Below are 57523 nucleotides of genomic sequence, written 5' to 3'. Positions count from 1 at the left end.
GCGACCTTCGCGACGATCTGGTGCAGCGGGTAGTTCCAGGGCGTGATGGCACCGACCACGCCGACGGGCTCGGCGTACACCGTGGAGTTGCCGACCTTCTCCTCGAAGGCGTACGTGGCCGCGAGGTCCGCGTAGGAACCGGCGACCAGGACGGGGACGGCGGCGTGCACGGCCTCCGAGAAGCGGAGCGGCGCGCCCAGCTCGGCGGTCACCGTCTCCGCGATCTCGGCCTGGCGCGCGGCCAGGCCGTCGCGGATCGCGCCGATCAGCGCCGCGCGCTCCCGGGGCGGCGTGGCCGACCAGGCGGGGAGTGCGGCCCGGGCCGCGCGGACGGCCGCGTCGACGTCCGCGGCGGTGCCCGCGGGGACGTGGGCGATGACCTCTTCGTCGGCCGGGTTCACGACCGGGATCGTGTCCCCCGTCGCGGCGGGGCGCCAGGCGCCCCCGATGTACATCCCGTCGTGGGCCTTCATCCCATTCCTCCCCAACGCGACCTGCGGCTGACGTGCGCCACCCAAACTAGCGCCGTTAGTTTTCCGCCGCCAGGCCCCTCCTCGGGAGGTCCCCCGCCGCCCCGCCGCCGGAACGCCCGGCGGGCTCCGGGGCCGTCAGGCTGCCCAGCAGCGCGAGGGCGTGCGCGGAGGGGCTGCCGGGTTCGGCCTGGTAGACGACCAGTTGCCGGCCCGGTTCGCTGTTCACGGTGAACGACTCGTACGTCAGCGTGAGGTCGCCGACGACCGGGTGGTGGAAGCGCTTGGTGTCCCGGGTCTTGCGGCGGATGTCGTGCCGCGCCCACAGCTCGCGGAACGCGGCGCTCTTCAGCGACAACTCCCCCACCAGCGCGGTCAGTTCCGGGTCGTTCAGGTCGGCTCCCGCCCCCTCACGCAGCGCGGCCACCGTGTTCAGCGCGACCCGGTCCCAGTCCGGGTAGAAGTCCGGGGCGCCCGGGTCGAGGAACACGAACCGCACCAGGTCCCCGCTGTGGGTGTGCCCCGCGAACAGGGCCCCGCCGAGCGGATTGTGCGCGAGCACCCGCAGACAGTGGTCCAGGACCACGGCCGGGGTCCCGGCCCAGCTGTCCAGCATCCGCGCGAGCCCTGCCCCCACCTTCCTGCCCCGCCCCGCCCGCCGCCCGCCCGCGCCTGCCCCCGCGAGCCGGTGCAGATGGACGACCGCGTCCCCCTCGAGCAGCAGCGCCCCGGCCAGCGCCTCCAGCACCTGCGCGGAGGGATTCCGCTCCCGCCCCTGCTCGAGCCGTACGTAGTAGTCGGTACTCAACCCCGCCAACATCGCCACCTCCTCCCGCCTGAGCCCCGGCACCCGCCGCCGCTCACCCCCCGGCATCCCGACGTCACCGGGCCCCACCCGCGCACGCCGGGCCCGAAGGAACTGCCCGAGGAGGTTTTCGCTGTCCATAGGGCCGACGGTAACGCCGGGGGCGTGGGGGTGGGTGGGTGTGCGACTCCTAGGCGGACGGCCGCCTTGTGCCTCCGGGTGGGGCAGTGCAGCCCGGCCCCGGAACCTCGGCCGGGGTGGCCCCGGGTCCGACCCGAGGCCCGGGCTCCCCGGGCCCACGCCCAGAAGCCCGGCGCAGCCCCAGCACGGCGGCCCCCAGCAACAGCACCCCCAGCATCACGAAGGGCGCCCCCACCCCCGCCACCCCGGCGATCGCCCCGGCCCCGGCGGGCGCGGCCACCTGCCCGAGCCGGTTCCCGGTCAGCCGCAAGGCCAACGCGGTGGACCGCGCCGCCGCGGGCGCGGCCTGGACGACGGTCGTCATCGACAGGGGCTGCCCGACCCCGAGGCAGAACCCGAGCAGCACGAGCATGAGCCCGAGCGCCCACACGGGCACGGGCACGGCGATCCCGGCGCACAGCACCGCGCCGAGCAGACAGGTCACGGCGATGAGCGCCCGCCGCCCGAGGACCCGAAGGAGCGGCGTCATCACGAGCCGGCAGGCGATCGTGGCCCCCGCCCGCAGGCTGAGCAGGATCCCCACGGTCGCGGGCGAGATGCCCCGGTGCTCGCCGACGACCGGCAGATACGCGGTGAGGATGTCCGTCGCGGACAGCACGGCGAGGCTGATGAAGATCCCCGCGGGCACCCCACGGGCCCGCAGGATCCCGAGCACGGGCACCTTGCCCGGCTCCGCCTCCCGCCCGCGCGGGCCCTCCGACCCGGTCGACCCGGTCGGCCCGGTCGACCCGGACACCACGGACGACTCCGATGCCCCGGACACCCCGGACCCGCCGCGCGCAGCCGCCCCGCCCCCGTACTCGATCCGCCACAGCGCCCCGACCCCGACCGCCCCGACCCCCGCCGACACCACGAGCGCGAGCGCACTGCTGCGGCCCATGTCAGGACCGATGAGGGCCCCCGCGGCGATGGGGCCGACGAGTTGGCCGAGCGAGGCGCCGATCGTGAAGTGGCCGAAGTTCCGGTCCTGTTCGGCGGGAGCCGACTGGCGGGCCACGATCGACTGGGCGCCGATGACGAAGCAGAGGTGGCCGAGCCCCATGACCCCGCTCCACGCGGCGAGCGCGGCGAGGGACGAGGCCGTACCGCTGAGCGCGCACCCGCCCGCGATGAGCGCGACGCCGACGGGCAGCAGCGGCGCGCAGCGCCCGTGGTCGGTGCGGCGGCCGAGCGGCACGGCGGCGAAGAGCGGGAGCAGCGCGTACACGCCCGCGATGACGCCGATGGCGCGCTCGTCGGCGCCGAGGGACAGGGCCCGGTAGGAGACGGCGGGCCGCGCCATCGACACCGCCCCCTGCGCGAAGGCGAAGGCGATGACGAGGCGCAGCAGCCAGCCCCTGCCGGGCGGCACCGGGCCCGGGCCCGACGGCTGCGGGCCCTTGCCGCGCGGACGCCCGTACGGTCGCATCAGCGGACCCCGTCCCGGGGCATCAGATGATGCCGAAGAGGATTCCGGCGCCGAGCACCACCAGCGAGGTCAGCACGGCCCACTTGACGGTGAACCGGGTGTGGTCGCCGAACTCGACCTTCGCCATGCCCACGAGGACGTACACGGCGGGCACCAGCGGGCTCGACATGTGCAGGGCCTGGCCCGCGATGGAGGCACGGGCGATCTCCAGGTTGGAGACGCCGTGCGCCTGGCCCGCCTCGGCGAGCACGGGAAGGACGCCGAAGTAGAAGCCGTCGTTGGACATGAAGTAGGTGAGCGGGATCGACAACAGGCCGGTGACCAGGCCCATCTGGCCGCCCATGCCGTCGGGGATGGTGGAGACGAGCCAGTCGGCCATGGAGTCGACCATGCCGGTGCCGGTGAGGACACCGGTGAAGACGGCGGCGGCGAAGACCATGCCGGTCACGTTGAGCACGTTCTCGGCGTGGGCGGCGATGCGGGCCTTCTGGTCGGGCATGTGCGGGAAGTTGACCGTGAGGGCGAGGGCCGCGCCGAGCAGGAACAGGACGGGGATCGGCAGCCACTCCATGATCATGGCGGTGAGGAGCAGGACCGTCAGGGCCGCGTTGAACCAGTAGAGCTTGGGGCGCAGGGTGGGGCGGTTCGGGTCGAGCCCCTGGAAGCCGTCGTCGTCATCGGCATCGGCGTCCGCGTCGGCCCCGGCCGCACCGGAAGCCGCACCCGAGTCCGACGCCGAGCCCGAACCCGCGCCCACGGAGCCGGAGTTGCCGCCCGCGGCCAGGCCACCCTTGCCGGCGCCGCCCTTGGTGAAGCTGACGCGCCCGGCGCCCGCCTCGCCGCCCGCCCCCACGAGCACCGGCTCCCCGGCCCGCGTCTCGCTCTCCAGGACCTCGTCCAGCGAGAGCACCCCGAGCCGCCTGCGCTCCCGCAGGCCGAGGACGTACGACAGGATGAAGACGGCGAGCAGTCCGCAGGCGAGCGCCGGGATCATGGGGACGAAGATGTCGGCGGCGTCGACCTTCAGCGCGGTGGCCGCGCGGGCCGTGGGGCCGCCCCAGGGCAGCGTGTTCATCACGCCGTTGGCGGTGGCGGCGACACCCGTCATCACGACGAGGCTCATCTTCAGGCGCTTGTAGAGCGGATACATCGCCGAGACCGTGATCATGAAGGTGGTGGAGCCGTCCCCGTCGAGGGAGACGATCGCGGCGAGCACGGCGGTGCCGACCACGATCCGCATCGGGTCCGCCTTGCAGAAGCGCAGGATCCCGCGGACGATCGGGTCGAACAGGCCCACGTCGATCATGACGCCGAAGTACACGATGGCGAACATGAGCATCGCGGCCGTGGGGGCCAGGTTGCCCACACCGTCGAGGACGTAGTCCCCGAGATGGGCGCCCTTTCCTACGAAGACGCAGAACAGCGCGGGGATGAGCACCAGTGCCGCGATCGGCGACATCTTCTTCATCATGATCAGCACCAGGAAGGTGGCGATCATGACGAATCCGAGGATTGTCAGCATGAGGGCTACCTATCGTTCACCATCGAACTACCACCAGGTCTGGCGGTTCGGATGACCGTAGGACCGGCCAACAAGCGTTAACAAGACGTTGACATGCGAGCAATAAGCGCAAAACTCCAGGTCAGCGGGTTTCTGCTCGTGGCAGCGGGGCGAGGGTGACCCGGAAGCCGTTGAGCACGGCGGTGCCGGAGAGCGGGTCGAGGAGGGTGCCGTCCAGGAGCTGGTTGACGTTGACCCCCGGGTCGGCCGCGGCCACGCTCAGCCGGGTGCCGGGGCGGTCGTGGCCCCAGCCGTGCGGCAGGCTCACGACGCCGGGGCGCACCGCGTCGGTGACCTCGACGGGCACGGCGATCTCGCCGCCGGCGGCGGTGACGCGGGCCTGCCCGCCGTCTTCGAGGCCGATGCGGACGGCGTCGTCGGGGTGGACGTGCAGGGTGCAGCGGTTGGTGCCGCCGACGAGGGCGGGGACGTTGTGCATCCAGCTGTTGTTGGAGCGCAGATGGCGGCGGCCGACCAGGACGAGTCCGGCCGGGGACCCGTCCGGGGCGCGGGCCTCGTCCAGGGCACGGGCGAGGCGCGGCAGGTCGTCGGCGATCGGCCCCGGCAGCAGTTCGACCCGTCCGCTGCGGGTCTTCAGGACCTCGGGGATGCGGGGCCGGAGGGGGCCGAGGTCGATGCCGTGGGGGTGGTCGAGGAGGCGCTGGAGGCTGAGGCCCTCCGGGTCGGCGCCGAAGCCGTCGCCGTACGGGCCGAGGCGCAGCATCAGGTCCAGGCGCCGCTCGGGTCCGCTCTCGCCGGTGAGCCGGTCGGCCAGTTCCTTGGGGTCCTGGCCGTGCACGGGTCCGTGGGGGTCGGCGACGGCCTTGCCGAGGGTGCGGTCGATGGCGAGGGAGTCGACGGCGGCCGGGTCGGCACCGTCCTCCCCCAAGCTCTCGGCTCCGCTCGAGCAGGGGGGACCCCCATCGCTCACGGCGAGCACGAGCCGCGCCAGGATCTCCGTCTCCGCCATCCGCCCCTCCTCCAGGGGGACGGCGGCGCGGTTGTAGCGGACCTGGTTGCGCACGGCGAGCGCGTTGAGGGCGAAGTCGTGGTGGGGGCTCTGCGAGGGCGGGGGCGGGGGCAGGACGACGTGCGCGTGACGTGAGGTCTCGTTCAGGTACGGGTCGACGCTGACCATGAAGTCCAGGGACTCCAGGGCCTTGTCGAGGCGGTCGCCGTCGGGGGCGGAGAGTACGGGGTTGGCGGCGATGGAGATGAGGGCGCGGATCGGGCTCTCGCCCAGGCCGCCGTCCACGGGACCACCGCCCGAGCCGCCGCCCACGGGACCACCGCCGCCCAAGGGGCCGCCCCCGTCCCGGGCACCGTCCGCCGTGTCGCGCCCGGCGCCGACCCCGCGCACAGGCGTGTCGATCTCCGCCGCGAGCGCGGCGATCGGCAGCTCCCCCTTCGCCTCCGGATGCCCGTCGGCGCGGCTGCGCCAGCGCCCCAGCGCGAAGCCCTTGCCGGGTCCGGCCGGGCGCCGGGCCCGGTCCGTGGCGGAGAGCGGGAACATGACGCCGCCGGGCCGGTCGAGGTTGCCGGTGAGGACGTTCAGGACGTCGACGAGCCAGCAGGTGAGGGTGCCGAGGGCGACGGTGCTCGCGCCGACGCGGCCGTAGACGGCGGCGGTGGGCGCGCCCGCAAGATCGTGGGCGAGGTCCCGGATGGTGGCGGCGGGCACGTCGCAGGCGTCGGCGACGGCTTCGGGCGTGAAGTCCCGTACGGCGTCGGCGGCTTGCTCGACCCCCACGACGTGCCCTGCGAGCGCCCCCGGCGCGACCAGGCCGTCCGCGAACAGGACCTGCGCCATCGCGGCGAGCAGCAGCGCGTCCGTGCCGGGCCGGATCGCCACGTGCCGGTCGGCCAGCTTCGCGGTGCGGGTGCGGCGCGGGTCGACCACGGTGAGCCTGCCGCCCCGGGCGCGCAGCGCCTTGAGCCTGCCGGGGAAGTCGGGCGCGGTGCACAGGCTGCCGTTGGAGTCCAGCGGGTTGGCGCCGAGCATCAGGAGGTGGTCCGTGCGGTCCAGGTCGGGCACGGGGATGGCGAGGGCGTCGCCGAAGAGCAGTCCGCTGGAGACGTGCTTGGGCATCTGGTCGAGGGTGCTGGCCGTGAACAGGCTGCGGGTGCCGAGGCCCGCGAGCAGCAGCGGCGGGTAGAGGGCGCCGGCCACGGTGTGCACGTTCGGGTTGCCTAGCACGACGCCGACCGCGTGCGGCCCGTACCGCTCGACCAGCGGCCGGATGCCCGCGGCGACGGCGTCGAAGGCCTCTTCCCAACTCGCCTCCACGAGCCGCCCGTCCCGGCGTACGAGGGGCCGCCGCAGCCGGTCCGGGTCACTGTCGGCCGCGCCGAAAGAGGCGCCCTTGGGGCAGATGAAGCCGCGGCTGAACACGTCGTCCTTGTCGCCGCGCGCGCCGGTCACGCCGGTGCCCTCGATGGTGAGGGTGAGGCCGCAGGTGGCTTCACAGAGGGGGCAGACGCGCAGGGCGGTGCGGGGCATGGGTCCTCCAGAACGGCCGGGGCGGCGGCCGTGGCGGCTTCGGCGCATGGACGCGTCGAGCATACCGACCGGTATGCATGGTGGCGAGAGCCACGCCCGGGTCCGGCGCCCGCACCCGGGCCGGCACCCCGGCCGGCCCGCCCCGCTCAGTCCAACACCCCCGCCAGATAAGCCCGCAGCAGCGCCCGCGCCTCCCCCACGATCGCCTCGTCCCCGGCCGGGTCCACCCGGAAGGCGAGGCGGAACAGGGCGTCGGCGGTCTCGACCGCGACCAGGAAGGCGCGGCGCAGGGCGGGGTCGGGGGCGCGCCCGATGTGGCCGGAGAGCAGCGCCGCGAGGTGGTCGGCGACGCGGTGGTTGGGGGCGGCGCCGGGGTCGCCGACGGGGATCTGGGTGCCGAAGTCGACGAGGGCGAAGCCGGGGGCGGTGCGCTTCATGGCGAGGTACTCGTCGAGGAGCGCGTCGAGGGCGGCGCGCCAGTCGCCCGGCGCGACCGGCACCAGGCGCCGGGTGACCCGTTCGGCGTAGCGCTCCAGGTTGCGGTGGGCAAGGGCGTCGACGAGGGCCCGTTTGTTGCCGAAGAAGCGGTAGACGGAGCCGATGGGCACGCCCGCGCGCTCGGCGACGGACCGGGTGGTCAGGGTCTCGTAGCCGGTCTCGTCGAGGAGGTCCGCGCAGGCGTCGAGGATGCGGGTGAGGCGCTCGGCGCTGCGGCGCTGCACGGGGGCGCGGCGCAGGGCGGCGGGGGCGGGCGGGGACTCGGCGGCGGGGGCGGGCGAGGGCTCGGAGGCGCTGCGGTCCTGCATCCCGGGAGAGTAGAGCACTGTTCACATTTCATGGATCCTCTTGCGCTGGGAAATCGTGAATCCTACGGTGTTCCATAGGAATCAGGTCGGGATCACCGGCCGGAAAGCCGAGGGAGCTGTGATGAGCGGGGACGACCCGAGGGACCACGCACGCAAGACCGCCGAGGGGCTGGGCTACCTCAGCGGCTTCGGCAACGAACACAGCTCGGAAGCCGTGCCCGGCGCCCTGCCGCACGGCCGCAACTCGCCCCAGCGCGCCCCCCTCGGCCTGTACGCGGAGCAGCTCAGCGGCACCGCGTTCACCGAGCCGCGCGCCCACAACCGCCGCTCCTGGCTGTACCGCATCCGCCCCTCGGCCGCGCACCCGGCGTTCACGCGCGTCGACAACGGCGCGATCCGCACGGCGCCCTTCACCGAGTCGGTCCCCGACCCCAACCGGCTGCGCTGGAACCCGCTGCCGGAGCCCGCGCCCGGCACGGACTGGCTCGCTGGCCTGTGGACCCTCGGCGGCAACGGCGACGCGACGCAGCGCACGGGCATGGCGGTGCACCTCTACCACGCCAACTCCTCCATGACGGACCGGGTGTTCAGCGACGCCGACGGCGAACTGCTCATCGTCCCCGAGCACGGCGGCCTGCTCCTGCGCACCGAGTTCGGCCTGCTGCACGCCGAGCCCGGCCATGTCGCCCTGATCCCGCGCGGCGTCCGCTTCCGCGTGGAACTCCTCGACGAGAGCGCCCGCGGCTATGTGTGCGAGAACTACGGCGCGGTCTTCCAGCTCCCCGACCTCGGCCCGATCGGCGCCAACGGCCTCGCGAACGCACGGGACTTCAAGGCTCCGGTCGCCGCGTACGAGGATGTCGAGGGGCCCGTCGAGGTCGTCAACAAGTTCTGCGGCAACCTCTGGTCGGCGACCTACGACCACTCCCCCCTCGACGTCGTCGCCTGGCACGGCAACCACGTCCCGTACGTGTACGACCTGCACCGCTTCAACGTCATCGGCACCATCTCGTACGACCACCCGGACCCGTCGATCTTCACGGTGCTCACGTCCCCGTCGGACACCCCGGGCCTCGCGGGCGTCGACTTCGTGGTGTTCGCGCCGCGCTGGCTGGTCGGCGAGGACACCTTCCGGCCGCCGTACTTCCACCGGAACGTGATGAGCGAGTACATGGGCCTGATCGAGGGCGCGTACGACGCGAAGGCGGAGGGCTTCGTGCCGGGCGGTGGCTCGCTGCACAACATGATGTCGGCGCACGGACCCGACCGCGAGACGTTCGAGAAGGCGAGCGCGGCCGAGCTGAAGCCGCAGCGGATCGACGACGGCCTGGCCTTCATGTTCGAGACCCGCTGGCCGGTCACCGCCACCGAGCAGGCGGCGACGGCCGGACACCTGCAGCGCGCCTACGACGACGTGTGGCAGGGTCTGGAGCGTCATTTCCGGCCGTAGGGGCATCACTTCCGGCCGCTGCCCGCGTCGCCATCGGAGTACGGAGTTCCACGTGACCGCTTTCGCCCCGGACTCGATCGTCCTGAACCGAAAGCTGCCGCTCTGGTATCAGGTGTCGCAGTCGCTGCGCGCCTCGATACTCGGCCGGGCGCCCGACGCCCCACTGCGCCTGCCCACGGAGGAGCAGCTCGCGGGGCACTACGGCGTCAGCGTGCTCACCATGCGGCAGGCCCTCAAGGAGCTGGAGGACGAGGGCCTGATCAGCAGGCACCGGCGGCGCGGCACGTTCATCGAGCCCGGGGTGCAGCGCGGTTCGCCGGTGCGGCTCCTCGGCTCGGTGGACGCGATCGTGGCCCAGCAGTCCGGCATGGACACCAAGCTCCTGTCCCAGGGGCAGGAGCCGGTGCCCGCCGAACTCGCCGAGTACTTCCCGGACGTGGACCGGGTCGCCACGTACCACCGCCTGCGCAGCGACACCAAGACCGGCGAGCCGACCAACCACGCCCGCAACCACATCCGCCCCGACCTCGCCGACCGCGTCGACCCCGCCGACCTGGAGCGGTGGCCGATGACGAAGGTCCTGCGGGACGTGGTGGGCGTGGCGATCTCCCGCATCACCGACACCGTGGAGGCCACCCTCGCCGACCCCGAGACGGCCCGCCTCCTCCAAGTGCCGCTGCTCAGCCCGATCCTGCACTACACGGGCATCACGTACGACGACCAGGGGCGGGCCCTGGACGTGGCGCGGATCCACTACCGCGGGGACCGGTTCTCGTTCACGGTCACGCTGGACGCGACCTGAGACGGGGCGCGCGGCCGGACGGCGACGGCTAGCCGCCGGGCGGCGGCAGGCCGCACAGCTCCGTCAGACGGTCCGGGTCCCGGACCACCAGCCTGCGGTAGCCCGTGCTGAGGACGTCCGCGGCGCGCAACTCCGCGAGCAGGCGTTCCGCCGTGGACACCGCGACGCCCGCCAGGCTGCCCAACGAGCGCTGGCTGAGCGAGATCTCAAGGAGGATCGTCCCGTCGCGCTGCCGGCGTCCGTACTCGGCCACCAGCTCGAAGAGCACCCGGGCCAGGCGGCGGCGCGCGTCGCAGCCGCTGGTCTCGATCCGGCGCTGCGTCGCCGACCGCAGCTTGCGCACCAGGCTGCGCAGCACCTGGAGCTGCGCCGCGGGGTGCGCGTGCAGATAGGCGATGAAGGTGGCAGGGGAGATGCGCAGGGCCGTCACCGGTCCCGCCGCGACGACGTCGGCGGTGCGGCCCTCCCCGTCGAGGACGGCCATCTCGCCGACCAGTTCCCCCGCGGGGCGGATCGCGAGCAGCGCCGGTTCGCCGTCCCCGGTCGCGCCGGTGACCACCACGACGCCGTCGATCAGGACGAACACCGCGTCGCCGACACCGCCCGCGATCATCAACGCGTCCTGGTCCGCGTAGTGGCGCCGGGTGCCGAGGCGCAGCAGCGCGTCGCGGTCGACGGCGTCGAGGGTGTCGAGCAGGCTCCCCGCCGCCCACCCGGGCCCGGTGCCCGGCGGGCGCCGTGCCGACCGCGGCTCGCCCGTGGCGCCGCTCACCCCGACCCTGGCCGCGGCCCGGCGCCGAGCCCCACGACGCGCTCGCGCAGCGCACGGGAGCGGCGCCGCACCCCGTCGACCTCCGCCAGCCTGCGCCGGACCACGGGCAGGCGTTCGGCGCGCTCCTTGGCGGTGCCGCGCCGGGTCTCCTGGAGGCGTCGTACGGACTCGGCGAGGACGTCGGCCTGGGCGTTCATCTGGTCCTCCAGGGCGCGGGCGAGCTCCCGCGAGCAGTCCCTGAGCTGCCCGCCGAAGTCCTGGTCCACCTGGCGGCGGCCGGATTCCAGCATGGGCAGGACCCGCTCCCTGAGCCGGGCGACGAGCTGCCGCCCGCGCCGGTCCTCCTCCTCGGCCTGCGCCTGCTGCCTGCCGCCGAACCAGCCGGCGATATGGCCGAGGACGCCACCGATGACGGCGCCGACGTAGTTGCCGATGACCGGCACGATGCTGCCGATGACGAACCCGGCGACCACGCCCATGCTGCCGCCCGCCTCACCGCCGGTCCAGGTCAGCCGCGCCCGCCGCCAGCCCCGGGTGCCGTCCTGCTTCTCCACGTCGAAGTCGGCCGCGGAGGTGCTCGGCACGGTGAGGGAGCCGGCGGCGACCTGTGCGGTCAGGGGCACTTCCGCCATCCGGCTGTAGCGCTCCGCGACCTCGGTGACGGCCGACTCCAGGTCCTTGTGGGCGCGTTCGGCGGCCTCGACCAGGGAGAGGGTGGCCTGGCGGACCAGGCTCTCGGGGTCCTTGAGGGCCTGCTCACTCTCGCAGCCGCGCCGGAAGGCGTCGCGGGCCGCGTCGATGGCGGCGCCGAGGCGCTTGCGCACGGGGCGGGCGCTCTGTTCCAGGTCGTCCTGCAGGTCGCGACGCCAGCGGCTGCCGCTGGAGCGCAGTGCTGTCAGCGCCTCCTGGGTCTCCTGGATCTCCGTCTCGACGGCGAGCAGCGCCTCGCCGCTCTGCAGCGCCGCCGCCTCGTTGACCAGCGGCGCCGCGTACTCGTCGAGGGCTTCGTCGAGCCGGTCGAGCGCGATGTGCAGCGCGGCGCGGCCGCAGGTGTCGGCGAGCCCGCCCCACAGCGCCTTCTCCAGCTCCGGGAAGCCCGACTCGGCCGCCAGGTCGGGGTCCTCGTCCTCGACCGCGTCCCAGTGCCGCAGCGCCGACACACCCACCACGACCAGGTCGTCCTGCGGCACCTCGCCGAGGCCCGCGACGCGTTCGCGCGCCCGCGCGACCACCGGGGCCGCGTCGACGACCTTGTCCACCATCGTGATGGCGGTGACGATCACCGGGCAGTTCGCGAGGGCGTGGCGCAGGAAGTCGAGTTCCACGGTGCCGAGCGGCTCGACGGCCGACCCCACGAAGAGGACCGCGTCGGCGCGGGGCAGGAACGCGCGGGTGGCCGCGGTGTGCGCCGGGTTGATGCTGCCGACGCCGGGGGTGTCGACCAGGACGAGCCCGGACTCCAGCGGCCCGAACGGGGCCTCCATCTCGATGCGTTCGACGCCCTTGGCGTTGCGCGGGTTGCCCTGTTCGGTGACGTACCCGCTCACCTCGCCGAGCGGGACCTCGAAGGGTTCGGGGCGCTCGCCGGGCCGCTCCGGGTCGGCCAGCGGCCACACCACCGCGCGCTCGGCCGGGCCCCAGCGCAGCGTGCTCACCACCGCCGTGGTGACGTCGACGTCCACGGGGAAAAGACGGCGGCGGCGCACCAGCGCGTTGAGGAGGCTCGACTTGCCGCGGCGGAACTCGCCGCAGACCACGACGAAGAACTGCTCCGACGCGAGCCGGTCCCGGCTCTCGGCGAGGACGCGGCGCCTGGTGGGGGCGCCCTCGTCGTCGAAGAGGCCGAGGACGGCGGGGAAGAACGCGAGGATGTCCTCGCGCACGTGGTCGAGTTCGGTTCGTACGGTGCCGCCCTGGGCCCCGGGCGTGGCGCCAGAGGTGTTCGACATGGCTGCTTCTCTCCCTTCCGGTCCGTTCCGGCTCAGGACTTCTTGCCCATGGCGATGGCACCGACGACGGCACCGATGAGGCCGAAGAGGAGGTACAGACCGTCCGACGCGTCGCCCGCGCCCACGATCGTGCTGAGCAGGCCGATGCCCACGCCCCCCACGAGGAATCCCGCGCAGCCGCCCACAGCGGTCTGCCCGGGCTCGAAGGAGGGGAGCCCTGACGACGACGAGGACGAGGACGACGTCGGTGCGGGCGACGAGGCCGCGACGTCCGCCGCCGCGTCCCTGACGACGGCCGCCGCCGCCTCGGCCGCCGCGCGCTCGCGCCGCTCCTGTTCCTCGCGTTCGCGGCGGCGCCGATCGGCCCGCTCCTGCTCCTTGCGCTGCCGCTCGGCCTTCTCGCGGCGCTTGCGCTCCTGCTCGGCGCGGCGGGTCGCGGCCTCCTCGAGGAGCTGCCCGCGGGCCGCGAGCGCGGCGCCCATGACCACGGCCAGCTCCGGTTCCTCCAACGTGTGCACGGCGCGCCGCGAACGCTGCGCCAGAAGCGCCCCGACCAGCGGCATCCGGTCCGCGCCGCCGACCGGGATCACCTCGTCGACGTCCGCCCACGAAAGGTCGGCGTCCCCCAGGAGTTCCTCGCAGCTGTCCAGGGTCCGCTCCAGGAGCGGGCGCACCGCTTCCTCCAACTCCTCGCGGGCGAGGGTCAGTTCCGTGGGAGGCCGCAGCTCGGTCACCCAGTCCTCGAAGACCCGGTCCACGGACAGCCTGATCTTGACGGTCTCGCACATGTCGAAGAGGCCGATGCGGCGGCGCAGTACGTCGCTGCGGTGGGCCGGTCCTTCGAGCAGCTCCGCCATCGGCTGGGGGAACCGCTCCCGCAGCAGCCGCACCACTCCCCGGGTGAGGTCGGCGCCGCCGACGTCGTCGAGCCCCTTGCTGCCCAGGACCGTGAACGAGCCGTCGGAGAGCCTGCGGGCCACGGCGCAGTCGAAGGTGCCGCCGCCGAGGTCGTGCACCAGGAAGGTGCCGGGTCCCTGGACGGCGCCGGCCAGCGCGGCGCGGACGGCCGCCTCCGGCTCGGTCTCCAGACGCACCGTGTCGCGGGCGATTCCCGCCTGCTCCGCGGCCGCCAGCATGTCCTCGTGGCGCGCCGCCTCCCAGGTCACGGGGACGGTGACGACGACGCGCTCGGGCCGTCCCGGTACGGCGTCCGCGGCGAGGCCGCACAGGAACCGCAGCACCTCCGCGACCAGTTCGAGGGGCGTGCAGGACCGGTCGCCGAGCGGGGACGGCGTCGTCTCGCCCATGTCGCGCTTGAACTCGCTGCGGTAGTCGAACGGCCGCAGCCTCTTGCCGTACTCGGCGGCCGCGCCCACCAGGAGCTGCCCCTCGGGCCCCAGGCAGACGCTCGTCGGTATCGCGGCGCCTCCGGACAGCGGGTCGCCGACACGGACGACGGTGCCGTCGGGCCTGCCCACCATGATGGACGAGTTGGACGTGCCGAGGTCGATGCCGTAGGTCAGTGCGTTTCCGTTCGACTGCGCCGTGCCGTTCGGCTGTGCCGTCGTGTTCGGCTGTGCCGTTCCGTTCCGCTGTGCGGACATGGCTGTGCCTCCCCCTCCCCGGTCCCCCCGGGGCTTCTGCGGTGGGCGGGCACCCCGTCAGCGCCCGCCCGGTGACGCTCTTGAGCGGTGGTGGATCAGTGCGGTGCGGTGTCGTCGGTCGGTGCGGTGTCGTTCCTCGGCGCGGTGTCGTTCCTCGGCGCGGTGTCGTTCCTCGGCGCGGTGTCGTTCCTCAGCGCTGTCGCGGTCGGCAGTGGGGCGTCGTCCGTGCCCGACGTGTGCTCGGCTTCGCCGACGACCTGCTTGCCGACGACCTGTTCGGCGATGACCTGCTCGGCGATGACCTGTTGGGGGCGCAGCATGCGGCCGCGGCGGCGGTAGCCCGGCCGGACGGTCTCCACGATCCGGTGCCGCGGGGCTCCGGCGCCGGGCTCCGGCTCCGTGGGCCCGCGCAGTTCCAGTACGTCGTGGTGTCCGGCGGCCACCAGACCCGTGTCCGCCACGGGTTCGGTGTCCGTCGCGGCCAGCAGCGCGGCCACGCGCCGGTCGAGCCAGCGCAGCAGCACCGCCGGGTCGGGCTGCCTGCCCGCCGTGGTCTCCCGCAGGTCCGTGAGCTGGTCGGCGGTACGTATCAACTCGCCCACCACGGCGGGCGTCCGCTCGGCCGCCTGCTCCAGCTCGTCGACCCGGGCGGCGCGGGTCCGCGCCGCGTCGCGCTCGGCGCGCAGTTCGGCGCTCTCCTCGGCGCGCTCGCCCAACTCCGCCTCGAGGTCGGCGATGCGGGCGTCGCGCAGGGCGATGCTCTCCTCGTTGTCGCGGACCTCGGCGAGCGCGTGGTCCAGGCGCAGTCGGACCAGGGAGACCTCCGCGCGCAGGGCTTCGGCGCGCAGCGTCTCGGTGCGCAGCGCGTCGGCCGGGGTCGGGTCCGTGGACTCCACGTTCGTGGAACCCGGTTCGCTGGACCTCGGTTCACCCGACCTCGGTTCACCCGACCTCGGTTCACCCGACCTCGGTTCACCCGACCTCGGTTCACCCGACCTCGGTTCGCCGGACCCCGGTTCACCCGACCTCGGTTCACCGGACCCCGGCTCGGTCGGCCCCGGCTCCCCAGGAGTCGCCCCCGTCGGCGCCGCTTCGGGCCGCCGGCCGGTGCGGGACCGGCGCCCCACCGGCCAGCGGGACCGGCCCGCCCAGCCCCTCGTGTCCCGCTCACCACGTCCGCCGGACTCGCGGCGCTCGTCGCGCTCACCGCGCTCACCGTACTCCCCGCGTTCCGTCATCCCTCTCGTACCTCCCGATGCGGTCCAGGTGCGGCCAGGTCCGCGCGGCCCGCGCGGATGCGGCCCGGGTGGGCACTCCCGTCGGCCCCGGAGGTGCGCAGCCCGTGCAGCAGCCGCTCGCAGCTGCGCCGCACCGCCCGCACCGCCAGGAGAGAGTGCCGGTCCAGCGTCGGGTCCTGCTCCCGCGTCGCCCAGGCGTGCACGGCGGCCAGGGCGGCCGCGTGGAGTTCGGCGTGCGAGGCGGCGTCCGGCAGGCCGAGCCTGCGCGGCAGCGTGGTCCCGTACTCCCCGGTGATCGCGAGGAGCCGACGCGTCTCGTCCGCCGAGAGGCGGAGTTCGCCGCGGTAGTGCGCGGACAGGATGTTCAGTTCGGCGAAGCCCGCCGTGCGCGCCCGCAGCCGCTCCAGGTCGGCGGCCACACCGCCCGCGACGGCCCCGGGACGGCGGCCCTCGGCGCCCGCCGCGAGGCGCAGCCGCGCGATCTCCTTGTCGGCGGAACGCACCCCGTGGTCCAGCTTGATGAGGGCGGCGCGGTTGCCGAAGTGCCGGACGATCAGGTCCCGCAGCCGCTCCACTCCGCTGGCCGCGAGGAGGCGGGCCCGCAGCTGCTCCTGAGTGGCCCCGTCCCGGAGCGCGCCGCAGGCGAGGTGGACGCCCCAGATGCCGAGCCGCTCCACGAGCGCCCGGCGCGCCGCAGCGGGCAGCGGGACGCCCTTGAGCTCCTGCGCCCCGGTGAACCGGCCTGCGTCCCGCAGCCGTCGGACCAGGACGCGCGGTTCGGCGCCGCGCAGGTCGTCCAGGTAGCCGAGTTCCTCGTCCGTGAGGAGGCGGGCCCCGGCGCCTAGGAGTCCGGAGACGGGCAGCACGGTGAAGAACAGGGAGCGCACCTCGGGCCGCTCCAGGTACCGCTCGGCGATCCGCGCCGACACCTCCATCGGGTCCCAGGTGAGCGGGTCGGGGTCGCCCGGCAGATCGCTGCCCGGCGGCCACTGCTGGTCGCAGCGGCTGAGCACCCCGAAGGCGTTGAGCGGGGTGAGACGGCTGCCCGCGTCGCCGAGGAAGTCCCGCACCCCGGCCCGGTCCCGCTCGTGCAGCCCCCGGTCGAAGAGGTACAGGACGGCGTCGGCGCGCTCGATCTCGCGCGCGCTGTCGCCGTGCACGTCCTGCGCGGTACGCCCCGACGCCGCGAGGGCCTGCCGCAGCGCCACCTGTTCCGCCTCGCCCGCGAAGGCGGAGATGCCCAGGTAGTCCTGGGTCCCGCGGGAGTCGAGGCCGTGCACGCTGCCGAGCCCGGGGGTGTCCGCGAGCCGGAAGGACAGCAGCAGGCGGTTGGGCATGCCGTACTCGACCCGGGTCACGTCGCCGAGCAGGGCCGCCGCGTCGTCGGCGCGGGCGGTCATCCGCCGGAACTCCGCCGCGGGCAGCGCCCGGCTCGTCCCGTCCCGATGGTGGACGGTGACGGACCGCTGTTCGTCGTAGCGCAACTCGCTGACGGTGTAGGTGAGTTCGAGCTGCCCCGTGAGGGCGACCTCCTCCCCGAGGAGCGCGTTGACCAGGGTCGACTTGCCGCGTTTGATCTGGCCCGCCACAGCGAGTCGCAGCGGCGGCGCGAGCCGGTGCGCGGCCCTGCGCAGGGCGCGCGCCAGCGGCGCGGCCTCCTCGCCACCGCCGTCGGCGGCGACGGCGCAGGTGAGCAATGTTTCGGCCGCCGCGGCCAGTTCGTACTCCGACTCCGCGTCCCCCATCGGACGCACCCCCCTCGGTCCCGCACCCCTACGGCCCGACGCGCCCCCACGGTCCGGTGTGACATGGACCACAGGGAGGCTCATTGTGCCCGCCATGGCTCCCCCTTGACTGATTTTTGCTGTTTTGCTCGACGACCCTGTACGCGGGCGCCATCATGTCCGCGACCGGAGGGGGACCCATGGCCGAGCACGAACAGACCTGGGACGAGGGCCTGCTGACCGAGGACGACGTCATCGAGGCTGCGGACGGCACCGGTTACGCCTCGGTGTCCCAGTACGTCGCCGGGGTCGACGGCCACGCGCCGGACGACCACGCCGCGTACGACACGTACGACGTAGGCCACGAGGACCACGGCTCCGCCGACGACTACGGCTCCGCCGACGGACTCGGCGCCACGGACGACGACTTGAGCGACCTCGCGGACGACGATGCCGACTTCGACAGCGACCACGGTGCGTACTGAGGGGGGTGCCTGTGCCGCCCGTCCCCGTGCCCCCGTAGGACCGGCCCCGGGGACGGACGGTCACCGACTCCCCCTCGCGTGGGTACGGGTCGTGCCCACGTCCGTGAGCGTAGGCCGTCGTGCGCGGGCGGATTCCCTCCGGAGAGGGAGTCCGCGGCGGGCCCGGCGACGCGTTCCCCTCACGCCTCCGTCACCCCCGAGGGAGCGGTGCGATGCCCGGGCGTGACCGGCTTGTTCCCGGCGTGCGCCGCCTGTGCCTCGTCGTGGACGTAGAGAAGTACAGCGGGCGCCGCAGCCCCGCCGCCGTCGACGTGCAGGACCGGCTGCTGTGGGCGATGCTGCAGACCTGCCGCGTCGCCGAGGTGGACCCGGCCCGCTGCGCGCGCCAGGACAGCGGGGACGGCCAGCTCCTCGTCCTGCCGCCGGGCATCGACGAGGGACATGTGCTGCCCAGCGCGGTACGAGGACTGCGCAGCGCCCTGCACCGCCTCAACGCGCGGCCCGGCGCGGGCGGACGGATCCGGCTGCGCGCCTCCCTGGCGCAGGGGCTCGTGCACGAGGCGGCCACCGGGTTCGTGGGGGCCGCCGTGGTGCACGCCTGCCGCGTCCTGGACTCGCCGCAGTTGCGGGCGGCGCTCGGCGCGCGCACGGACAGCGATCTCGCGCTCGCCGTCACCGACGACCTGTACCAGGACGTCGTCACGCAGCTCTCCACGGATCCCGCCGCCGAGCAGTTCGCCCCGCTGGAGGTGAGCGTGCCCGGCAAGGGCTTCCGGTCCCGCGGCTGGGTGTACGTCCCCGCTCCGGGGGCGGTGCGCGGCCTGGTCCCCGCCTATCGCGGGCCCGTCTCCCGGGGCGGGCGGCGGCCGGAGCATCAGGTGTGCTGGGGAGGGACGTTCGTCGTGGCGGGCGGCGCGGTGGTGGCCGGGGCCGCGGTCTGGGGCGCGAAGGAGGCGGTGTCGGCGGCCGAGGGCTGGTTCGACGACCCGGGTCCGCACGACGGGTCCGGCGCCGACCACGGGACGCACGACACCCACCACGACCACGGCACGTACGCGGCGAGCGGCTTCGCGGCGGCCCACGACCCGTACGCCCTGGACGCGACGGACACCATGAACAGCACGGACATCACAGACACCACAGACAGCACGGACACCGACATGACGACGGGCCCCTACGACTACGACGGCGGTTTCGCGGACCCCTTCGAGGACTCCTGGTCCGACGCCGACGCCGGCGACAGCACGCTGTGACCGCGCCCGTCCCGCGCCATCCCGCCGCGGCGGGGGCTCCCCTGCCCGTGTCGGCCGTCTTTCCCGGCGTCGTACGATGCCGGGCGTGACGCACGACGAAGCGCCGCTGCTCGCGGATCTCCTGCCGTGGTCCGTCGCGCCGCTCAGGCCCGGGCGCGCGTGGCCGATGGCGCCGGACGCCGCGTCCCTGAAGGCCCGTTGGGACGCCTTCGTCCGCGCCGACGCGGCCGACCGCGAGAGACTGCTGCGGCCCACCCGGGCCCGGACCCTGCACACGGCCGTCGCCCAACTGCCCGGCTTCGACGGCGCCACGGTCCGCCTCGCCCGCGAGAACGGCCCGTGCCCCGAGCCCGTGCGGGTCCTGCACGGCCCCTTCGACGAGCAGTGGCTCATCCCCGACCACCGCCTCATCGACGCGGCCCGGCCCGAGCTGTGGCGCGTCCTCGGCGACGGGCAGCTCTTCCTCACCGAGCAGGGGTACGTGGCCGACAGCACGGGCCCCGCGGTGCTCGCGTCCGCCGTGCTCCCCGACGGGCGCTCCCCCGCGGGCCGCCCCGGCCGCGTCCGCCCCCTCTTCCGACGCCCCGGCGGCCTCGAACCCAACCTCGCGCCGGGCCTGTCGCGCCATCTCACGCACGTGTACGGGACCGAGGTCACCGCCCCCGACGTCCTCGCGTGGACGCTGGCCGCGGCCCGGGCCTCGGCGGCGGGCTGCGCGGTGCCGCTGACCTCCGACGCCCGGGTGTGGGCGCGGGGCGTCGCGGCGGGGCGGCGGCTGCTGTGGCTGCACCTGCGGGGCGCGGGCGGCGAGCGCCCCAAACTGCCCGGCGGCAAGCGCCCCTACGTCCGGTCACCGCTGCCCGCGCGGCCCCGCACCCTCGCCTACGACCCGGACGAGGAAGCCCTCCTGGTCGGCGAGAGCGGCGTCATCTCCCCCGTGCCCGCGGCCGCCTGGGACTTCCGGGTGAGCGGCGTGCGGGTCCTGGAGCTGTGGTTCGAGCGGCGGACGGCCGACGCGGAACCGGGCTCCCTGGAGGCCGTCCGCCCGGCCGCCTGGCCCCAGGAGTGGACGTCCCAGTTCCTCGAACTGGTCACGGTCCTCGCGCTCCTCGCGGCGGAGGAGCCGTTCGACGTCGGCGACGGGGGCCGGATCACGGCCGGGGACCTGCGGGCGGCCGGGGTGCTGCCGGTGCCCGGGTCGGCGCGGCGGCCCGCTTCGGTGCTCGACCACCATGAGGAGGGGCCCGAGGGGCAGTTCGCGCTGCTGTAGGGGGTGGTCGCCCTCACCCGCGGGAAGCGCGCCCCGCCCCCGGCAGCAGCGCCACCAGGCTCAGGCCCTGGAGCACCACCAGGACGACGACGCCCACGTGGAAGCCGGACTCGCCGCCCCCGCCGATGCCGTAGGCGAGCGCGGCGACCGCCGGGCCCACCGCGAACGCCAGCGTGCGGGACGTGTTGCCGACGCCGCCCGCCGTCCCGACGAGGTGCGCGGGGGTCGCGCCGAGGATCCCGGCGTTCACGGGCGTGCCGAAGAGGGCCTGCCCGGCGCCCGCGAGGGCGAGCCGCCAGCCGATGTCCCACAGGCCCGCGTCCGGCCCGAGGGTCACCATGCTGAGGACGCCCGCGCCGCACAGCCCGGCCCCCACCGCCCCCACGAGCCGCGGCGGCAGCCGGTCGGCGAGCGCCCCGCCGAGCGGCGCCGTCAGCGCGACCGCGCCGATGAAGAAGACCATCGCCAGGCCGGTCAGGGACGCCCCGGCGTCCAGGACGTCGGCGACGTAGTACGGCAGCAGGAAGTAGGAGAGCCCCACGAACGTGCCGCTGAGGAAGAGCGAGAGGACGGGCAGGCCCACCTCGCGGCGGCGCAGCAGGTCGAGGACGGGCCGGGCGGTGCCGAGCCGCGCCCAGGTCACGGCGCCCGCGACGGCCACGAGGCCGAACAGGGTCGCGGCGACGGGCGCGTCCGCCTCGATCCGGCCGAAGGCGAGGAGCAGCGCGGTCACGGCGGCGCCGAGCAGCACGCCGTCGCCGACCAGTGAACGGCCGGGCGCCGCGAGGCCCTTGTCCGTGCGCGGGATGAGGCGCGCCCCCAGCCACCACACGACGAGCAGCACGGGGATCTTCAGGAGGAACACCGGCCGCCAGCCGTAGGCGTCGACGACGGCCCCGCCGAGGGACGAGCCGCCCATGGACCCGATCGGCATGACCGTGGCCACGAACCCCATGGCCCGCCCCCGCTGTTCGGGCCGCACGCTCGCGGCGACCACCGGCAGGTAGAGCGCCCCGACGAGGGCGCCCGCCACGCCTTGGAGGACGCGGGCCGCGAGCAGCACCTCCAGGTTGGGCGCGGTGGCCGCGAGGACGCTGGTCAGGCCGATCGCGGGCACGGCGAGCAGGAACAGGGCGCGCAGGTCGACGCGGTCGCTCCAGCGTCCCGCGGGGATCGCGAGGGCGGCGGTGGGCAGCGTGTACGCGAGGAGGACCCACTGGGCGGACGAGGAGCCGACGCCCAGGTCGTCGCCCATCGCGGGCAGCGTCACCGCCGTCAGGCTGATCTCCAGGGTGACCATGAGCATCGCCAGCGCCATCACGGCGACGGGCGCCCAGCGCGTGGCCGGGGTGCCGTCGGGCGGCGGGGTGCGGGTGGATTCGGGAGTGTGCTGAGTCATGCGGCCGACGCTAGGAACGAGGCGGGGGCGGTCGCCTCTGTCGGATGACTGGGGTGTGCCGGACCCGGTCGCCCCGGGGCCCCGGCCCCGGGGCGCGGGAACCGACCCCAGTCGCCCGACCCCAGTCATCCGATCCCAGTCATCCGACAGAGGCGACCGCGCGCACCGCCCGCCTAACTTCCTGGATGCGGGCCCAAGTCGCCCCGCTCACCTCCCACCCTGGAAGGACCTCCCATGCACGCCATCCGCATCCACGCCTTCGGCGGCCCCGAGCAACTCCGCTACGAGGAGGTGCCCGACCCCGAGCCAGGACCCGGCCAGGTCCGGATCTCCGTACGGGCCGCGGGAGTCCACCTCCTCGACACCGCCCTGCAGCGCGGCGCGGCCGACGAGCTGCCCTTCACGCTGCCGGAGCCGCCGCTCACGCCGGGCCGCGAGGTCGCCGGGGTCGTCGACCGGCTCGGTGCGGGCGTCGGCGAGGAGTGGCTGGGCCGCCGGGTGGTCACCCACCTCGGCCTGGTCAACGCGGGCTACGCCGAGCTGGCGGTCCGCGAGCCGGAGGCCCTGTTCCCGCTGCCGGACTCCCTGTCGTACGCAGCGGCGATCGCCATGGTCGGCACCGGCCGGATGGCGCTCGGCGTCCTGGACGTGGCCGCGCCCGGGCCGGACGACGTGGTCCTCGTGACCGCCGCGGCGGGCGGCATCGGCACGCTCCTCGTGCAGGCGGCGAAGAACGTCGGCGCGACCGTCGTGGCCGCGGCGGGCGGCCCCGACAAGGTGGCGCGGGCACGGGCCCTCGGCGCGGACGTCGCCGTCGACTACTCCCTGCCGGACTGGGCGGACCGGGTGCGGGAGGGGCTCGGCGGCCGTGCGGTGGGCGTGGCCTTCGACAGCGTGGGCGGCACGGCGGGCCGCACGGCCTTCGAACTCCTCGGGCACGGCGGACAGTTCGTGGTCTACGGCTGGTCGTCCGGCGCGCCGACGGAGTTCACGTCGAAGGACCTGCACGAGAAGGTCCTGACGGTCACGCACGCGCTGGGTCCGCGGATCGTCCGCCTGCCCGGCGGGCTGCGCGGGCTCCAGGAGCGGGCGCTCGCCGCGGCGGCGGACGGCACCCTGGTGCCGGCCGTCACCACGTTCCCGCTGCGGGACGCGGCCGCCGCCCACACGGCACTGCTCGGCCGCGCGACGGTCGGCAAGGTCGTCCTGACCACCGGCACGACGGAGAAGGAGACGGCGTCATGAGGATGAACGCGATGGCCCTGCGGGAGTACGGCGCCGCCGACGTGCTGCGCCCGGTGGAACTCGACGTGCCCGAACCGGGGCCCGGTCAGGTGCGGGTGCGGGTCCGCGCGGCGGGCGTGATGCCGTTCGACATCGGCATCCGGCAGGGGGTGATGCGGCCGCCGGGGGTGGAGTTCCCGATCGTCCCCGGCAACGAGTTCGCGGGCACGGTGGACGCGGTGGGCGCGGACGTCACGGGCTTCGTGCCCGGCCAGGGCGTGCTCGGCTTCACGCTGCTCGGCGCGTACGCCGAGTACGTCGTCGTCGGCGCCGACCACCTCGTCACCAAGCCCGACGCCATGGACTTCACCGTCGCCGGCGGCTTCCCGGGCAACGCGCAGGGCGCGCACATGGCGCTCAGCGCGCTCGGCGTCGGCCCCGGCGACACGGTCCTCATCAACGGCGCGGCGGGCGGCCTCGGCACGCTGTCCGTACAGCTCGCCAGGGCCTGGGGCGCCACCACCGTCATCGGCACGGCGAGCCCCCGCAACCACGCCCACCTGCGGGATCTCGGCGCGATCCCGGTGGAGTACGGGGACGGCCTGGAGGATCGGGTGCGCGCCGTCGCCCCCGACGGCGTCGACGCGGCCCTCGACGGCGCGGGCGCACAGGCGCTGCGCGCGTCGGTCGCCGTGGCCAAGGACCGCTCCCGCGTCATGTCGATGGTCGACGACGAGGAGGCCGAGCGCCTGGGCCTCCCCCTGATCCGCGGCACCCGCACCGCCGAGCGCCTGGCCGAGGTCACCGACCTGTACGCCAAGGGCCTGCTGCGGGTCCACGTCCGGGCCACGTTCCCGTTGGCGGAGGCAGCGGCGGCGCAGCGCGAGGTGGAGTCGGGGCACGGGCGGGGGAAGGTGATTCTGACGATGGCGGGGTGAGGAGGGGGCGCGGAGAGGGCGGCCGGCCACCGGGTCCCGCCCTCCCTCTCCCCCCGGGGAATATCCACCGCCCCCGGCGGCTTACTTGAACCATGCTTCAAGGTCGCGCCGCAGAACTGGACCAGCTGGCAGCCCTCCTGACCCGGGCCCGGCAGGGCCACAGCGCTGCCCTGGTCCTGCGCGGCGAGGCGGGCATCGGCAAGTCGGCCCTCCTCGCCGAGACGACGGCCCTGGCCGAGGCCCAGGGCTTCAAGGTGCTCCGCACCACGGCCACGGAGACGGAGACCGACCTCCCCTTCGCGGCCCTCCACCTCCTCCTGCACCGGGACACCGACCGGATCGCGGCCCTCCCCGCACCCCAGGCGGCGGCCCTGCGCACGGCGTTGGGGCTGGCACCGGGGCCGGGAGCGGCGCACGGGCCGGCGGACGGCGACGGCGCCACGAGCGCGGCCGACCGCTTCCTGACCGGCCTCGCCGCTCTCACGCTCCTCGCCGAACTCGCCGACGGGCAGCCCCTGTTGTGCGTGGTCGACGACGCGCACTGGCTGGACCACGCGTCCGCCGAAGCGCTGCTGTTCGCGGCGCGGCGCCTCGCCGCCGAGGGCGTGGTGCTGCTGTTCGCGGTGCGCGAGGGGCACGCGCCCCGGTTCCCGGCCCCCGGCCTGCCGGAGTCGCGGGTCACGGGCATCGACGACCTGGCCGCCGCCGACCTCCTCGCCGAGCACGCGGGTGACCTGCCTCCGTACGTACGCGCCGAGATCCTCGCCGAGGCGCACGGGAATCCGCTGGCGCTGCGGGAACTCCCCGCGGCCCAGCGAGAGGGGCACCTCGGGGCGCTCGCCGGTCCTTCGCACGCGGTGGCGCTCCCCCAGGGCTCCCGCGTCCAGCAGACGTTCGTGGACCGTGTCACCGCGCTGCCGGACGCGACCCGCACACTGCTCCTCGTGGCGGCGGCGGAGGGCACCGGCGACGTGGAGGCGACGACGGCCGCGGCGGGCGCGCTCGGGGCGGGGGTCGCCGATCTCGAACCGGCCGAGCGCCGACAGCTCATACGCCTGGAGGGCGGGCGGCTCGTGTTCGGGCACCCGCTGATCCGTACGGCCGCCTATCAGTCGGCCCCGCTCGCCGCCCGGGTCGCCGCGCACCGCGCGCTCGCGGACGCCCTGCCGCGCGTGGGCGGCGCCGACCGCCGCGCCTGGCAGTTGGCGGCGGCATCGACCGCGCCGGACGAGTACGTCGCCGCCGCCCTGGAGGAGACCGCGCGGCAGGCCCGCGCACGCGGCGGCTACGCGGCCGAGGCGGCGGCGCACGAACGGGCCGCACGGCTCACCCCGGACGGCACCGACCGGGCCCGGCGCCTCGCGCTCGCCGCCGTGGCCGCGGCGGACGCGGGCCAGAGCGCGCACGCGGCCGACCTCGCCCGGCACGCCGCCCCGCACCTCACCGACCCGGCCGTCCTGGCCCGGCTCGCCCGGGTCCGCGCGGGCGTGGCCCGGGAGCGCGAGGAGTTCGACGCGGCGCACCAGGTACTCCTGGACACGGCGTCGGCGGTCGCGGACCGGGCGCCGGACACGGCGGCGACGCTCCTGTACGAGGCGATGACGGCGGCCTGGGTGGCGGGGCACCGTCCGTCCATCGACGAGATCACCGACCGTGTGGCGGCCCTCGACCTGGCGCCGCCGTCCGGCGCCCCGCCGTACCTGCCCGCCGTCGACGGCATCGCCCGGCTCGCGGCGGGCGACCCCGGCCGGGCCCTGCCGCCGCTGCGGGACCTGTTCGGGCGGCTGCGCGGCGGGGCGCACGGGCTCGGCCTGCGCGAGCGGGCGTCCATCGCCACGTGGTTCGCGCCGCTCGGCGATCTGGAGGGCGGCATCGAGCTGGCGGCCGAGCTTGAGCGCGAGTGCCGTGAGCAGGGGGCGGTCGGGCCGCTGCCGTTGGTGCTGCTGCTTCGGGCGCGGGCCCGGGTGCTGCTCGGGCGGCACGGGTGCGCGGTCGCCGGGGCGGACGAGGGGGTGCGGATCGCCGAGGACAGCGGGCAGCGCCACTACGCCGCTCAGCTGACCGGCGTCCTCGCCTATCTGGCCGCGCTCGGCGGCGACGAGGCCCGCGTCAAGGAACTCACGGCCTTCACCGACCCCCGGCAGGCCCCGCCGGGCCGGGTGTGGAGCGCCGCCGCCCAGCCCCTGCTCGACCTGGGCCTCGGCCGCCACGAGGCGGCGCTGCGGGGCTACGAGGACCTGGCTGCGGGCCCGGCGTCCCACACCACCGTCGCCCTGTACTGCGTCCCCGACCACGTCGAGGCCGCCGTCCGCGCCGGAAAGCCGGACGGTGTCAGGGAGTTGGCGGCGCGGTACGCCGAGTGGGCCGGGCACACGGGCACGTCGTGGGCCCGTGCCGTCGCGGCCCGGTGCCGGGGTCTCCTTGCCGAGACCGAGGCGGGCGGGGCGGACGCGGTGCATGCGGCGTACGAGGAGGCCCTGCGGTTGCACGCCGACGACGGCCGCCCCTTCGAGCAGGCCCGTACGCGGCTTCTCTTCGGTCAGTGGCTGCGGCGGGCCGGGCGCAGGAGCGAGGCCCGGGGGGTCCTGCGGGCTGCGCTCGATGTGTTCGAGCAGGTGGAGGCTGCGCCGTGGGCGGGGCGGGCCCGCGCGGAGCTGCGCGCGACCGGGGAGAGCAGGGCCCCTCGGGGTCCGGAGAAACTGACGGCGGCCCGGCTCACGCCCCAGGAACGCCAGGTCGTCCGCCTGGCCGCCACGGGCCTGTCCAACCGCGACATCGGCGCCCAACTGTTCCTGTCCCCCCGCACAGTCGGCTACCACCTCTACAACGCCTACCCCAAACTGGGCGTGGCCTCCCGAGGCGACCTGCCCCACCTGAACCTGCAGGCCGACTGAGACGACGGCGGCCGGGGCACCCTGCGGGGCTCTCCCCGATCCCGCCCCTTCCCGAAACCATGGGCTCCGCCCCTGGACCCCGTAGGCGGGCGTCCCGTGCCAACCGGGACAGTCCACCCCCGAATCGGCGCTCCGCGCCTCGTCCTCAAACGCCGGACGGGCTGAAGTACAGCCGGGGCGGGCCGGAAAGGTGCCGCAGGGCGGGCCAAGGAAAGGTGCCACGGGGTGGGCCGCGGAAAGGTGCCACGGGGTGGGCCGCGGAAAGGTGCCACGAGGTGGGCTGGAAAGATACCGCGGGGTGAGCTGGAGAGGTGCTGCGGGCAGGCTGAAAGGTGCCGGGGCGGTCCGGGGAGGCACTGCCGCGCGAGCCGTTTCAAGGCCGAAGGTGCCGGGCTGCTGCCCAGCCGAAGCATTAGCGGGGGCGGGCGGGTGGGAAAAATCCCGTTCGGGGCTGAAGGTGCCGCGCTGCTGCACAGCAAGTGCAGGTTTGGGCGGGTGGGTGGGAGAAAGCCTGTCCGGCGTTTGAGGACGAGGCGCGGAGCGCCGATACGGGGGTGAGCCACGAGGGGCTGAGGGTGCCGGGCTGTCGGGCAGGCCGATGCAAGTCCGGGCGGGTGGGTGGGAAAGAGCCCGTCCGGCGTTTGAGGACGAGGCCGCAGGCCGATCGGCGGCACCCCGCCCCACGGGCACCATGCGGCGAAGCGGGCGGGAGAAAGCTGAGGGAGGACGGCGGGACGCCACGGCCCGAGACCAAGGCGCCCACGCCAGAAACTAGTGGCTGCCGAACAGCGAACGCCGCAACCGCCGCAGCGGAGCGAACAGCGACACCCGGCGCACCCGTGCGCGCCTGCCACCGCTGCGGTCGTGCGCGACATCACGCGAGGTGAGCTCGCGCATCAGCAGCGTCGCCTCGGCCGCCTCACGCTGCGGGACGGCAGGACCGCCCAGCACCGAGAGATGACGGTCGAGACGCGAACTGCTCGCGCCGCTCCCACAAGTGATCGCAGGGACCCTCGCCCTACTGCGCACTGTTATCTGTTCCATGTCACTCCCCACCCGTACGAGGGCACCCGGCCCAGGGCAGGTTAACCCTATCGCCCCGCCATGACACTCGTGTATCCCGGTCGCAGGATTCACCTTCCCCACAAGGACGTTGACGATTACTCTCCGAATCCAACTGATTTCAGGGTGAGTTGGACAACCGGTGCGGTAGTGGGCCGCACCGAGCCACCGTCGGGTTCGACGGTGACAGCGAGTGATCCGGCGCCGCCCCTCAGATCGTCCGCGACGACCGGCGTTTCGCCGTCCAGAAGGCCCAGGGAGCGCGGCGCGGCCCCGGCGCGCATCACCCACAGTTGATGGGCCCGGCCGTCGGGCGGGCTGCCGAGCCGGGACGGAGTGACCACGGCCTGTCCCCGCGCGCGGGAGGCGACGACGCCGAGGCCGCGCCCGCGGGCGTCCCTGGCGTCGGCCGCGCGGGCGTCGGGCGCGGCCAGGACGTGGGCGATCTCACGTGCGGCGGCCCGCTCCTCGTCGAGCCGGTCGTCGGCGCGGCCGAGGGCGAGGGCGAGGATGCCGACGGCGACGAGGGCGAGGACGGCGGCGGACGCGGCGAGCGCCACGAGGACGGGGGCGCGGCCGCGCGCCGGGGCGCCCCCGCGCTCCCGCACGACCACCGCGGGCTCCGGAGCCTCCTGCTCGGTGGCGCGCACGGCGGTCAGGATGCGGTCCCGCAGATCCGGCGGCGCCGGGACGGATGCGGCGCGCGCCAGGCGTACGGTGTCGGCCGCGAGCGCCCGCACCTCGTCGGTGCAGCGCGAGCACCCCTCCAGATGCCGCTCGAAGCGGCGGGTCTCCTGCGGGTCGAGGGCGTCGAGGGCGTACGGCACGGCGAGGGAGTGCGTGGTGCGGCCGATCGGCAGGCCGCCCACGTACATCCGGATGCGGCCGAACAGGCCGGTGCCCGTGGGTCTCATGCGGCGGCGCCCAGACAGTCGCGCAGCCGCAGGAGGCCGTCCCGCATCCGGGTCTTGACGGTGCCGAGGGGGACGGAGAGGCGGCGGGCCACCTCGCGGTAGGTGTAGCCGTCGTAGTAGGCGAGCGTGACGGCCTGGTGCTGGAGGTCGGTGAGGCGTTCCAGGCAGCGGCGCACCCACTCGCGCTCCAGGCTGCCCTCGACCTCCTCGGCGACCTGGTCGAACGCGGGCGTCTCGGCGCGCTGGGCGACGCGCTGCTCGCGGTCGCTCGCGGCCCGTGCGCTGCGGACCCGGTCGACGGCCCTGCGGTGGGCGAGCGTGAGGATCCAGGACAGGGCGGTGCCGCGTGCCGGGTCGTACCGGGCGGCGGTGCGCCACAGTTCGAGGAGCACTTCCTGGACCACCTCCTCCGACTGGGCGGGGTCGCGCAGCACTCTGCGGACCAGGCCGTACACCGGCCCGGACACCAGTCCGTACAGCTCCTCGAACGCCTTCTGGTCGCCGCGGGCCACCAGGGGCAGCAGTGCGTCAGCGTCCACCCGAGTCCCCCCTCTTCTTCGGGCCTCTCTCCCGGGGTCTTCGGTGCACGTCGCGGCCGTTCCCCGCTCCCCGGGCGCCCAATTCTGGACGCGGTGGGGGTTCGGTGCGAGACCTCGGGCGGGATTGGTGCCAATCCGCGCGGGGCGCGGCGCCGAATGGCGGGGCAGACGGACCGCGCCCGGCCCACGCGCGCGGCCGTCGGGACGACTCACGAGAGACGCCCGACCACCCACCACCACAGTGAGGACGGACGCGATGACAGCAGTCGCGAGGAGCCGCGCGAGGCTACGGAGCACCCGTGGCATCGCCGGGCTCGTGTGCGGCGTGCTGGCCGCCGGGGGGCTCGCAGCCGCCGGGACCGGCACGCTCGAACCGGAGGCGGCCCACGCCTCCAGCCACCGTGAGGCCCCGCTGATCTCGGGGCAGCCGCAGTACGACAACACGGACGTGTACGCGTTCGTCAGCCCCGACAAGCCCGACACCACCACGATCGTCGCGAACTGGCTGCCGTTCTCGGAGCCGGCGGGCGGCCCGAACTTCTACACGTTCGCCGAGGACGCCCAGTACGACGTGCACATCGACAGCGACGGCGACGCGCAGGGCGACCTGCTGTACCGCTGGACCTTCGACACCCGTACGAAGAACGGGGACACGTTCCTCTACAACACCGGCCCCGTCACGTCCCTGGACGACCCGGACCTGAACGTGACGCAGACGTACGACATCGACCTGCTGCGCCTGAAGGACCAGAAGGTCGTCTCGACGAAGAAGGTCGCCGACGACCTGCCGGTCGCGCCGAGTCATGTCGGCGAGGCGTCCATGCCCGACTACGCCAAGCTGCGCGGGCAGGCCGTGCGGAAGCTGTCCGACGGCGGTACGGCGTTCGCCGGGCAGGCCGACGATCCGTTCTTCCTGGACCTGCGGGTGTTCGACCTGCTGTACGGCGGCGATCTGTCGGAGGTCGGGCGGGACACCCTCGCCGGGTACAACGTCAACTCCGTCGCCCTGCAGGTGCCGTCCGCCTCGATCCGCCAGTCGGAGAAGCAGCCGACCGTCGGCGTCTGGTCGACGACGCAGCGCAAGAGCGCGTCCGGGAAGTGGACGCAGGTCTCCCGGCTGGGGGCGCCCCTCGTCAACGAGGTCGTCGTCCCCATGAAGGACAAGGACAAGTTCAACGCGTCCTCGCCCTGGAACGACGCGGACTTCCTGCCGTACGTCACCAAGCCGGAGCTGCCGCGCCTCATCGAGTCGATCTACAAGATCAAGGCACCCAAGGAGCCCCGCAACGACCTGGTGTCGGTGTTCCTGACCGGCGTCAAGGACCTCAACCAGCCGCCGGGCGTACGGCCCGCCGAGGCTCTGCGGCTGAACACCTCCGTCAAGCCCACCGCCTCGCCGAAGCGCCTCGGCGTCCTCGACGGCGACAACGCGGGCTACCCCAACGGGCGGCGGCTCGGTGACGACGTCCTCGACATCTCCCTCCAGGTCGTCCAGGGCGAACTCGTCGGCCGGAAGAACGACTTGGGCGACGCCGTCAACGCCAACGACCGCGCCTTCGGACGCTCCTTCCCGTATCTGGCCCTGCCCACCTCGGGCTCCCGCGGGCCCCTCGCCGAGAAGGGCGCACGCTCCGGCTCGGACGACGGCTCCGGCGCGCCGGGCAACGCCATGAACGGCGGCGCACCGGCCACCGCGGCCCGCGACACGGACGACTCCACCGACACCGTCCTCCTGGCCTCCGCCGCAGCCGGCGGCGCAGGTCTGCTGCTCCTGATCCTCGGCCTCGTGTGGTGGCGCGCGCGGGCCGACGGCGCGGGTCCGCGGGGGCGCGGGCCCGGGGTCATGGGGAGTTGAGATGGCCGGCCGCCGCATGAAGCGCCTTTGGGGGACGGCTCGGTCGGCCGGGGGCGCCCGGCCGGGGAGGGCGGCTCGGCCGGCCGGGGTGACTCGGTCGGGGAGGGCGGCTCGATCTGCCGGGGTGCCTTGGTCCACCGGGCTGGGCGGGTCCACCGGGCTGGGCGGGTCCACCGGGTCGGTCCGGACCGCCGGGCCGGACCCGACCGCCGGGTCGAGCCGGACCGTCGAGTCGGACGGGTCCGCCGGGCCGAGCCGGACCGCTGGGCCAGACCCGACCGCAGGGCCGGACCCGACCACCGGGTCGAGCCGGACCGCCAAGTCGGACGGGTCCGCCGGACCGAGCCGGACCGCCGGGCCAGACCCGACCGCAGGGCCGGACCCGACCACCGGGTCGAGCCGGACCGCCAAGTCGGACCGGACCGCCGGACCGAGCCGGACCGCCGGGCCAGACCCGACCGCAGGGCCGGACCCGACCACCGGGTCGAGCCGGACCACCGAGTCGGACCCGACCACCAGGTCGGACCGGACCGCCGGTTCCAGGTGGTCCGCCGATTCGGGCCGGTCCACCGACTCCGCCGGGGTGCCGCTCGACGGCCCCCCGGTCGGGGACCGGGCGGAGGGCCTCGGGAGCGCTGTGCGGCGGCTCGGTGACACGTCGGCCGGACGGCCGGTCCGTGCGGGTGGCGCCCGCCGGGCCGGGTGGCGGCTCGGGGCCGTCGCCGCGCTCGCGGTCGTGCTGACCGCGGGTGCGCTGGTCGTCGGCGGGCTGCGGGAGGGAGGGGCGGCCGTCCGTGGCGGCCGCCCCGCCGCCCCCGTTCGCGGCGCCGCCCGACGGGCTGCGCGCGGGCGACCTCGACCGCGGGGTCGCCGCGCTGCGGGAGCGGGTGCGGGCACGGCCCCGGGACTTCGCGTCCTGGGCCGCGCTCGGGTCCGCGTACGTCGAACAGGCGCGCACGCAGGCCGACCCCACCCGGTACGCGGAGGCCGAACGCGCACTCGACCGCGCGCTCGCGCTCCGCCCCGGCCACGACGGGGCCCTCGCCGGGCACGGCGCGCTCGCCGCCGCGCGGCACGACTTCCCCGGCGCGCTGCGGTACGCCGAGCGGGCCCTTGCCGCGAACCCCTACAGCGAGCGGGCGCTCGCCACCCGCATCGACGCGCTCGTCGAACTCGGCTCGTACGAACGGGCGTTGAAGGCGGCGCGGGACGCCGACGCGCGGCGGCCCGGCATCCCGGTCTTCACGCGGTACGCGTACGTGCGGGAGCTGCGCGGGGACGTCGGCGGGGCGCGGCGCGCCCTGGAACGCGCCCTCGCCTCCGCGCGGGCGCCCGGCGACGTCGCGTACGTCGCCACGGCGCTGGCCCAACTGGCCTGGCGGCAGGGGCAGTACGCGCAGGCCGCGCGGCGGTGCGCGGTCGCGTTGCGGGCCGATCCGTCGTACGTTCCCGCGCTTGAGACGCGGGGGCGGGTGCGGGCCGCCCGGGGCGAGACGGGGGCGGCCGTCGCCGATCTGCGGGCCGCCGTGGCCCGGCAGCCGCTGCCCGGGACGCTGGTGGCGCTCGGTGAACTGTACGAGTCCCGTGGGGAGTCGGCGCGGGCCCGGGAGCAGTACCGGCTGATCCACGCCTGGACGCGGCTGGCCCGTGCGAACGGGGTCAACCCCGACCTGGACACCGCGCTCGCCGCCGTGGACCACGGGGACGCCGAGGCCGCGCTGGCCGCGGCGCGGGCCGAGTGGGGGCGGCGGCGAACCGTGCACACCGCGGACGCCCTCGGGTGGGCCCTGCACGCCGTCGGGCGTGACCGGGAGGCCCTGCGGTACGCCCGGCGGGCCACGGCCACGGGGTTCCGTGAGGCGTCCTTCTTCTACCACCGCGGGGTCATCGAGCTGCGTGCCGGTTCGCCCTCCGCGGGGCGGCGGTGGCTCGAGCGGGCGCTCGGGCTCAACTCGGGGTTCTCGCCCGTGGGGTCCCGGGACGCCGGGCGACTGTTGGAGGGGTTGCGATGAGGGCTGTTTCGTGTGCGGGTGCCGCCGGGTGGGCGGTGCGCCTGTCCCGCCGCTCCGCGGCGTATGTCTCCCACCCGCTCACCCGTCGCCCCGCGCCTGAGGGTGGGCCGGGGGCGGGTCCGAGCACCCTGGGCGGTGCGCCCGGGGTCGACCGGCCGGGGCGTCGTGAGGAGCTCGTTCGGCGGCTTTCGCCCCTCGGGGGCGGACGGCCCGGACGGGGTGGAACCGTCCGCCGAGGGCTGCGGGCCAGGCAGGGCAGGCCAGTTGGGCCACGCCGCCGGGCACGCCGAGCCTGGCTCGGGCACCGCACCGCCACCCGGGCACTCCCCACCCTCCACCGGCCGCACCGCACCCGGCCCAAGCACCGCCCCGCCACCTGGACCCGCCGCGCCCTCGCCGCCCTCCTCCTCGCCCTCTGCGGCACCCTCCTCCTCCCCGCCGCCCCGGCCTCCGCTCACCCCCTCGGCAACTTCACCGTCAACCAGCACGACGCCCTGACCCTGGCCCCGGGCCGACTCCGTGTCGACCATGTCGAGGATCTGGCGGAGATTCCCGGGGCCCAGGCCGAGCCCGGCATCAAGCGGGCGGGGAGCGGCCGTTGGGCTGCCGAGCGGTGCCGTGGGGCCGCCGCCGGCACCCGCCTCGCCGTCGGCGGGCGGCCCGTCCCCGTACGGTCCCGCGCCGCCCGCGTCCTCGTGCGCCCCGGCCAGGCCGGGCTCCCCACCGTCCGTGTCGAGTGCCGCTTCGCCGCCCCGCTCCCCGAAGGCCGGAACCTCGCCCTCAGCTACGGCTCCGTCCGCCAACCCACCCCGGGCTGGCGCGAGATCACGGCCCGCGGCGACCGCATGACCCTCACCGGCACCGACGTCCCCGCGACCTCGCCCTCGCGCGCCCTCACCCGCTACCCGAAGCGCCTCACCTCCGACCCTCCCGACACCACCTCCGCCACCCTGCGCGTCCGCCCCGGCGGCCCCGCACTCGCCGCCGACCCCGCACCGCCCGCCTCCGCGCTCCCCCGCGCCGCCACCGACGCCCTCACCCGGCTCGTCGCCCGCCACGACCTCACCTGGACCTTCGCCGCCGCGGCCCTCGGCACCGCCCTGCTCCTCGGCGCCCTGCACGCCCTCGCCCCCGGGCACGGCAAGACCCTGATGGCCGCCACCGCCGCCGCCCGCGGCACCGCCTCCCTCCGCGACGTGCTGCCCCTCGCCGCCTCCGTCACCGTCACCCACACCTTGGGCGTCGTGGCGCTCGGGCTCCTCGTCGCGGGCGGTTCCGCCGCCGCCCCCTCCGTCGTCGCCTGGCTCGGCGTCGCCAGCGGCCTCCTCGTCGCCGGCGCGGGCGCCGTCCTGCTCCGCCGCGCCTGGCGCCATCGGCGTCACGCCCACGGCCACGGGCACTCCCATGGGCACGGGCACCCTCATGGGCACGGGCACCCTCATGGGGACGGTCACCCTCATGGGCATGCGCATGGGCACACCCATTCCCACGGGCACGGGCACAGTCACACACACCCGCCCGCACCCCCCACCCTCCGCGGCACCCTCCTCCTCGGCTTCGCCGGTGGGCTCGTGCCCAGTCCCTCCGCCGTCGTCGTGCTCGTCGGCGCCGCCGCTCTCGGCGAGGCCTGGTTCGGGCTGCTGCTCGTGCTCGCGTACGGCGCGGGGCTCGCGCTGACGCTGACGGCGGCCGGGTTCGTCGTCGTGCGGCTCGGGACGCGGGTCGCCGCGGTGGCGGAGCGGCGGCTTTCACGGCGGCGGCCGGGGCGGGTGCGGCTCGCCGGGCTCACCCGGCGCATGGCGCCGCTGGGCTCCGCCTGCGTGGTCCTCGCGCTCGGGTGCGGATTGGTGTTCAAGGGGGCCGCAACAGCGCTCGGTTGAGCTACTTTTGTGGAGAATCGCACGGCTGCGAATGGGGGGCTCGTGTCCGACGAAACGCGAGTGATCGCTGGGCGTTACCGCCTCCTGGCGCCGCTGGGCGAGGGGGGCATGGGCACGGTGTGGCGGGCCCGGGACGACGTGCTCGGCCGCCAGGTCGCCGTCAAGGAGGTCCGCGCGCCGGCGGGGCTCCCGGCGAGCGAGGTCGAGCGGCTCTACACCCGCCTGGAACGGGAGGCCTGGGCCGCGGCCCGGATCCCGTACCGCAACGTCGTGACGGTGTACGACGTCGCCACCGACGAGGGGCGGCCGTGGATCGTGATGGAGCTGGTGCCCGGCCTGTCCCTGTCGGACGTCCTGGAGGCCGAGGGCCCGATGACCCCGCAGCGCGCCGCGCACATCGGCGCGGAGGTCCTCGGCGCGCTGCGCGCCGCGCACGACGCCGGGGTACTGCACCGCGACGTCAAGCCGGGCAACGTCCTGCTGTCCAACGACGGCCGGGTCGTGCTCACCGACTTCGGGATCGCGATGGTGGAGGGCAGTTCGGCCCTCACGATGACCGGCGAGGTCGTCGGCTCGCCCGAATTCCTCGCTCCGGAGCGGGCGTTGGGCCGCCGCCCGGGACCGGAGTCCGACCTGTGGTCGCTGGGCGTGCTCCTGTACGCGGCCGTGGAGGGCGTCTCGCCGTTCCGGCAGGACACGCCGCTGAGCACGCTGCGCGCCGTCGTCGACGAGCAGTTGCCGCCGCCGCGCCACGCGGGACCGCTCGCCCCGGTCATCGAGGGCCTGCTGCGCAAGGACCCGGCGGAGCGCTCGCTCGCGGCGGACACCGAACGGGATCTGCGCCTGGTGGCGGAGGGCCGCACGCCGCGCACGGAGTCCTCGGCGTCGTACCAGCCGACGGTCGTCGCCCCCCACCGGACCGGCCCCACTCCCCCGCCACCACCACCGCCCGCCGGTTTCGCCTCGTCCGCGCCGACCGGCACCACCCCCACCCCGGGTCCCGCGTCCGGCACGACGACCACGACGCCCGAGCGCCGCTCGCGCCGTACGACCGCCGTGCTCGTCGCGGGCCTCACCGCCGTGGCCCTGGCCATCGGCGGCGTCACGTACGCCCTGGTGAACGACGACTCCGACGGCGGGAACGGCGGCACCGACAGCGGCAGCGGCAACACCGGCGGCTCGGACGGCGGCGGCTCCGGCAACAGCGGATCCGACGGCGGCGGCAGCGGGAGCGGCGGCGGGGGTGACGGCGGCGGGTCCGGCAACGGGGGCAGCGGGAACGGCGGATCCGGCAGCGGCGGCGGGACCGACGGCGGCAAGGGCGGCGGCGGTTCCACCGGCGGCGGCCACGGGGGCACCACCACCCCGGCCCAGTCCGTGCGCGTCAGCGTCACCGCGCACCGCACCTCGTACACGGGCGCCTGCCCGGTACCGGCCGGTGAGGCGCCGTCGTTCGCAGCGACCTTCACCGTGGGGCGGGTGCCGGTGGGCGTGCAGTACCGGTGGGTGACCGCCGAGGGCGAGTCGAGCGACCCGGGCTGGAAGACGCTCTCCTTCGCGTCGGGCGGCGGGAAGAGCAAGCAGGTCAACCACACGGAGGTGCCGGGGTGGACGGATCCCGGCACGCACCGCGGCAGCGTCCGGGTGGAGGTCCGCAGCCCGGTGACCGCGACGTCGAACTCCGTCGCGTACTCCGTGACGTGCGAGGAGGAGCCCCCGACCACCGGTGGAGGCTCCTCCTCTCCCTACGATTCCACTCCCTACGACCGGTGAGGCCGGTCAGCCGACCGCGGGGACATCGGCCGCGGGGACGCCGGGCCGTGACGGATCGTCAGGAGGCGGCTCCGCGGAACACCGGGAGGTAGCCGCCGGACTGGCCCGCGGCGGTCGGGTGGTAGGACTCACCGATGTTGCCCCAGTTCACGCTGTGCAGCCAGGAGTCGCTGGAGCAGATCTCGTGGTTGGTGAACGTGGTGGTGACGTCGCCGAAGGTGAAGCCGTGGTCGGCCGCGCGCTTGGCGGTGGCGGTGTTGAGGTGGTCGGCGGCGCCGTTGATGGCGCGGCGCTCGCCCTCGGTGAGACCGGCGAGACAACTGCCGCCGAGTTTGTAGAAGCGTGGGTAGCCGAGCACCACCACGCGGGCGGAAGGCGCCTTGCTCCTGATCGCGGAGTAGACCTGGTTCAGCTGGCCGGGCAGCGTCGAATCGACGTACGCCTTGGCCTGGTTGACGCGCGTCACACAGCTTGATTCGGACTGCAGTACGCACGTCATCATCACGTCGGCGAAGCCCGCGTCGTTGCCGCCGACCGAGAGGGACACCAGTCCGGTGCCGGAGTTCAGGGGCCCCAGCTGGTTGTTCAGGACGTCACCCGTTCGAGCGCCGGAACAGGCCGTGAAGCTGAAGCTGGAGGGCGAGTTGGCGGCGGCCCACAGCGCCGGGTAGGAGCGGGTGCTGCGCTTGCAGTTCCCACTGCCGCTGTCGTAGCTGCCGGCGCCGACGCCGGAGGAGTAGGAGTCGCCGAGCGCCACGTAGGCGGGGGCTGCGGCCCGGTCGTCACCGGAGTCCGCGTGCGCCGTGGCCACCCCGGTGAGGGTGCAGGCGGCGGCGAGGAGGAGCGAGGAAGCGTATGCCGTGAAACGGGACAATCTCATGGAACCTCCCTTAGCAGGATTTCTGCCTCGACAGTGGTAGCACGCACCACCCGTTGCCGATAGTGTCCATGTCAATCAATTCTTCAGTAATTCCCTTGCCCGCCAGGACAGTTCACCGATCGGACTACAGTCCGACAACGAACATCTGCACACCCCCTCCGCATCTTGACGGGCCGCCGGATGCTGAGCGACATTGAAGCCCGGCATCCGGCGCTTCGGGGGGCAAGTCGCCCATGCAGACCATCGGGATCAAGTCAGCGTCTTCCGGCACAGGACGGCCGGAGGAGGACCCTGGCGCAGAGCCGCGCACAGCGGCGTCAGCGACGCAACTGGACCTGACACCGCTGTTCGCGGGTGTGGCCGTGGCCGCCGGATGCGTCGGCGCGGCGTTCGCGCTGCTCGACCTCTCCTCGCCGCTGCGCGCCCCGTTCGTCCTCTTCTTCCTGCTCGCCGCGCCCGGCTTCGCCCTGTCCCCGTGGCTGCGCGGGCTCGACACCTGGGCCCGCGTGGTGGCCTGCGGCAGCGGGGCGCTCGTGGTCGACCTGGTGGTCGCCCAGTCGATGCTGGCGCTGCACGTGTGGTCGATCCGCGGCGGCGTCGCGGCGGTCGGCGCGCTCAGCGTGCTCGTCTTCCTGTCGGCCCTGGCGCGGCGACGGCGTCACCGCGCCCCGAGTAGACGGACGTGATGACGTGGAGGTCACCGTGCACCGCCCCGGCGAGCTCACCGCAGCCGACCGGGCGGCATGGACGGCCATGCAGTCCAAGGCTCACCTGAACGGGTTGCCCGACCTCTCGAACCCGTTCCTGGCACCGGAGTTCACCCTCGCCATGGCGCGGGTCCGGGGGAACGTGCGGGTGGCCGTAGCCAGACAGGACGGCGAGCCCGCGGCGTACTTCCCGTTCCAGAGATCCAGAACCGGCGTGGGCCGGGCCGTCGGCCTCGGCGTCTCCGACTGCCAGGGCCTGGTGCACCGGCCCGGCTTCGCGTGGGACGCCCGGGGCCTGCTCCGCGACTGCGGGCTCGCGATGTGGGAGTTCGACCACCTCGCGGCCGGCCAGGACGCTTTCGAGACCGGCGCCTCCGGCCGGTTCGCGTCCCCCGTGATGGATCTCGACGAGGGCTACGAGGGCTATCTCGCCCGGGTCCGGGCCCGCTCCCCCAAGTTCCTCCGCTCCACCCTCGCCAAGGGCCGCAGGCTCAGCCGCGACCACGGCGAGGTGCGCTACGTGCACGACGAGCGCGACCCCGCCGTGCTGCGCAGGCTGATCGCCTGGAAGTCCGCGCAGTACCGCAGGACGGGCCGCAGCGACCGCTTCGCGCACGACTGGATCACGCACCTGGTGCACCAGCTCTTCCACAGCCGCGGCGACTCCTTCGCCGGCGTCCTCTCCGTCCTGTACGCCGGGGGCGCGCCGATCGCCGCGCACTTCGGCCCGCGCAGCGAGCGCGTGCTTGTCTGCTGGTTCCCGGCGTACGACCCGGACTTCGCCCGGTACTCACCGGGTCTCCTGCTGCATCTGCACATGGCCGAGGCGGCCGCCGCCGACGGCATCGCGCACATCGACCTCGGGCGTGGCCAGAAGCAGTGGAAGGACTCCTTGAAGACACGTGAACTCACGGTGTCGGAAGGGTGGGTGGCGCTGCGCCACCCCATGGCAATCGGACATCGTGTCCACCGGGCACCCGTACGGGCGCTTCGCAATACCGTCGTAGGCCGACCGGAATTGTTCGGGCCTGCAGATCGCCTGCTCAAACGCCTGGGAAAGATCAGAGCCGGGCGCCGGAACGATTAAGAAGCGCGCACGAACCGCCAAGGAACGCCAGGGGTGATGGGTGATCCGGACACTCATGTGGTGTCCGAAGAGAACGGTCAAATATCCGAAACCGTGAGACCCCGTTCCAGGTCTTGCCATACGGTCGCAAGCATCAATACCGTCGTACATCCACCCGCATCGGTCCATCGGCAGTCGGTCTAGGGGAGGGCTCAAGACCGCGATGGTTCCGGCGCGGGGCGCGGTAGGGGGGTGCCCGTGTCCGGTGATCGAATTTCTGCCGGATCACGTGCCGCGCAGTCATGCCAGCTCACTCGGCGTGCCCGGAAATCCATTCCGCCATGACCGCAGTGAGAATCCCCCCTTTCGAACCGGATCCACAACCGGACCGCCCGGGGGCGGGTGGTCCACCGGACGAGAGGGATCAGACTCATGAGTTCTGCTGTGCGCCCGGCCGGCCGGGGGCAAGATCCTTTAATCGAACCGTCGTCGAACGCGTCCGAAGGATCGAACGAAAAGACCGGACCAATGGAAGGGACCGCCATAGCGGGATTGCCCGCCATTCCTAGCCAGCATGAATACCGTCCGGTTTCCTCGCACCTGGCGATTGCGCCACCGGTGAGCGTCGTGATTCCCGCCATGAACGAGGCGGAGAATCTTCCGTACGTGTTCAAGACGCTGCCCGAGTGGATCCACGAAGTCGTACTGGTGGACGGCAATTCCACCGACGACACCGTCGCCGTGGCCCGGGAGCTGTGGCCGGACGTGAAGGTGGTGCGCCAGCTCGGCAAGGGCAAGGGCGACGCCCTCATCACGGGCTTCGAGGCCTGCACCGGCGACATCATCGTGATGGTCGACGCGGACGGCTCCGCGGACGGCCACGAGATCGTCAGCTATGTCTCCGCCCTCGTCTCGGGCGCCGACTTCGCCAAGGGCTCCCGCTTCGCCAACGGCGGCGGCACCGACGACATGACCTTCATCCGCAAGCTCGGCAACCACGTCCTGTGCTCCGTGGTCAACGCCAAGTTCGGCGCCCGCTACACCGACCTGTGCTACGGCTACAACGCCTTCTGGCGGCACTGCCTCGACAAGATCGAACTCGACTGCACCGGCTTCGAGGTCGAGACGCTGATGAACATCCGCGTCGTCAAGGCGGGGCTCAAGGTGCAGGAGATCCCGAGCCACGAGTATCTGCGCATCCACGGCGTGAGCAACCTCAGCGCCGTGCGCGACGGACTGCGCGTGCTCAAGGTGATCCTGACCGAGCGCTCGAACAAGCGGACGCAGCGCCAGGGTTCGCGGACCACCGCCCAGCCGCGCCACCAGGGAGAGGCTTCTTGATCTCCATCTCGGTGGTCGTGTGCGCGTACACCGAGGACCGCTGGGAGGACATCCTCGCAGCGGTCGCCTCGGTGCGCGCGCAGTCCCACACCGCCCACGAGACCCTGCTCGTGGTCGACCACAACACGCCGCTCCTGGACCGCCTCACCAAGGAGTTCAAGGAGACACAGGGAGTGCGGGTGCTCGCCAACGCGGGCCCCCGCGGCCTGTCCGCGGGCCGCAACACCGGCATCGCCGAGTCCAGCGGCGAGATCATCGCCTTCCTCGACGACGACGCCGTCGCCGAGCGGGACTGGCTGCGCCACTTCGCCGCCGGGTACGAGGACCCCCGTGTCCTCGCCGTGGGCGGGCGCACGCTGCCCGCCTGGGAGTCGGGCCGCAGGCCCCGCTGGTTCCCCGAGGAGTTCGACTGGGTCGTCGGGTGCATGTACCGGGGCCACCCGACGGGCCGCGTCGCGGTGCGCAACGTGCTCGGCGGCAACGCCTCCTTCCGGCGCACCGCCTTCGAGGTCGCGGGCGGCTTCGCCACCGGCATCGGGCGTGACGGCGACAAGCGCCCGCTGGGCTGCGAGGAGACGGAGCTGTGCATCCGGCTCACCCGCGCCCGCCCCGACGCCGTGCTGCTCATCGACGACCGCGCGGTCATCCACCACCGGGTGCCCGCGGCCCGGGAGCGGTTCGGCTACTTCCGCACCCGGGCCTACGCGGAGGGCCTGTCCAAGGCCCTGGTGTCCCGGAGCGTCGGCGCCGACAAGGGCCTGGAGTCCGAGCGCCGCTACACCACCCGGGTGCTCCCGGCCGGTGTCGGCCGCGGGCTGCGGGACGCGGTGCTCGCGCGCCCCGGCGGCGCCGGGCGCGCGGGGGCGATCGTCGCGGGCGTGATGGCGGCGGCCGGTGGGTACGTCGTCGGGAGCGTCCGGGCGCGGCGTGCGGGGGCGAGCTTCGCCGTCGTCGACGTGACCGGCCCGGCCCCCGCCACGCGGGGCACCCGGGGCACGGGGACGAGAGGTGGTGAGGGCGAGAGATGAGCACCGGCGGGATACCGATCCTGATGTATCACGCGGTCGCCCCGCACCCGAACGAGGCGACCCACGACCTGTCCGTCTCGCCCGAGGCGTTCGCGGAGCAGATGGAGGTGGTGCGCGCCCTCGGCTGCACCCCGCTCACCACCTCCCAACTGGCCTGGCACTGGCGTCAACCCGGGCGCCCACTGCCGACCCGGCCGGTTCTGATCACCTTCGACGACGGCTACGAGGGCGTGCACCGGCACGCCCTCCCGGCGCTCGCCCGGCACGGCTTCAGCTCGACGCTGTTCGTGGCGACGGGCTGGCTGCCGGGGAAGTACGACACGGGCGGCGGCCTCGACACCATGCTCGGCTGGGACCAGGTGCGCGAACTGGCCGCGGCCGGCACGGAGATCGGGGGGCACAGCCACACGCATCCGCAGCTGGACCAGCTCTCCGACGACGCGCTCTGGTTCGAGCTGGTGCGCTGCCGTGAGATCCTCGCCGATGAACTCGGCACCCCGCCGGTGTCGTTCGCCTACCCCTACGGCTACTCCAGCCGCCGGGTGCGGCGCGCGGTCCGCGGCGCCGGGTTCGGCCAGTCCCTCGCCGTGGGCAACGGCCTGGCGCGCCGCTGCCAGGGTCCGTACGCGCTGCGGCGGGTGACGGTGCGGCGCTGCACCCGGATCGGGGAGTTCGAACGGTTGCTGCTCGGCCGCTCGATCGTCCGGTCCTTCGCCAGGGACCGGGTGCTCAGCAAGGGATACGCCATAGTCCGCAGAGCCCGACAAGCCCGCCGGAAGGCAGCTCGCCCCCGTGTCTGACACGACCACCGCACAGGCAGCGGTCACCGGGACCGACGCGCAGACGGACGGCACACCGCCGGCCGGCAAGTGCCGCAGGGCCCGGAGAATGCGCCTGCCCGGGGCGGGGCGGAGCGGCGGCGGGAGCCCGCTGTTCCGCAACGCCTACGCGCTCATGCTCAACACCGGAATCTCCGGTCTGCTCGGCCTCGGTTTCTGGCTGGCCGCCGCCCGGTACTACTCGGAGTCGGCGGTCGGCCAGGGCTCGGCGGCCATCGCGGCGATGAAGCTCCTCGCGGGCATCACCGCCGTGACGCTCATGGGCGCGCTCGCGCGTTTCATCCCGGTGGCGGGCCGCGCCACGGGCAAGCTCATCTTCCGTACGTACGCGATGAGTTCCGTCGTCGTCGCGTGCGCGGCCCTGGCCTTCCTGGCCACGCTGGGTCTGTGGGGTCCTTCGTACCGCTTCCTGCACGGTCCCGTGGCCGGGGTGTGCTTCGTCGGCGCGGTGGTGGCGTGGTCGCTCCTGACGCTCCAGGACGGGGTGCTCACCGGGCTGCGGAACGCGCTGTGGGTGCCCGTCGGCAACACGGTGTTCTCCGTCGTGAAGCTCGGGCTCCTGATCGTCTTCGCGGCGGCCATACCGACGGCCGGGGTGTTCGTGTCGTGGGTGGCCGCCATCGCCTTCTCGGTGGTGCCGCTCGGCTGGCTGGTCTTCCGGCGACTCGTGCCGCGCCATGTGCGGGCCACCGAGGGCAGGACCACACCGCCGACGCTGCGCGAGATGGGGCGCTTCCTCGCCGGTGACTACACCGGTTCGCTGTGCTCGCTCGCGGTGGTCTATCTGGTGCCGGTGATCGTGGCCGCGCAGGTCAGCTCCGCCGACAACGCGTACTTCTACATCGCGACGACCATCGGCGGCACCACCAACCTGCTCGCCATCAACATGGGCGCGTCCCTGACCGTCGAGGGCGCGCACGACCCGGCCCGGCTCGCCGCCAACACCCGTGCGGCGCTGCGCCGGATGGCGCGGATCATGATCCCGGTGTGCGGGATCCTCTTCGTGGGGGCGCCGTACATCCTGCACGTGTTCGGCGCGGGCTATTCGGAGGCAGCCACTCCGCTGCTGCGCTGGTTCGCGGTGGGTGCACTCCTTCGGGTGGTCATGGAGACGTACTTCGCCGTCCTGCGCGCGCAGAGCCGCACCTCCGGACTCGCCTGGCTGCAGGGCCTGCTGTGCGTGCTCGTGCTCGGCCTGACGCTGCTGCTGCTCCCCCGGATGGGGCTGACCGGCGCGGGCGTCGCGGAGATCTCCAGCCTCGCGGTGATCGTGGCGATCGCGGCTCCGAAGCTGTACGCCATCACGCGCGCGGCCCCGGCCGCCGAACGCGCGGCGCCCGACGGGGACCTGGCGGACCTCGGCACCCGGGACGTGCCCGCGGCGGCCACCGTCGAGCTCACCCCGCAGCGGCCCGCGGACAGACAGCGGCGGCACGGGCCCGCGTGGGCGCTGCGCGAGTCCCTGGACTCCGACACACTTCAACTGGCGGTCCAGATCGACCTGGAGCATCAGGAGCGCCGCCCGGACGTGCGTCCGGGACCGACGGCACGAGGGCCCGTGGGAGCGGGCAGGGGGGACGACATGGAGGGGCACCGGCCCACCTGGGCGGCCCGGTCGGCGCGCACCACGCCCGCCGCCGGGGCGCGCGTGGTACTGCCGCCGGAGGCGGACGGGACGGAGCGGGGGGCGGGCGCGCAGGGGTCCGCCGCGGAGCGGCCCGCATCGGACGGGGCGGAACTGCCGGAGAGCGCGGAGAGCACGGAGAGGCCCGGGGAGTCGGAGCGGTTCGGCGGGGCGGAGATGTCCGGCGGGGCGGAGAGCTGTGGCTCGCCCGGGTCGGCATCGGTCGCGGAGTCCATGGGCGGGACGGACCGGGTCGGCGCGGGGAGCCACTCGGACGCAGCGGGTCGCGCGGAGGCGGAGCGCCGTGCCGAGGCAGGGAGCCATGCGGAGGCTGCGAGCCGATCCGAGGCTGCGAGCCGTCCCTACGTGGAGGGCCGTCCCGACCCGGTGAGTTGGCCCGACGCCGTGGGTCACGCCGAGACCGGGATCTGGCCCGACGCCGTGGGACACCCCGACACCGAGAGCAGCCTCGACCCGATGAGCCTGCCCGTGAAGGAGCCCTGGCCGACCGTGGCCGACCCGAAGGCGCCCCCTGTCGCCGTGCCCCCGCCCACGGCCGGTGCGCCCGGCACACCGCCCGCCACGCCACCCACCACGCCTCCCGCCGCACCGCCCGGCACCGGACCGGCCGACCCGCCGTCCCCGGCCGCCGCTCCCCCGGCCCGCCCGGCCGCCGCGCCCGCACGCCCGCCCCGGACCACCCGCAAGACCCTCGTCCTCGGCCTCCTGCTGCTCGTCGCCCTCGGCCTGTACTGGGTCCCGGTGTTCGGGCTCGACGAGGGCGACCTCGACGGGATGGGCGGGCTCGGGCTCGTCTCCGTGCTGCCGCTGCCGACGCTGGTCGGCGCCGCGCTGCTCGTGGGCGTGTTCGCGTCGCTCCTTTGGCTGGAGCGGCAGAACCGCTGGCTGCTCCTGCTGACCCTGGTCGCCACCGTCGTGTCCCTGCACGCGCTGCCGGCCGTCATCGAGACCGAACCCCGGTTCGCGACGGCCTGGCAGCACCTGGGCTTCATCGAGTACATCGACCGGACCGGCACGGCGGTGCCGGACCTGGACGCGCGCTGGAGCTGGCCCGGCTTCTTCGCCGCCGCCACGTTCCTCGCGGAGGCCTGCGGCGTCTCGGACCTGACCGAGGTCATCCGCTGGTGGCCGACGGTCATCCAACTCCTCTATCTGGCCCCGATGCTGCTGCTCACGCGCTCCCTGCGGGCGAGCTGGCGCGCCAAGTGGGCCGGGCTGTGGATCTTCGTCCTGAGCGGCTGGGTCGGCCAGGACTACTTCTCGCCGCAGGGCTTCACGTATCTGCTGTACATCGCGTTCGTGGCGATCCTGCTCGTGTGGTTCCGCGCGCCACGCGTGATCTGGACGAAGCGACGGCCGGGCGAGGCCGAGGTCGAGCCCGCCAACCGCCGTCAGCAGGCGGTGCTCCTCGCCGTGCTCCTCGGGCTCTTCGCGGGCACGGTGCCCGCGCACCAGCTCACGCCGTTCGTGATGCTCGGCGTTCTCACCGCCCTCGTCCTGCTGCGCCGCTGCGAGCTGCGCGGCCTTCCGCTGCTGTGCGGCGTCATGGTCGCCGTCTGGCTGGGCTTCTTCGCCGAGCCCTACTGGTCGGGGCACTTCGACGAGCTCTTCGGCGGCGTCGGCGGCGTCGGCGGCAATGTGTCGTCGTCGGTGTCCGGCCGGATCGAGGGCGGCAGTTCGACGCACAAGCTGGTGCTCTACGTCCGGGTGGCGCTCGCCGGTGGCGTGATGGCCATGGCCTGCTGGGGCTGGCTGCGCAGGCGCCGGCACAAGTACCGCGAGGTGTCGCTGCTCGTCCTCACCTTCGTGCCGTTCCTCGGCTTCGGCATGCAGTCGTACGGCGGCGAGATGGCGCTGCGCGTCTTCATGTTCGCGCTGCCCGGCGCCGCGCTGCTCGCCGCGCTCGCGCTGTTCCCGCGCACCGGCGCCACGCCGAAGGAGCGCGACCGGGACAAGGTGAGCCTCGCGCCCCTCGCCGCGCTGCTCGCGGGCCTCGTCCTGGTGGGTGGCTTCCTGGTGGCGCGCTGGGGCAACGAGCCCTTCGAGCGGATCAGGACCGGCGAGGTCGCCGCAATGGAGTACGTGTACGCCCACGACGACCCGACGGTGCGGCTGCTGTGGATGAGCAACGACACCGTCAACAACGTGACGCCCGCGATCCCCTGGGGCGCGCGGGACGCGGAGAAGGTCGAGTACGTGCCGACGCTCGCGCCGCCCGACCCGGTCCTGGTGTCAGGACTGGTGAAGGCGCTCAAGGACGCGGGCCCCAACTCGTACCTCATGATCAACCGCAGCCAGACCGTCTACCTCCAGATGGACACCGGCTATCCGGCGAACTGGGACACCCGCCTCGCCCGCAACCTCGACAAACGCCCGGAGCTGAAGAAGGTCTACGGCAACGCCGACGCGAGCCTGTACGCGCTGCGCCAGCAGCCGGAAGGGCCGGTCGCCGCGGCCGACCCGGGCGCCGTGGGCCCGAAGGTGACGTGGACGCCGTGGACGGTGGTGGGCGCCCTCGCGGTGCTCGCGCTGCTCGCGCTGCTCGCCGTGCGCGAGGTGGTGCGGGTCGCGGCGGCGCCCGGCGTGGGGCAGCAGCGCTGGCTGCAGAGCAGCTTCTGGTTCTCGCTGCCGCTGCTCGCGGTGTTCGTGGCGTCGCTGATCCAGCGGTTCCTGACGATGGCGTAGGGCGCGGCGGGCCGGGTCAGGTCAGGCGCGGGCGGCTCACCGCGTCAGCCACTTCACCTCGTACCCGGCCATGTCGAAGCGCTTGCCGTCGACCTTCGCGCTGATCTTCCGGTCGACGGTGTTGACCACGAGCACGGTCTTGTCGTCGGCGAGGACGCGGACGTTCGGCGCGTCGTCCTCGGCGACGTCCACCTTCTCGTAGCGGGTGCCGGGCGGGAAGGCGTCGGAGAAGCGGGCGAGGAGGTTCAGCATGGGCTTCTCGCGGCCGCCGTCGGCGCTCTGTGTGGGGCTCCACAGGCAGCCCGCGCAACTGCCCTCGCGCTTCTGCGGGTTCCAGTAGAAGCCGCTGGTCGCGCCGCCGCGGGCCATCGCCATCAGGCCGGAGGCGTGCACGGCGACCCGGCGCTCCTCGGCCCAGTCGTCGCGGTTGTCCTGCCGGTCGCCGGGCTCCACGTAGTACTCGGCCCACCACAGCGGCAGGTCGCCGGTCTGCTCGCGCACCCAGCGGCCGACGGCCGTGAGCTTGTCGGTGGCGCCGAACTCGTCGGGCAGCAGCTCGTCGTCCTCGGTGTAGCTGGCGCCGTCGACGACCACGAAGTCGGCGCCGTCCTTGTGCTTGTTCCAGTACGTGAAGGCCTTGAGGGACCGCTCGTCGAGGCGGCCCCACGGGCCCTCCACGTCGTCCGACCCGCCGCCGGACCCGCGCGGGTCGACGCTGTCCATGACCAGGTAGGGGCCGCCGACCTGGATGTCCTTGTTGACCTGCTTCAGGGCCTTGTAGACGAGGTTGTAGAGCTTGGTGTAGCCCTCGTGGTCCCAGCGGGCCTCGGCCGAGTTCCAGAAGCCCTTGAACTCGTTCCAGACGAGGAAGTGCCGCACGTCGGGGTAGCGCTTGGCGACGGTCGCCGCGAGGGCGGCGTAGTCGTCGAAGTGCTCGGGCCGGGGCGCGGTCTCCAGGGAGTCCTGGCTCCAGTCCGTGTTGTCGGAGCCCGACTTGCCGCCCTTCATCCAGTCCGGGGCGCAGCACAGGGTGACCACCGGCGTGCCCTTGGTGGCGCGGATGAAGTCCATCCGGTGGTCCATGGCCTCGAAGTCGTAGCGCCCCTTGACCGGCTCGGGGTTGCCGGCGCCCCAGCCCATGATGTGCTGGATCTGCGGCAGCGGGCGCGGCTGGTCGGCGAGCAGCTTCTGGAGACGGCCGACGGCCGCGTCGTCTCCTTCGTTGCCGCTGTACTGCGTGTGGGTGAAGCCCCAGCCCACCTCGGGCCGTGCGTCGCCGTTCGTCGGGGCGGGTGTGCCATACACCTTGTCGCCGTCCGGAGTCGTGCCCGCCGTGCTTCCGCGCTCCTTGTCGGGCAGCGTGAGCATGGTCAGGACCAGGGCCAGCGCGGCCAGCGCCACGCCGACGAGGGCGGTGAGACGCCACCGCCGTGCATCGCCTTGCCACCCATGACGTCCCATCACGGGCAAGCGTATCGGCGCACCCCCGCGGTGGGGGCGGTTCCGCGCGACAGCCGGCTCCACGGCGCGCGGGGTGGCGCACTGGGGAAACCGCGTGCACGGAAGCGCACCCGTGACGGATCATGGCGGCATGTCTGCGAACCTTAAGGACGCCCTGCCGATCCGGCTCAACGTCGACGACAGCGACTCCCCGTCCGACGTCGTGGACGCGCTGTTCCTCGGCCGCTTCGCGACGGGCGAGCAGCCGTTCTCGCACAGCGCCAACATCGACCGCGTGAAGCCCGGCTCCGAGCTGCTTCCGCCCGGCGCGACGGTGCTGCGGGCCGCCCGGGACGACGACCGCAGCGCCACGCTCGCCGAGGGCGAGGGGTGGACGCTGCTGGTGTCCCGGTGGAACCGCGGCGCGGACGTCACGGTCACGGCGACCACCGCCGAGCTGGCGGAGCGGGTCCTCAAGGAGGCCACGGACGGGGCGCAGGACGACCCCGAGCCGCAGCCGGAGAACGTCACCATGGGGTTCTGGTACGTCTCGCCGCGGCGCGGGCCGCACCGCACGACCCGGCAGATCTCCGCGGGGACGTGGGACGAGGTGCGGGAGAACTACACCGCGCCGGTCGCCGACGCCATGGACAAGCTGATGAAGACCACGCCGGAGGACATCTCGGGGCGCCTCCTGCTGCTGCACGGGCCGCCCGGCACCGGCAAGACGTCCGCGCTGCGCACGCTCGCGCGGTCCTGGCGGGACTGGTGCCAGGTGGACTGCGTCCTCGACCCGGAGCGGCTGTTCACCGATGTCGGCTATCTGATGGACATCGCCATCGGTGAGGACGACGGCACGGCGAAGGGGCGTTGGCGGCTGCTGCTCCTGGAGGACTGCGACGAGCTGATCCGGGGTGAGGCCAAGCACACGGCGGGGCAGGCCCTGTCCCGGCTCCTCAACCTCACGGACGGGCTGCTCGGCCAGGGGCGCAACGTCCTCGTCGGTGTCACCACCAACGAGGACCTGGAGCGTCTCCACCCGGCCGTGGTCCGCCCCGGGCGCTGCCTCGCCCGCATCGAGGTCGGCCCGCTCACCCTCACCGAGTCCGTCGACTGGCTCGGGACCTCCGAGGGTGTCTCCCGGGAGGGGGCGACCCTCGCCGAGTTGTACGCCCTGCGGCGGGGGCAGTCGCCGACCGCGCTGCCGTCCGCCCGGGACGGGGCCGATGCGGGTCTGTACCTGTAGGTGCTGTCCTGTCCCGCCGCTCCGCGGCGGATGTCTCCCACCCGCCCACCCCCCACATCGGCCTCCGCGCCGTCGCCCGACCCTCCGGCTGCCGGAACGTGCCGGGCAGGCCGGTCCTCCGGTGCCGCGAAGGGCCTTCTGGCGTCTGCGGGTTGGGGGCGGAGGGTTGGGGGCAGGGGCGAGCCTGTGGGCGCCGCTTACGCGCTGCGGGCGGGGACTGCGGGCCCGCGACCCCCGGCCTCAGCCCCCCGACCCGTAAGCCGCGCGCAGCGCGTCCCGGGCGGCGGACGTCGCGGCCTCCTCGGTGAGGCCGAGGCGGCGCACCCGCTCCGCGTAGGCCTGCGCGGCGGACGCGGCGGCCTTGGCGGACGCGTCCCCGGCGGCGGCCACGAACGTGCCGTTGCGGCCCCGGGTCTCGATCACGCCGTCCTCCTCGAGCGCCCGGTAGGCCTTGGCCACGGTGTTCGCGGCGAGCCCCAGGCCCTCGGCGAGCCCTCGCACGGTGGGCAGCTTGTAGCCCACCGGGAGGCTCCCGCTCCGGGCCTGCGCGGCGATCTGCGCGCGTACCTGTTCGTAGGGCGCGGCCGCGGCCCGCCCCTCCGTGCCCTCATCGATCACGATCTTCAGCGTCACGCGGCGATTGTCCCGCACCGCGCCCGGCAAAAAGGAGAGGCGGCTCCCGCGCCCCCCGACTACCGTCCGCCCCATGACAGAAGTCCTGGTCCGGGCCCTGCGCCCCGACGATCCCGCGGACACCTCCGCGTTCGCGGCGGTGCGCCGCGTCTGCGTGCCCGCCATGCTGGCCACCTCCGCGTCCGTCGCGTTCGACGCGGCGCACGCCCATCCCGACGCGCACTACCTGCAGTTGGTCGCGGAGGTGGACGGCGAGGTGGTCGGCACCGCGCAGACCGGCGTGGCGTACGACAGCCCGGAGCCGGGCCAGAGCTTCGCCAACGTCTACGTCCACCCGGGGCGCAGGGGCGTCGGCGCGGGCTCGCTCCTGGTCCGCACGGCGGAGGAGTACCTGGCGGGCAAGGGAGCGACGACCGTGTACTCCTGGGTCCTCGACAGCGAGGAGAACCGCGCGTTCGCCGCGCGCCGCGGCTACCGCGCGAGCCGGTCCGCGCACTTCCTCCGCCTCGACCTGGTGAACGGCGAGCTGCCTCCCCTCGCGGCGCCGCCGTCCGGCGTGGAGCTGCGCGGCGGCGCCGAGTTCGCCGCCGACCCGCGTCCCCTGTTCGACCTGGACGCGGAGACGGTCGCGGACGAACCGAGCGACGTGGCGGCGGAGTTCACCGACTACGAGCACTGGCTGGCGGAGACCTGGCACCATCCGCTGGTCGACCAGGAGCTGACGACCGTGGCGGTGGTGGACGGGCGGCCCGCGGCGTTCAGCCTGGCGCGCACGGACGACGCCGCGCGGTACGCGAGCGGGATGACGGGCACGGCGCGGGCGCACCGCGGCCGGGGGCTCGCCAAGCTGGCGAAGAACGACTCGCTGCACCGGGCGCGGGCCGCCGGGTTCAAGGAGGCGTTCACCGGCAACGACGCGGGCAACGAACCGATGCTCGCGATCAACAAGTGGTTCGGCTACGAGATCTGTGACACGGAGGTACGTCATGTCCGCGCCCTCGGCTGAGCCGGCGCCCGCCACCGACGTGGAGGTCGTCCTCCGCAAGGCGGGCCGCACGAAGATCCGCTACCCGGCGCGGCTCCTGTCGGACGACGGCACCCGCGTGACGGTGCGGGCGCCCTGGGCGGGCGCGGGCGTACGGGACTTCGGCTTCGTCCGCTTCGAGCCCGGCGACGTGTTCGTCGAGCACTTCTGGCGCGACCGCTGGTACGCCGTGAAGGAGGTGTACGCGGCCGACGGGACGCTCAAGGGCTGGTACTGCGACGTGACCCGCCCGGCCGTGCGCGACGGCGCCGTCCTGACGGTGGAGGACCTCGACCTGGACCTCTGGTGCTCGGCGGACGGCACCACGATCCTCCGCCTGGACGAGGACGAGTTCGCCGCGAGCCCCCTCCCCGAAACGGACCCACCGGCGGCAGCGGCAGCCCTGGCGGCCCTGGACGACCTGGAACAACTGGCAGAGGCGGGCGGCCACTTCCCCCGGACGGGCTGAGCGCGGGCAGGCGGCGTACCGCGCGGATCGCTCACGCACCCGCGTCGGGCAGCGCCACCAGCTCCACCTCGTACCCCTGCGTGTCCTCCAGGTACGCCGCGTACTGCCCCTCTCCCCCGGCGTGCGGATACCGGTCCGCGTACAGCGGGGACCAGCCGTGGCCGGGGGCGAGCGCGACCAGCCGGTCGAGCTCGGCCCGGCCGGCCACGTGGAAGGCGAGATGGTTCATCCCGGGGGCCCGGCGCTCGTGCGGGCCGGGGCGGAGGTCGGGCGACTCCTCCAGGACGAGGTAGGCGTCGCCGCGCCGCCAGCTCCGGCCCCGCTCCCAGACCTGTTCGCGGACGTGCCCCAGCTCGCCGAGCAGCCAGCCCCAGGAGGCCTCCGCGGCCTTCAGGTCGGGCACCCACAACTCCACGTGGTGCAGGGCGCCCGGGAGCGGCGGGCGCCGGCCGGGGCGCGCCGTCGTCCCCACCACCACGTACCTCTCGTCGTCCACCGGCCTCCCCCACAGCCGCGCGTCCCCCGACAGGCGCTCCGTGTGGGTGTGGGGGACCAAGGGGGCCAGGGAGCGTATGAGGTCGGGGGCGGGGATGCCCACGGGGCTTGTGGTGCCCCAGACGCCTTCGATGAGGACGAGGCGGCCGCCGGGGCGGAGCAGGGTGTGCCAGTGGCGCAGGGTCGCGTCCGGGTCCGGGAGGGTCCACAGGACGTGGCGGGCGAGGATCGCGTCGAAGCGGTGGTCGCCGACGGGGGGCCTGGTCGCGTCGCCCACGAGGACGCGGGCGTCGTGGGCGGTGAGCTTCGCGCGGGCGCGGGTCGCCATCTGCGGGGAGAGGTCGACGGCGGTGACGCGGTGTCCCTGTTCGGCGGCGAGGAGTGCGAGGCTGCCGGTGCCGCAGCCCACGTCCAGGACGTCGCCGGGTGTGTCCGGCAGCCAGGCGGTGAGGCGGTCGGCCCAGGCCGCGCGCACCGACGGGTCGCGCAGGCCGTGGTCCGGCTCGTCGTCGAACGCGGCGGCCCGCGCGTCCCAGTCGACGCCCGGGCCGTCTCCGCCCGCTCCTTCCGCGCGATTGCCCACGTCAAAGCTCATGCGCCGAGCGTGACACACGCCACTGACAATCGGCCCGCGATGAGAAACGCTCCCCGGACTGGTCTACCGCTGTGTCACCGAGCTCTTCGGTGGGTACGGCACGACGAGGTAGGCAGGGAGGCCGTCATGCGCCGAGTGACCGTGCACAAGACCGTCGAGAAGTCCGCCGCGCGCCGCGCGAGGGAGAGCCGGGAGGCCCGCGAGGGCGCCCAGGCGCTGCCCCGCGAGCGCCCCGAGGTCCGCAGAGACGTCCTGCGCGTCTGGTGGCCCACCGAGTAGCCCGGGGGCGGCGCCCCGCTCAGTCCGTGAGCCGCTTGCGGTAGTGGAAGCGGTCGTAGACGCCCTCGACGCGCCGCTCCACGAAGTCGTATCCGAACCGGGGATAGATCTTCTGGTTCTCCCACATCATGGCGTTGGTGTAGAGCCGGATCTCGGGCAGCCCCAGGGCCCGGGCGTGCGCCTCGACGAATTCGAGGAGGACGCGCCCGAGGCCCTGCCCCGCCGCGTCGGGGTGGACGGCGATGTTGTCCAGGTAGAGGTGGTCCTCGTGGGCGTAGAGGACCACCAGGCCGACCACCGGGTCCCCGGTGACGTGCACCCGCCCCGCCGCCACGTTCGCGGCGTGGTCGGACTCCATGGGGGCGGGCACCCGGCCGATGCGTTCTATGTAGTGGTGGTACGCCGCGTCGGTGACCGCCTTCACGGCGGGCACGTCGGCGGCTTCGGCGAGGCGGAGGGCGTGCGCTCCGGAGGCCTCGGCCGTGTTGGTCCTGTCTGTCATTCCGTCACGTTACGACGGGACTTCAGCAGGCCGCGCGCCAGTTTCCGCAGCAGCGGCCACAGCAGGATCAGTGCGACGACGGCGTACACGGACACCGAGAACGGCGTGTCCACCAGGCCGCTGACGCTGCCGTCGCTGATCTGCAGGGCGCGGCGCAGCTGTTGCTCGGCGTTGGGCCCGAGGATGACGCCGATGACGGCGGGCAGGACGGGCAGTCCGTAGCGCCGCATGCCGAACCCGATCAGGCCGATGATCAGCAGGATGACCAGGTCGAGCGCCTCCCCGCCGACCGCGTAGGCGCCGACGGCCGCGAAGAACAGGATGCCCGCGTAGAGGTAGGGCCGCGGGATGCGCAGGAGCTTCGCCCACACGGGGGCCAGCGGCAGGTTCAGGGCCAGGAGCAGCACCATGCCGACGAACAGGGACGCGATCAGGCCCCACACCAGCTCCGACTCGCGCTCGAAGAGCAGCGGCCCGGGCTGGATGCCGTACTGCTGGAAGGCGGCCAGCATGACGGCGGCGACGGCGGTCGTGGGCAGGCCGAGGGTCAGCATCGACACGAGGGTGCCCGCCGCCGACGCGGAGGACGCGGACTCCGGTCCCGCGACGCCCTCGATGGCGCCCTTGCCCCACTCGTCCTTGTGCTTGGACAGGCGTTTCTCGGTGGCGTAGGAGAGGAAGGTGGGGATCTCGGCGCCGCCCGCGGGGATCGCGCCGAAGGGGAAGCCGATGAGGGGGCCGCGCAGCCAGGACTTCCAGGTGCGCTTGACGTCCTTCCTGCCGAGCCAGGGGCGGCCGACGGGGATGGCGTGCCCGCTGGTGCGGCGCAGGTGTGCGGCCACCCACAGGGCCTCGCCGATCGCGAACAGGCCGACGGCCACGATCACCACGTCGATGCCGTCGGCGAGTTGGAGGGAGCCGAAGGTGAGGCGTTGCTGGCCGGTCATCTGGTCGAGGCCGACCAGGCCGAGGGTGAGGCCGATGAGGAGGGAGGCGAGTCCGCGGATCCGGGAGGAGCCGAGCACCGACGTCACCGCGATGAACGCGAGAACCATGATGGCGAAGTAGTCGGGCGCGCCGATGTCGACGGCGAGGTCGGCGACCTTCGGGGCGAGCGCGACGAGCAGGACGGTGCCGATCATGCCGCCGGCGAAGTGGCCGATGGCAGCCGCGGCGAGGGCCTGGGCGCCGCGCCCGGACTTGGCCATGGGGTTGCCCTCGATGGCGGCGACGACGGCGGCGCTCTCGCCCGGCGTGTTCAGCAGGATCGAGGTCGTGGAGCCGCCGAACATGGCGCCGTAGTAGATGCCCGCGAACATGATGAACGCGCCGGTGGGTTCGAGCCCGTAGGTGACGGGGAGCAGCAGCGCCACGGCCATGGCGGGGCCGATGCCGGGCAGCACGCCGATGGCCGTGCCGAGGAGCACGCCGACGGCGGCCCACAGGAGGTTGATGGGGGTGAGGGCGGTGCCGAAGCCGTCCATCAGGGAGCTGAAGGCGTTCATGTCACAGCACTCCCATCAGGGGGCCGCCGGGCAGCGGCACTCCGAGCAGATTGTTGAAGACGGCGTAGGTGACCAGGGAGAGCCCGGCGGCGATGAGCGGGTCGCGGTGGAACGCGCGGCTGCCGAGGGCGTAGGCCGCGCCCCAGAAGAGGAGTGCTCCGGCGACGGGGAAGCCGACGGGTTCGATGAGGACGGCGGTGGCGAGGAAGACCCCGGCGAGCAGCAGGACGGTGCGCCAGTCGGCGGGTTCGGACAGGTCGACGTCCTCGCCGCCCTCGGCCTGGCCACGGCCGCCGCGCAGCACGTCGACGGCGAGCAGGACGGCGACGACGAGCAGGCCGGTGCCGACGGCGACGGGGACGGTCCGGGGGCCGACGGGGCCGCGCTGGGTGAGGGCGACGTCCATGGTGAGGGCGTCGGTGAGGACGACGGCGCCGAGGGCGAGCAGCAGGACGCAGACGCCGAGTTCGGAGTGTTCCCGCAGCCAGGCGCGGCGGGTGGCGGTGTGCTCCGCGGGCGGTTCGGTGGTCGTCACAGCCCCAGCTCCTTCAGTACGGACACGACGCGCCGGTCCTGGGCTTCGAGGAAGTCGCCGAACTTGTCGCCGGTGAGGAAGGCGTCGTCCCAGCCGTTCTTCGCCAGGGACGCGCGCCACTCCTTGGAGCCGTGCAGCTTGCGGACGAGCGCGGTGAGCTTGTCGCGTTCGGCGTCGGAGAGGCCTGGCGGGGCGACGATGCCGCGCCAGTTGGTGAAGTTCACGTCGTAGCCGGACTCCTTGAGGGTCGGCCCGTCGAGGCCCTTGACCCGCTCGGGTCCGGTGACGGCGAGCAGCCGCAGCTCACCGGACTTGATCTGGTCCAGGTACTCCCCCACGCCCGAGACGCCGAAGGCGACCTTGCTGCCGAGGATGGAGGCGAGGAGTTCGCCGCCGCCGTCGAACGGGATGTAGTTGACGTCCTTGGGCGGGATCCCGGCGGCGCGGGCCATGAGCATGGGGGCGATGTGGTCGGGCCCGCCGGGCGCGGAGCCGCCGCCGACGGGCATCTTCCCGGGCTTCCTCTTCCAGGCGTCGACGAGCTGCCCGATGGTCTTGTACGGGGAGTTCTTGGAGACCACGACGACGTCCTGTTCCTCGGTGAGGCGGGCGATCGGGGTGGTGTCGGCGAGGGTCTTGGGGGCGTGGTTGGAGCGGGCCGCGCCGACGACGCCGAGGCCCATGGACATCGCCAGCTTGCCGTTGCCGTGCTCGCCCACGAGGCGGCTGAGGCCGACGGTGCCGCCGGCGCCGGGCAGGTTGAACACCTCGATGTTGTGGGTGAGTCCGGCGTCCTCGGCGTTCCTGGCGGCGGTGCGGGCGGTGATGTCGTAGCCGCCGCCGGGGGTGTTGGGGACCATGAGGCGCAGGCCGGGGATCTTTGTGCCGGTGTCGTCGCCGCTGCCCGTGGTGAGCAGCGGCGGGCCCACGAGGACGAGCAGCGCGGACCCGAGCAGGGCGAGGGGGACGCGTAGTCGCCTGGGGGTGCGGAGTCGCACGGGGTGCCACCACCTGTCTGACCGGATACGTGTGTGAAGTGGCCCACATGTTGCCCACGCGTTAAGAAGCTGTCTCTCTTCCGGAATCAACGGACGTTGTGGTCCTTGTGGTCGCGCTCGTAACCTGCGGCGACGACGAGGGGCGAGGGGGCCTGGCGATGACGAGGGTGCTGGTCGTCGACGACGACTTCATGGTCGCCAAGCTGCACGGCCGGTACGTCGCCACGGTGGCGGGATTCGCGGTGGTGGGAGTGGCGCACAGCGGCGCGCAGGCGCTGGCGGCGGCGGAGCGGCTGCGGCCCGACCTGATCCTGCTCGACGTGTATCTGCCGGACATGGACGGCATCGCGGTGCTGCGGGAGCTGCGGGCGGCGGAGGAGCGGGACCCTGGGCGGGCGCCGGTGGACGTCCTGTTCATCACGGCCGCGCGGGACGCGGAGGTGGTCCGGGCCGCGCTGCGCGCCGGGGCCCTGCACTATCTGATCAAGCCCTTCAACCAGGCGGCCCTGCAGGAGCAGTTGCGGCACGTCGCGGCCCTGCGCGCCCGCCTCGACGGCCTCGCCGAGGCCCGCCAGGAGGACGTCGACCAGATCTTCGGCCCCCGCCCGCCCGGCTCCCGCGAACTCCCCAAGGGCCTGGCCCCGCACACCGCGGACCTGGTGGAGCACACCCTGCGCGCGCACCCCGCCGGCCTGTCCGCCACGGAGTGCGCCGAGGCGGGCTCCCTCTCCCGCGTCAGCGCCCGCCGCTATCTGGAGTACTTCGCGGACACGGGCCGCGCGGAGGTGACCCTCAAGTACGGCGGGGCGGGGCGGCCGGAGCG

45 protein-coding genes and 2 pseudogenes (2 of these 47 only partly in view) are annotated in these 57523 nt (G+C 74.2%); 23 read left to right on the top strand and 24 right to left on the bottom strand.

The features are described 5' to 3' along the window. From AB6L24_RS11665 to AB6L24_RS11640, 6 genes are all read right to left on the bottom strand, one after another. A protein-coding gene (locus AB6L24_RS11665) for an aldehyde dehydrogenase family protein (RefSeq protein WP_405654850.1) crosses the window boundary here: on the bottom strand, nt 1-473 show its 5' portion. 916 nt of this gene lie to the left of the window's left edge; only the first 473 of its 1389 coding nucleotides appear in the window; it begins with the start codon at nt 471-473; its stop codon lies beyond the left edge, outside the window. 55 nt (nt 474-528) lie between these two features. Next, complete coding sequence (locus AB6L24_RS11660) at nt 529-1416, bottom strand: helix-turn-helix domain-containing protein (protein ID WP_405654848.1); 888 nt, start codon at nt 1414-1416, stop codon at nt 529-531. Between the two features lie 49 nt (nt 1417-1465). Next, nucleotides 1466-2884, bottom strand: a complete 1419-nt coding sequence (locus tag AB6L24_RS11655) for an MFS transporter (RefSeq protein ID WP_405654845.1) — start codon at nt 2882-2884, stop codon at nt 1466-1468. Nucleotides 2885-2906: 22 nt separating this feature from the next. Next, nucleotides 2907-4406, bottom strand: coding sequence for a CitMHS family transporter (locus tag AB6L24_RS11650; protein ID WP_405654843.1), 1500 nt, complete (start codon nt 4404-4406; stop codon nt 2907-2909). 121 nt (nt 4407-4527) lie between these two features. Next, the gene (locus AB6L24_RS11645; protein WP_405654842.1) at nt 4528-6945 is read right to left on the bottom strand and encodes a molybdopterin oxidoreductase family protein; all 2418 of its coding nucleotides are present in this window, start codon (nt 6943-6945) and stop codon (nt 4528-4530) included. Nucleotides 6946-7091: 146 nt separating this feature from the next. Further along, a complete protein-coding gene (locus AB6L24_RS11640) occupies nt 7092-7751 on the bottom strand; it encodes a TetR family transcriptional regulator (protein WP_405654840.1) in 660 nt (219 codons plus the stop codon). Nucleotides 7752-7872: 121 nt separating this feature from the next. Between AB6L24_RS11640 and hmgA the strand changes: the two genes are divergently transcribed. Next, the gene (gene hmgA / locus AB6L24_RS11635; RefSeq protein ID WP_405654838.1) at nt 7873-9201 is read left to right on the top strand and encodes a homogentisate 1,2-dioxygenase; all 1329 of its coding nucleotides are present in this window, start codon (nt 7873-7875) and stop codon (nt 9199-9201) included. Between the two features lie 52 nt (nt 9202-9253). Then, nucleotides 9254-10003 carry a GntR family transcriptional regulator gene (locus AB6L24_RS11630; protein ID WP_030356155.1) on the top strand — a complete coding sequence of 250 codons (750 nt, stop codon included), beginning with the start codon at nt 9254-9256 and terminating at the stop codon, nt 10001-10003. 28 nt (nt 10004-10031) lie between these two features. Here AB6L24_RS11630 and AB6L24_RS11625 read toward each other — a convergent pair whose 3' ends face one another. From AB6L24_RS11625 to AB6L24_RS11600, 6 genes and pseudogenes are all read right to left on the bottom strand, one after another. Beyond that, entirely contained in the window at nt 10032-10775 is a 744-nt protein-coding gene (locus AB6L24_RS11625; RefSeq protein ID WP_405654836.1) for a Crp/Fnr family transcriptional regulator, read from the bottom strand. Continuing rightward, a complete protein-coding gene (locus AB6L24_RS11620) occupies nt 10772-12724 on the bottom strand; it encodes a dynamin family protein (protein WP_405654834.1) in 1953 nt (650 codons plus the stop codon). The genes AB6L24_RS11625 and AB6L24_RS11620 overlap by 4 nt, the downstream gene beginning before the upstream one ends. Nucleotides 12725-12756: 32 nt before the next feature. Continuing rightward, nucleotides 12757-14328: an Hsp70 family protein gene (locus AB6L24_RS11615; protein WP_405654832.1), complete on the bottom strand. Its 1572-nt coding sequence runs from the start codon at nt 14326-14328 to the stop codon at nt 12757-12759. Between the two features lie 95 nt (nt 14329-14423). Beyond that, a complete protein-coding gene (locus tag AB6L24_RS11610; RefSeq protein WP_405654830.1) occupies nt 14424-15224 on the bottom strand; it encodes a hypothetical protein in 801 nt (266 codons plus the stop codon). 35 nt (nt 15225-15259) lie between these two features. After that, nucleotides 15260-15349: pseudogene (locus AB6L24_RS11605) on the bottom strand (hypothetical protein); the annotation flags it as partial. A gap of 213 nt (nt 15350-15562) precedes the next feature. Continuing rightward, nucleotides 15563-17311, bottom strand: a complete 1749-nt coding sequence (locus AB6L24_RS11600) for a dynamin family protein (protein WP_405654828.1) — start codon at nt 17309-17311, stop codon at nt 15563-15565. Between the two features lie 179 nt (nt 17312-17490). Between AB6L24_RS11600 and AB6L24_RS11595 the strand changes: the two genes are divergently transcribed. From AB6L24_RS11595 to AB6L24_RS11585, 3 genes are all read left to right on the top strand, one after another. Beyond that, on the top strand, nt 17491-17775 hold the full coding sequence (locus tag AB6L24_RS11595) for a hypothetical protein (RefSeq protein WP_405654826.1): 285 nt from the start codon (nt 17491-17493) through the stop codon (nt 17773-17775). Between the two features lie 212 nt (nt 17776-17987). Beyond that, nucleotides 17988-19028: a hypothetical protein gene (locus AB6L24_RS11590; RefSeq protein WP_405654824.1), complete on the top strand. Its 1041-nt coding sequence runs from the start codon at nt 17988-17990 to the stop codon at nt 19026-19028. 76 nt (nt 19029-19104) lie between these two features. Continuing rightward, nucleotides 19105-20298, top strand: a complete 1194-nt coding sequence (locus tag AB6L24_RS11585; protein WP_405654822.1) for a type ISP restriction/modification enzyme — start codon at nt 19105-19107, stop codon at nt 20296-20298. Between the two features lie 13 nt (nt 20299-20311). Here the strand turns inward: AB6L24_RS11585 and AB6L24_RS11580 are convergent, their stop codons facing one another. Beyond that, nucleotides 20312-21697 carry an MFS transporter gene (locus AB6L24_RS11580; RefSeq protein ID WP_405654820.1) on the bottom strand — a complete coding sequence of 462 codons (1386 nt, stop codon included), beginning with the start codon at nt 21695-21697 and terminating at the stop codon, nt 20312-20314. A 234-nt stretch (nt 21698-21931) separates the two neighbouring features. Between AB6L24_RS11580 and AB6L24_RS11575 the strand changes: the two genes are divergently transcribed. From AB6L24_RS11575 to AB6L24_RS11565, 3 genes are all read left to right on the top strand, one after another. Beyond that, entirely contained in the window at nt 21932-22942 is a 1011-nt protein-coding gene (locus AB6L24_RS11575; RefSeq protein WP_405654818.1) for a zinc-binding dehydrogenase, read from the top strand. Further along, nucleotides 22939-23859 carry an NADP-dependent oxidoreductase gene (locus AB6L24_RS11570; protein WP_405654816.1) on the top strand — a complete coding sequence of 307 codons (921 nt, stop codon included), beginning with the start codon at nt 22939-22941 and terminating at the stop codon, nt 23857-23859. The genes AB6L24_RS11575 and AB6L24_RS11570 overlap by 4 nt, the downstream gene beginning before the upstream one ends. A 92-nt stretch (nt 23860-23951) precedes the next feature. Continuing rightward, nucleotides 23952-26753: an AAA family ATPase gene (locus AB6L24_RS11565; RefSeq protein ID WP_405654815.1), complete on the top strand. Its 2802-nt coding sequence runs from the start codon at nt 23952-23954 to the stop codon at nt 26751-26753. A 771-nt stretch (nt 26754-27524) separates the two neighbouring features. Here the strand turns inward: AB6L24_RS11565 and AB6L24_RS11560 are convergent. The 3 genes and pseudogenes from AB6L24_RS11560 to AB6L24_RS11550 all read right to left on the bottom strand — a co-directional run. After that, nucleotides 27525-27797: a hypothetical protein gene (locus AB6L24_RS11560; RefSeq protein WP_030356142.1), complete on the bottom strand. Its 273-nt coding sequence runs from the start codon at nt 27795-27797 to the stop codon at nt 27525-27527. 116 nt (nt 27798-27913) lie between these two features. Further along, complete coding sequence (locus tag AB6L24_RS11555; RefSeq protein ID WP_405654812.1) at nt 27914-28729, bottom strand: anti-sigma factor domain-containing protein; 816 nt, start codon at nt 28727-28729, stop codon at nt 27914-27916. Next, nucleotides 28726-29277 (bottom strand): annotated as a pseudogene (locus AB6L24_RS11550) (sigma-70 family RNA polymerase sigma factor); the annotation flags it as partial. The gene AB6L24_RS11555 and the pseudogene AB6L24_RS11550, both read right to left, overlap by 4 nt. A 247-nt stretch (nt 29278-29524) precedes the next feature. Here AB6L24_RS11550 and AB6L24_RS11545 point away from each other — a divergent pair. The 4 genes from AB6L24_RS11545 to AB6L24_RS11530 all read left to right on the top strand — a co-directional run bounded on the left by AB6L24_RS11545 (nt 29525) and on the right by AB6L24_RS11530 (nt 36788). Then, nucleotides 29525-31123 (top strand): DUF4331 domain-containing protein, encoded by a 1599-nt coding sequence (locus AB6L24_RS11545; protein ID WP_405654810.1) that lies wholly within the window; start codon nt 29525-29527, stop codon nt 31121-31123. Nucleotides 31124-31917: 794 nt separating this feature from the next. After that, the gene (locus AB6L24_RS11540; protein ID WP_405654808.1) at nt 31918-33135 is read left to right on the top strand and encodes a tetratricopeptide repeat protein; all 1218 of its coding nucleotides are present in this window, start codon (nt 31918-31920) and stop codon (nt 33133-33135) included. Continuing rightward, nucleotides 33132-35015 carry a sulfite exporter TauE/SafE family protein gene (locus tag AB6L24_RS11535; protein ID WP_405654806.1) on the top strand — a complete coding sequence of 628 codons (1884 nt, stop codon included), beginning with the start codon at nt 33132-33134 and terminating at the stop codon, nt 35013-35015. The genes AB6L24_RS11540 and AB6L24_RS11535 overlap by 4 nt, the downstream gene beginning before the upstream one ends. 60 nt (nt 35016-35075) lie before the next feature. Then, nucleotides 35076-36788, top strand: coding sequence for a serine/threonine-protein kinase (locus AB6L24_RS11530; protein WP_405654804.1), 1713 nt, complete (start codon nt 35076-35078; stop codon nt 36786-36788). A gap of 58 nt (nt 36789-36846) precedes the next feature. Here AB6L24_RS11530 and AB6L24_RS11525 read toward each other — a convergent pair whose 3' ends face one another. Beyond that, on the bottom strand, nt 36847-37668 hold the full coding sequence (locus AB6L24_RS11525; protein ID WP_405654802.1) for an SGNH/GDSL hydrolase family protein: 822 nt from the start codon (nt 37666-37668) through the stop codon (nt 36847-36849). Nucleotides 37669-38030: 362 nt separating this feature from the next. On the opposite strand from AB6L24_RS11525, the gene AB6L24_RS11520 reads away from it, so the two are divergent. The 6 genes from AB6L24_RS11520 to AB6L24_RS11495 all read left to right on the top strand — a co-directional run bounded on the left by AB6L24_RS11520 (nt 38031) and on the right by AB6L24_RS11495 (nt 46979). Then, a complete protein-coding gene (locus AB6L24_RS11520; RefSeq protein WP_405654800.1) occupies nt 38031-38354 on the top strand; it encodes a hypothetical protein in 324 nt (107 codons plus the stop codon). 4 nt (nt 38355-38358) lie between these two features. Continuing rightward, the gene (locus AB6L24_RS11515; RefSeq protein WP_405654798.1) at nt 38359-39462 is read left to right on the top strand and encodes a GNAT family N-acetyltransferase; all 1104 of its coding nucleotides are present in this window, start codon (nt 38359-38361) and stop codon (nt 39460-39462) included. Between the two features lie 411 nt (nt 39463-39873). Further along, nucleotides 39874-40782 (top strand): glycosyltransferase family 2 protein, encoded by a 909-nt coding sequence (locus tag AB6L24_RS11510; RefSeq protein ID WP_380836082.1) that lies wholly within the window; start codon nt 39874-39876, stop codon nt 40780-40782. After that, a complete protein-coding gene (locus tag AB6L24_RS11505) occupies nt 40779-41810 on the top strand; it encodes a glycosyltransferase family 2 protein (protein ID WP_405654796.1) in 1032 nt (343 codons plus the stop codon). Before AB6L24_RS11510 ends, AB6L24_RS11505 begins: the two co-directional genes overlap by 4 nt. Beyond that, entirely contained in the window at nt 41807-42610 is an 804-nt protein-coding gene (locus tag AB6L24_RS11500; RefSeq protein WP_405654794.1) for a polysaccharide deacetylase family protein, read from the top strand. The genes AB6L24_RS11505 and AB6L24_RS11500 overlap by 4 nt, the downstream gene beginning before the upstream one ends. Next, nucleotides 42603-46979 (top strand): lipopolysaccharide biosynthesis protein, encoded by a 4377-nt coding sequence (locus tag AB6L24_RS11495; RefSeq protein ID WP_405654792.1) that lies wholly within the window; start codon nt 42603-42605, stop codon nt 46977-46979. The genes AB6L24_RS11500 and AB6L24_RS11495 overlap by 8 nt, the downstream gene beginning before the upstream one ends. A gap of 36 nt (nt 46980-47015) precedes the next feature. On the opposite strand, the gene AB6L24_RS11490 is transcribed toward AB6L24_RS11495, so the two are convergent. Next, a complete protein-coding gene (locus AB6L24_RS11490; RefSeq protein ID WP_405654790.1) occupies nt 47016-48440 on the bottom strand; it encodes a GH39 family glycosyl hydrolase in 1425 nt (474 codons plus the stop codon). Between the two features lie 130 nt (nt 48441-48570). Between AB6L24_RS11490 and AB6L24_RS11485 the strand changes: the two genes are divergently transcribed. Continuing rightward, nucleotides 48571-49665, top strand: a complete 1095-nt coding sequence (locus AB6L24_RS11485) for a DUF5925 domain-containing protein (protein ID WP_087883456.1) — start codon at nt 48571-48573, stop codon at nt 49663-49665. Between the two features lie 240 nt (nt 49666-49905). Here AB6L24_RS11485 and AB6L24_RS11480 read toward each other — a convergent pair whose 3' ends face one another. Then, nucleotides 49906-50298: a GntR family transcriptional regulator gene (locus tag AB6L24_RS11480; protein ID WP_405654788.1), complete on the bottom strand. Its 393-nt coding sequence runs from the start codon at nt 50296-50298 to the stop codon at nt 49906-49908. 73 nt (nt 50299-50371) lie between these two features. Between AB6L24_RS11480 and AB6L24_RS11475 the strand changes: the two genes are divergently transcribed. Beyond that, nucleotides 50372-51304 carry a GNAT family N-acetyltransferase gene (locus AB6L24_RS11475; RefSeq protein ID WP_405654786.1) on the top strand — a complete coding sequence of 311 codons (933 nt, stop codon included), beginning with the start codon at nt 50372-50374 and terminating at the stop codon, nt 51302-51304. Continuing rightward, nucleotides 51285-51791, top strand: coding sequence for a DUF402 domain-containing protein (locus tag AB6L24_RS11470; protein WP_405654784.1), 507 nt, complete (start codon nt 51285-51287; stop codon nt 51789-51791). The genes AB6L24_RS11475 and AB6L24_RS11470 overlap by 20 nt, the downstream gene beginning before the upstream one ends. A 31-nt stretch (nt 51792-51822) precedes the next feature. On the opposite strand, the gene AB6L24_RS11465 is transcribed toward AB6L24_RS11470, so the two are convergent. Beyond that, nucleotides 51823-52881, bottom strand: a complete 1059-nt coding sequence (locus tag AB6L24_RS11465; protein ID WP_405654783.1) for a methyltransferase domain-containing protein — start codon at nt 52879-52881, stop codon at nt 51823-51825. Between the two features lie 126 nt (nt 52882-53007). On the opposite strand from AB6L24_RS11465, the gene AB6L24_RS11460 reads away from it, so the two are divergent. Next, nucleotides 53008-53160, top strand: coding sequence for a hypothetical protein (locus AB6L24_RS11460; protein WP_405654781.1), 153 nt, complete (start codon nt 53008-53010; stop codon nt 53158-53160). Between the two features lie 19 nt (nt 53161-53179). On the opposite strand, the gene AB6L24_RS11455 is transcribed toward AB6L24_RS11460, so the two are convergent. From AB6L24_RS11455 to AB6L24_RS11440, 4 genes are read right to left on the bottom strand one after another with little or no spacing between them, the layout of a single operon-like run. Then, nucleotides 53180-53662 carry a GNAT family N-acetyltransferase gene (locus AB6L24_RS11455; protein WP_405654779.1) on the bottom strand — a complete coding sequence of 161 codons (483 nt, stop codon included), beginning with the start codon at nt 53660-53662 and terminating at the stop codon, nt 53180-53182. After that, complete coding sequence (locus tag AB6L24_RS11450; RefSeq protein WP_405654777.1) at nt 53659-55167, bottom strand: tripartite tricarboxylate transporter permease; 1509 nt, start codon at nt 55165-55167, stop codon at nt 53659-53661. The genes AB6L24_RS11455 and AB6L24_RS11450 overlap by 4 nt, the downstream gene beginning before the upstream one ends. A gap of 1 nt (nt 55168) precedes the next feature. Further along, on the bottom strand, nt 55169-55702 hold the full coding sequence (locus tag AB6L24_RS11445) for a tripartite tricarboxylate transporter TctB family protein (protein ID WP_405654775.1): 534 nt from the start codon (nt 55700-55702) through the stop codon (nt 55169-55171). Further along, the gene (locus AB6L24_RS11440) at nt 55699-56700 is read right to left on the bottom strand and encodes a Bug family tripartite tricarboxylate transporter substrate binding protein (protein WP_405654773.1); all 1002 of its coding nucleotides are present in this window, start codon (nt 56698-56700) and stop codon (nt 55699-55701) included. The genes AB6L24_RS11445 and AB6L24_RS11440 overlap by 4 nt, the downstream gene beginning before the upstream one ends. A gap of 158 nt (nt 56701-56858) precedes the next feature. Between AB6L24_RS11440 and AB6L24_RS11435 the strand changes: the two genes are divergently transcribed. Beyond that, nucleotides 56859-57523 carry the 5' portion of a response regulator gene (locus AB6L24_RS11435; protein ID WP_030356118.1) on the top strand. The gene runs 22 nt beyond the window's last position, so the window shows 665 of its 687 coding nt (coding positions 1-665); the start codon lies at nt 56859-56861; its stop codon lies beyond the right edge, outside the window.

The sequence above is a fragment of the Streptomyces sp. RK9 genome (genome assembly GCF_045070545.1).
Classification (GTDB): domain Bacteria; phylum Actinomycetota; class Actinomycetes; order Streptomycetales; family Streptomycetaceae; genus Streptomyces; species Streptomyces alboflavus.
Note: the sequence above shows the minus strand (reverse complement) of the source record. Positions and strands in the feature narration are given on the sequence as shown.

What these genes read in the sequence shown, in the direction of transcription:
- AB6L24_RS11555 (WP_405654812.1), bottom strand. Translation starts at nt 28,729, where the DNA reads ATGAGACCCACGGGCACCGGCCTGTTCGGCCGCATCCGGATGTACGTG.
- AB6L24_RS11500 (WP_405654794.1), top strand. Translation starts at nt 41,807, where the DNA reads ATGAGCACCGGCGGGATACCGATCCTGATGTATCACGCGGTCGCCCCG.
- AB6L24_RS11470 (WP_405654784.1), top strand. Translation starts at nt 51,285, where the DNA reads ATGTCCGCGCCCTCGGCTGAGCCGGCGCCCGCCACCGACGTGGAGGTC.
- AB6L24_RS11620 (WP_405654834.1), bottom strand. Translation starts at nt 12,724, where the DNA reads ATGTCGAACACCTCTGGCGCCACGCCCGGGGCCCAGGGCGGCACCGTA.
- AB6L24_RS11590 (WP_405654824.1), top strand. Translation starts at nt 17,988, where the DNA reads ATGCCCGGGCGTGACCGGCTTGTTCCCGGCGTGCGCCGCCTGTGCCTC.
- AB6L24_RS11570 (WP_405654816.1), top strand. Translation starts at nt 22,939, where the DNA reads ATGAGGATGAACGCGATGGCCCTGCGGGAGTACGGCGCCGCCGACGTG.
- AB6L24_RS11600 (WP_405654828.1), bottom strand. Translation starts at nt 17,311, where the DNA reads ATGGGGGACGCGGAGTCGGAGTACGAACTGGCCGCGGCGGCCGAAACA.
- AB6L24_RS11475 (WP_405654786.1), top strand. Translation starts at nt 50,372, where the DNA reads ATGACAGAAGTCCTGGTCCGGGCCCTGCGCCCCGACGATCCCGCGGAC.
- hmgA (WP_405654838.1), top strand. Translation starts at nt 7,873, where the DNA reads ATGAGCGGGGACGACCCGAGGGACCACGCACGCAAGACCGCCGAGGGG.
- AB6L24_RS11615 (WP_405654832.1), bottom strand. Translation starts at nt 14,328, where the DNA reads ATGTCCGCACAGCGGAACGGAACGGCACAGCCGAACACGACGGCACAG.
- AB6L24_RS11460 (WP_405654781.1), top strand. Translation starts at nt 53,008, where the DNA reads ATGCGCCGAGTGACCGTGCACAAGACCGTCGAGAAGTCCGCCGCGCGC.
- AB6L24_RS11465 (WP_405654783.1), bottom strand. Translation starts at nt 52,881, where the DNA reads ATGAGCTTTGACGTGGGCAATCGCGCGGAAGGAGCGGGCGGAGACGGC.
- AB6L24_RS11450 (WP_405654777.1), bottom strand. Translation starts at nt 55,167, where the DNA reads ATGAACGCCTTCAGCTCCCTGATGGACGGCTTCGGCACCGCCCTCACC.
- AB6L24_RS11580 (WP_405654820.1), bottom strand. Translation starts at nt 21,697, where the DNA reads ATGACTCAGCACACTCCCGAATCCACCCGCACCCCGCCGCCCGACGGC.
- AB6L24_RS11565 (WP_405654815.1), top strand. Translation starts at nt 23,952, where the DNA reads ATGCTTCAAGGTCGCGCCGCAGAACTGGACCAGCTGGCAGCCCTCCTG.
- AB6L24_RS11560 (WP_030356142.1), bottom strand. Translation starts at nt 27,797, where the DNA reads ATGGAACAGATAACAGTGCGCAGTAGGGCGAGGGTCCCTGCGATCACT.
- AB6L24_RS11650 (WP_405654843.1), bottom strand. Translation starts at nt 4,406, where the DNA reads ATGCTGACAATCCTCGGATTCGTCATGATCGCCACCTTCCTGGTGCTG.
- AB6L24_RS11535 (WP_405654806.1), top strand. Translation starts at nt 33,132, where the DNA reads ATGAGGGCTGTTTCGTGTGCGGGTGCCGCCGGGTGGGCGGTGCGCCTG.
- AB6L24_RS11640 (WP_405654840.1), bottom strand. Translation starts at nt 7,751, where the DNA reads ATGCAGGACCGCAGCGCCTCCGAGCCCTCGCCCGCCCCCGCCGCCGAG.
- AB6L24_RS11525 (WP_405654802.1), bottom strand. Translation starts at nt 37,668, where the DNA reads ATGAGATTGTCCCGTTTCACGGCATACGCTTCCTCGCTCCTCCTCGCC.
- AB6L24_RS11545 (WP_405654810.1), top strand. Translation starts at nt 29,525, where the DNA reads ATGACAGCAGTCGCGAGGAGCCGCGCGAGGCTACGGAGCACCCGTGGC.
- AB6L24_RS11585 (WP_405654822.1), top strand. Translation starts at nt 19,105, where the DNA reads ATGCCGGGCGTGACGCACGACGAAGCGCCGCTGCTCGCGGATCTCCTG.
- AB6L24_RS11595 (WP_405654826.1), top strand. Translation starts at nt 17,491, where the DNA reads ATGGCCGAGCACGAACAGACCTGGGACGAGGGCCTGCTGACCGAGGAC.
- AB6L24_RS11490 (WP_405654790.1), bottom strand. Translation starts at nt 48,440, where the DNA reads ATGGGACGTCATGGGTGGCAAGGCGATGCACGGCGGTGGCGTCTCACC.
- AB6L24_RS11455 (WP_405654779.1), bottom strand. Translation starts at nt 53,662, where the DNA reads ATGACAGACAGGACCAACACGGCCGAGGCCTCCGGAGCGCACGCCCTC.
- AB6L24_RS11645 (WP_405654842.1), bottom strand. Translation starts at nt 6,945, where the DNA reads ATGCCCCGCACCGCCCTGCGCGTCTGCCCCCTCTGTGAAGCCACCTGC.
- AB6L24_RS11575 (WP_405654818.1), top strand. Translation starts at nt 21,932, where the DNA reads ATGCACGCCATCCGCATCCACGCCTTCGGCGGCCCCGAGCAACTCCGC.
- AB6L24_RS11655 (WP_405654845.1), bottom strand. Translation starts at nt 2,884, where the DNA reads ATGCGACCGTACGGGCGTCCGCGCGGCAAGGGCCCGCAGCCGTCGGGC.
- AB6L24_RS11485 (WP_087883456.1), top strand. Translation starts at nt 48,571, where the DNA reads ATGTCTGCGAACCTTAAGGACGCCCTGCCGATCCGGCTCAACGTCGAC.
- AB6L24_RS11660 (WP_405654848.1), bottom strand. Translation starts at nt 1,416, where the DNA reads ATGGACAGCGAAAACCTCCTCGGGCAGTTCCTTCGGGCCCGGCGTGCG.
- AB6L24_RS11510 (WP_380836082.1), top strand. Translation starts at nt 39,874, where the DNA reads ATGAGTTCTGCTGTGCGCCCGGCCGGCCGGGGGCAAGATCCTTTAATC.